Origin of the sequence: Pseudoxanthomonas sp. 22568 (genome assembly GCF_052044485.1) — a bacterium.
Classification (GTDB): domain Bacteria; phylum Pseudomonadota; class Gammaproteobacteria; order Xanthomonadales; family Xanthomonadaceae; genus Pseudoxanthomonas_A; species Pseudoxanthomonas_A beigongshangi.
Genome location: NZ_JBQENC010000013.1, coordinates 31,097 through 78,036, shown reverse-complemented (window position 1 = coordinate 78,036; position 46,940 = coordinate 31,097). Strand labels below are relative to the sequence as shown.

The following is a 46,940-nucleotide window of genomic DNA, read 5'->3' as shown; positions in this document are numbered from 1 at the left end:
AGTCGGGCGAAGAGCTCGCGGCGGGACGCCGCTCCTACTTGCTGCTGACGTATTTTTCGCGGCGGATCTGTGGAATCGGCAGGCCGGCGGCCTTCAACGCCTCGAAGCAGGCATCGACCATGTCCGGATTGCCGCACAGGTAGGCGATGTCGGTGTCCGCATTCGGGGCGAACTCGGCCAGGTGCTGCTGTACGTAGCCCTGGCGGACATCCGGGTGCGGATGTTCCGGCAGTTCGCGGGAGAAGCAGGGCACGAAACGGAACTGCGGATGCTGGTCGGCGAAGGCGCGGAAATCCTCGCCGTACAGCAGTTCGGCGGGTGTACGCGCGCCGAACAGCAGCACCACCTCGATGTCGCGGCCGGCGATCTGCTCGGCCAGCTGCGGCAGCATCGCCCGGTATGGCGTGACACCGGTGCCGGTGGCGATCAGCAGGTAGCGGCGGTTGCGGTCGTTGGGCATCAGGCAGAACCGGCCGTAGGGACCGCTGGCGTCGACGTGGCCACCTTCGGGCAGGCCCTCGAACAGGGCCGTGGCCGCGCCGCCGGGCACGTAGCTGACCGCGATCTCCACCGCCTCGCCCGGTCCCAGCCGGTGATCGTGGATGGTCGCCAGCGAATAGCTGCGCTTGGCCGGGGTCCCGTCGGCGTAGCTGAAATGCACCTGGATGAACTGGCCCGGGATGAAGTCCAGGGGCTGGCCGTCGTCACGGACGAAGACATAGTGGCCGACGCTGGGGGCCAGCATGCGGCGCCCGACGAGCTTCAACGGAAAATGGACGATGGCCAAGGTGCTGGGCGATGGAACGGTGTGGTGCCGGGACCGACCCGGCGGGGTGCCTATAATAAGCGTTCGTGTCCCCCCGGGCGCCCACGCTGGCGCCGCAAGGTCCCTACGTGCCCCAACCCGTGGTTCCCGCGAACGCGCCCGCGCTCGCCATTTCCGATCTCCGCAAGGTCTACGACAACGGCGTGCAGGCGCTCAAGGGCATCTCGCTGCAGGTCGCGCCCGGCGATTTCTTCGCCCTGCTCGGCCCCAATGGCGCCGGCAAGTCGACCCTGATCGGCATCGTCAGCTCGCTGGTGAACAAGAGCGGCGGCGAAGTCGAGGTGTTCGGCGTCAACCTGTCGCGCCACCGCGACGACGCCCTGCGGCTGATTGGCCTGGTGCCGCAGGAATTGAACTTCAACATGTTCGAGAAGCCGATCGACATCCTGGTCAACTACGCCGGTTTCTACGGGGTGCCCCGCGCCGAGGCGCTGGTGCTGGCCGAAGAGGAACTCAAGCGCGCCCAGCTGTGGGACAAGGCGCAGATGATGAGCCGCACGCTGTCCGGCGGCATGAAGCGGCGGCTGATGATCGCCCGCGCGATGATGACCCGGCCGAAGCTGCTGATCCTCGACGAGCCCACCGCCGGCGTGGACATCGAGATCCGGCGTGGCATGTGGAAGACCCTGAAGGACATAAACGCCGCCGGCACCACCATCATCCTGACCACCCATTATCTGGAGGAGGCCGAAAGCCTCTGCCGCAATCTGGCCATCATCGACCACGGCACCATCGTCGAGCAGGGCCCGATGCGCGAGCTGCTGGCCAAGCTGGACGTGGAAGGCTTCCTGCTGGACATCGACGGCGAGCTGCCGGCGCAGCTGCCGCTCATCGAAGGCGCGACGCTGGTGGCGACCGATCCGCATACGCTGGATCTGGACATGCCGCGGGCGATGGATCTCAACCGCATCTTCGCCGCGCTCAACGAAGCCGGCATCCGGGTGCGCTCGATGCGCACCAAGAGCAACCGGTTGGAGGAACTGTTCGTGCGCATGACCGGCAACGGCAAGGAGCAGGCGGCATGAGCAATCCCAACCTGATCGCCTTCGGCACCATCGTCCGCCGCGAAGTGGCGCGGATCCTGCGCATCTGGGGCCAGACGCTGGTGCCGCCGGCCATCACCATGACCCTGTACTTCCTGATCTTCGGCGGCCTGATCGGCTCGCAGATCCGGGACATGGGCGGCTATAGCTACATGGAGTTCATCGTGCCGGGCCTGGTGATGATGAGCGTCATCCAGAACAGCTACGGCAATATCTCCTCCAGCTTCTTCGGCGCCAAGTTCGGGCGCCACATCGAGGAACTGCTGGTCAGCCCGATGCCGAACTGGGTGATCCTGTGGGGCTACGTGGCCGGCGCGGTGCTGCGAGGCCTGATGGTCGGCATCATCGTGCTGATCATCGCCACGTTCTTCACGCCCGTGCGCATGCCGCATCCGCTGGTCACCCTGAGCACGGTCCTGCTGGGCGCGACGATCTTCTCGCTGGCCGGCTTCATCAACGCCGTCTACGCCAAGAAGTTCGACGACGTGGCGATCGTGCCGACCTTCATCCTGACCCCGCTGACCTACCTGGGCGGCGTGTTCTATTCGGTGAAGCTGCTGCCGTCCTGGGCCGAGGCGCTGACCCACGCCAACCCGATCTTCTACATGGTCAACGCGTTCCGCTACGGCCTGCTGGGCAGCAGCGACGTGCCGCTGTGGGTGGCCTACGCGCTGATGCTGGGATTCGTGCTGGCGCTCAGTTCGCTGGCGCTGTGGTTGCTCAAGCGCGGCGTCGGCCTGCGCAGTTGAATTTGCGCCGGCAGGGTCCGGCGCGATGCAGGGAGTGGTGCGGATGCGAATCCTGATCCTGGGCGCCGGTGGCACCGGCGGTTACTTCGGCGGACGCCTGGCGCAGTCCGGCGCCGACGTCACCTTCCTGGTCCGTGCACCGCGCGCGGCGGATCTGGCGCGCGAGGGCCTGCGCATCCGCAGTCCGCTCGGCGACGCCGAGCTGCCGGTGGCGACGGTGACCGCCGAAGCCCTGCCAGCGCTGATCGCGTCGCATCCCTTCGATCTGGTCCTGCTCAGTTGCAAGGCCTACGATCTGGACAGTTCGATCGACGCGATCGCGCCCGCGGTCGAGGCCGGTGCCGACGTGCTGCCGGTGCTCAACGGCCTGCTGCACTACGCGCGGCTGGATGAGCGGTTCGGCCGCGATCACGTGATCGGCGGCCTGTGCTTCATCAGCGCCACCAAGGGACCGCGGGGCGAGATCCTGCACCTGGGCAAGCCGGCTTCGATCACCTTTGGAGAACGCGATGGCGCCGCGCCGCGCGCGCGCCTGTCGGCCTTCGCCGAAGCCTGCGTGAAGGCCGGCATCGATCACCTGCTGGCACCTGACATCGCCCGCGAGCAGTGGATCAAGTACAGCTTCCTCACCGCGCTGGCCGCCGGCACCTGCCTGATGCGCGCGCCGATCGGGAGAATCGTGGCGGGCGAGGGCGGCGAGGCGTTCATGACCGCGCTGTACGCCGAGTGCACCGCGGTGGCGGCGGCATCCGGACAACCGATTCCGCAAGCGGCGCAAGACACCGCGCTGGCGACGCTGCGGCAATCGGGGTCGGACATCAAGGCCTCGATGCTGCGCGACCTGGAAGCCGGCCACCGCGTGGAGGGCCTGCAGATCGTCGGCGACATGGTGCATCGCGCACAGGGGTTCGGACTGCCGGCGCCCCTGCTGTCCACCGCCTGGTGTCATCTGCAGGCCTACGAGGCGTCGCTGCCGGCACGTTGATCGCGCGGAGCGGAGAATCGGCGCCATTCGGAATGCTCCGATGGCTGCCGGCGGTCGCCGTTCGTACGGTGGGGACACCGCCATGAATCCTTCCGGAGTCCTTCAACCGATGCATCCACGCCATCTGCGACGCCTTTTGCCGCTGTCCGCGGGCCTGCTGCTGCTGACTGGCTGTTTCCCGCATAGGCAGCAGATCGTCCCGGCGATCGACGGGATGCTGGTGCGAGGGCAGGTTCCCGTTGCGGGTGCGCGGATCCACGTGTTGCCGAGCATGTTCAAGGCCGACTGCGGACCTTCCCGGCATACGGCGGTCACCGACGCGACGGGCCGGTTCACGATCCGCGGCGCCAGCGAGATCGGGATGATGTTGCCGATGGGCGATCGCATCAACACGTGGGGCGTCTGCATCGAGGACGACGGACGCTGGGTCGAAGGATTCAAGGAAGGCGACATCGGATGGCCGCCCCGCCGCATCGACATGCACTGCGATCTGGCGCGGGTGCGGGGCGTTTGCGAATGGAAGGCGCGGAATCGCTAGAGAAGAATCGCCTCCGCATCCACGGCTTCACTGGCACCGGTAACGGCGTGCGTCGCGCCGGCATTGCGCCGGCAGGCCATGCTTGTCCCAGTACGCGGCGATGCCGCTGCGGTGCAGGTAGTCCTGGAACGCCGGATCCTCGCGCAGATACCCCAGGTCGCGGGTCCACAGCAGCAGATCCCAGGATGAATACGAACGCCTTCGCACCTGATCCAGCCCGTCGATCACGGCGGCGGTGTCGCGTTGCGGATCCAGCACGCTGAGGAAGTTCATCAACCCGGTGCGCTGTTCGAACTCCTTCATCGCGATGCGCGTCCGCGGCCAGGCGGAAGGTTCCACCACGGCCCGACTGGCCAGCAGGTAGGACTGGCGAAGCAGCGGGCCATACTGCCGGCTGCCGGTGTCCTCGGGTCCGCCGATGCCGGCGGCGATCACTGGCAAGGCCGCGTGATCGCCGCGCCATACCGCGTTGAACCAGCGGCCATAGCGCCCGAAGCGGCCGGCGCGCTGCAATTCGACCAGGGCCTCGCGGTGCCGGCCCAGGGTGTCGAGGATGCGGCCATGACCGAAATGCCAGCCCTGGTTGAGCGGATCGCGGCGGGCGCCGCGCCGCATCACCTGCTCGGCCTGGTCCAGGTAGCCCAGCGACGCCAGCGCCATGGCGTACTGGAACTGCGCGCGCATCTCGCTGGGCGCCAGGTCGGTGGCATGGCGGTACAGCGAGAGGCAGAGCTCCCATTGGTTGCCGCGACAGGCGGCGCTGGCCTGCACCAGGTAGGGCTCGGGCAAGGCGGGATCCAGACGCTGCGCCAACGCGGCGTGGTGCGCGGCATCCTGGCGCAGCTCGATGGCCAGTTCCGGCCGCAGGTAGGCGCGCCCGTCCAGCGCCGCGGCGAGGGCGGCGTGCGAAGGCGCGTGCCGGGGTTGTTCGGCGACCAGTTGGCGCAGGCGCGTTTCGGCCAGCTCGACCCGCTCGGGCGGTACCGGTGGCGGCGCACGCAGCAAGGCCTGCACCGCCAGGTAGCGACGGTAGAAATCCGCGTCGCCGCCGCGCGTTGCCGCGGCCGGATGCGCCAGCCCCAGGTTGAGCGCGAGTGCGCCGGCGACGGCCTGGGCGATGTCGCGTTCAAGCGCCAGCACGTCGGCCACGTCGCGATCGTAGTCCTGGGTCCACAAGGTGCGTCCGGTCGCCGCATCCACCAGCCGCAGGTGCACCCGCAGGCGCTCCCCGGCTTGGCGGGCGCTGCCTTCGAGCGCATGGCTGACGCCGAGCCGGCGGACCAGCCGCGACAGGTCGGCGCCGTCGGCCGTGGCCAGGCGGGTCGAATCGCGTGCGATCACACGCAGCCCCCGGATGCGCGAGAGCGTGCTGATCAGCTCCTCGCTGAGGCCGAAGGCGATGTCGCGATCTCCTTCGCCCACCGCGACCAGCGGCATCACGATCAGGGTGCGCGGCTCGGCCCGGGCCGATGCCGGCGCCGTGTCGTAGGCACGCGGGACGAATACCGCGGCGGCCAGCAGCAGCAGGCCCAGCAAGGAGGCGATGGCCCAGGCCGGCGCACGCGGAGGGCGTGGGTGCGCCGTGGCGACCAAAGGATCGGTTGCGGGAGCGGAGGCCGCACCGGGAGGTGCCGGTTCCTCGTTGAAGCGGTAGCCGATGCCATGCAGGGTGTGCAGCCGGCGCGGATGATGGGCGTCCTCGCCCAGCGCCTGTCGCAGCAGGGTGATCACCCGGTTGAGCACGCCCGGGGTGACGTGGCGGTGGCCCCACACCGCGTCGAGGATCTCCTCGCGGCTGAACGCGCGGCCCGGTTCCGACGCCAGCAGCGCCAGCACGTCGAACGCCTTGGGCTCCAGCGGACGCACTTCGCCGTCGCGCAGCAACTGGCGTCCGGCCAGGTCGATGACCACGCCGTCGAGCACGATGCGGGCGGAAGCGGATGACGGCATGGCGATCGGCGCAGGAAGGTTCCGGCGGAACACGTACATCCTAGGGATACGCGGAAGCGCGGCCGTGCCGGCCTAAGCATTTCCCAAGCTTCCCAAGCCGTCCATCGGGGTTTCCCGCCAGCCTCCTCAAGACCCGGACGCGGCGGCGGCGCGAGGCTGGCGACCCGGCCATCGAAGGAACAAACCCCATGAACGCCATTCCCGCCACCGTGCTGTCCGCCCTGCTGCTGGCAGCGGCCCCGTCGCCGCCCGCCCGTGCCGGCGCCGCGACGCCGCCGACCGACCTGCGGGTGGATTGCGCGCAACCACGCCTGCCGTCCCAGTACGAGACCGGTCGCTGGCTGGGCCAGGCCAACGCCGGCCAGGCCTATGCCTCGCGCCAGCGGCTGATGGCCGAGATCCAGCGCGCCTGCCGGAAGCCCGGCATCCGCACGGTCGTGTTGCAGTTGCCGCGTCTGGCCGATGCGCCGGAGCGTGGGTTGGCCGGACGACCCTAGGTACCTGCTAGGTACCCGGTTCGCGCGACGGCAGGCGGAAGAACGCGCGCGCGGTCGCGGTGGTCGCGGCGGCGGTGGCCTCCACCGATTCGCCGCGATCACGTGCCAGCTCGTCGACGATGTGGGCCAGGTACATCGGCTCGTTGCGGCGATGCGAGGGCTGCGGCCGGACGGTGCGGGGCAGCAGATAGGGCGAGTCGGTCTCGATCATCAGCCGTTCGGCGGGGATGTGCCGGACCAGTTCGCGCAGGTGCTGGCCGCGGCGTTCGTCGCACAACCAGCCGGTGATGCCGATGTGCCAGTCCTGGTCCAGGTAGTCGAACAATTCCTCGCGGTTGCCGGTGAAGCAGTGCACCACCGCCGGGCCCAGCCGGCCGTCGAAGTTCTTCATCATCGCCACGAAGTCCGCATGCGCGTCGCGCTGGTGCAGGAACAGCGGCTTGCCGTTCTCCGCCGCGATTTGCAGCTGGCGCTCGAACGCGCGCCGCTGCGCCGGCCGTGGCGAGAAATCACGGAAGTAGTCCAGCCCGCATTCGCCCACCGCGACCACTTCCGGATGCGCATGCAGCGCGCGCATCTCGGCGTCGCACTCGTCGGTGTACTCGACCGCGTGATGCGGATGCACGCCGGCGGTGGCGAACAGTTCACCCGGATGCGCCTGGGCCAGCGCGAGCGCCTGCGGCGAATGCTCGCGGCTGGCGCCGGTCACCACCATCTGCACCACGCCGTGCGCGCGGGCGCGTTGCATCACCGCGTCGAAATCGTGGCCGAAGCTTTCGTGGGTCAGGTTGGCGCCGATGTCGATCAGGTGCATGGAGCGGAAGTCGTGGAGCGGAGGGCGCGCCATTGTAGTCGGCCCGGCGCGCGGAGCCGGTATCCTAGCGGGCCATGCCGTCGCCCGTGCCGTCACCGGAATTCCCCATCACCCCGCTGCTGCCGGAGATCCGGCGGAGCCTGTCGGCGCATCCGCGGCTGGTGCTGGAAGCGCCGCCCGGCGCGGGCAAGACCACCCAGGTGCCGCTGGCGCTGCTCGACGAGCCGTGGGTGCAGGGGCGCCGCATCCTGATGCTGGAACCGCGCCGGGTGGCCGCGCGCGCGGCCGCCGGCTTCATGGCGAAGCAGCGCGGCGAGGCGGTCGGCGAAACCGTCGGCTATCGCATCCGCTTCGAGAACAAGGTGTCGGCGCGCACCCGCATCGAGGTCGTCACCGAGGGCATCCTGACCCGGATGATCCAGGACGATCCGATGCTCGAATCGGTCGCGGCGATCCTGTTCGACGAATTCCACGAACGCCATCTGTCGGCCGATCTCGGCCTGGCACTGGCGCTCGATGTGCAGGCGCAGCTGCGCGAGGACCTGCGCATCGTGGCGATGTCGGCGACCCTGGACGGCGAGCGCCTGGCGCGTTTCCTCGATGCGCCGCGGTTGAGCAGCGAAGGGCGGAGCTTTCCGGTGACGGTGGCGCATTTCCCCGCGCGCCGCGACGAACCCGCCGAGGTGCAGGCGCGCCGCGCGATCGAGCAGGCGCTGGCCTCGCATCCGGGCGACGTGCTGGTGTTCCTGCCCGGCCAGCGCGAAATCGCGCGGCTGCAATCGCTGCTCGATGGCTTGCCGCGCGATGTCGCGGTGCTGCCGCTGCACGGCGAGCTGCCCGTGGAGCGCCAGGCCGAAGTGCTGCAACCGGATCCGCACGGCCATCGCCGGGTGGTGCTGGCGACCAACGTGGCCGAATCCTCGGTGACCCTGCCGGGCGTGCGCGTGGTGATCGACGCCGGGCTGGCGCGCGAGCCGCGCTACGATCCCAACAGCGGTTTCGCGCGACTGGAAGTCGTTGCCATCTCGCAGGCTTCCGCCGACCAGCGCGCCGGTCGCGCCGGTCGCGTCGCCGAAGGATGGGCATACCGGTTGTGGCCGCAATCGCAGCGGCTGGAACCACAGCGCCGCCCGGAAATCGCCCAGGTCGAACTGGCCGCGCTGGCGCTGGAACTGGCGGCGTGGGGCAGCGACCAACTCCGCTTCGTGGATCCGCCGCCGGCCGGCGCCCTCGGCGCGGCGCGCGAGTTGTTGCAGCGGCTGGGCGCGCTCGGCGACAGCGGCGGCGTCACCGCGCTGGGCCAGCGGATGCTGGCGCTGGGCACGCATCCCAGGCTGGCGGCGATGCTGTTGTCGGCGCCGGCGGGTGCGACCCGCGCATTGGCCTGCGATCTGGCGGCGCTGATCGAAGCGCGGGATCCGCTGCGTGGCGGCGGTGATGCCCTGGCCGCGCGTTGGCGCGCGCTGGCGGCATTCCGCCAGGGCAGGGCGCCAGCGGACGCGCATCGTTCCGCGCTCGCCGCCATCGACGCGGCGTCCAAGCAGTGGCGTCGGCGCCTGCGCGAAGACGCGCCGCCGCCATCGACCGTCGAGGCGCACCTGCTGGGTGATCGCCTGAGCCATGCCTATCCCGATCGCATCGGCTACCAGCATCCGCAGGACCCGCGCCGCTATGCGCTGGCGAACGGACGCATGGCGCGCCTGTTCGACGACAGCGCGCTGTTCGGCGAACCCTGGATTGTCGCCAGCGAACTGCGTTACGAAGCCAAGGACGCATTGATCCAGCGCGGTGCGCCGGTCGATGAAGGGTTTCTGCGCGCCGAGTTTCCGGACCGCTTCGTCACCGTGGACGCGGTGCGCTGGGATGCCGGCAAGCGCGCGCTGAGCGCGCAGCGCGAAGCCCGCTTCGATCGCATCGTGCTGGAAGCGCGTTCAACCGGCCGTGTCGATCCCGCATTGGCGGCGCAAGCGCTCACCGACGCGGTGCGCGAACTGGGCATCGATGCCTTGCCATGGACCGAGTCACTGGGCCAATGGCGCGAACGCGTGCGCTGCCTGCGCGAATGGATGCCCGAGCTTGGCCTGCCGGATTTGTCCGACGAGGCCCTGCTGGCGGATCTGGATCGCTGGCTGCGGCCCGCCTTCGCCGGCAAGAGCCGGCTGGATGCGCTCGGCGAGTCCGAACTGGCCGAGGCGCTCAAGTCGCCGCTGGACTGGTCGCTGCGCCAGCGTGTCGATGCGCTCGCCCCGACCCGCATCATCGTGCCGTCGGGCATGGAACGGCGCATCGAATACGCGCACGGGCAACCCCCGGTGCTGGCGGTGAAGCTGCAGGAACTGTTCGGCCTGGCCGAAACGCCGCGCATCGCCGACGGTCGCGTCCCGCTGACCCTGCATCTGCTTTCGCCGGGCGGCCGCCCCTTGCAGGTGACCCAGGACCTGCGCGGCTTCTGGGAACGCACCTACCCGGAAGTGAAGAAGGAAATGAAGGGCCGGTACCCCAAGCACCCCTGGCCCGACGACCCCTGGACTGCCCAGGCCACCCACCGCGCCAAGCCGCGCGGGACCTGAGATCAGGTTTCTTCCCTTGTGGGAGCGACGTCAGTCGCGATGGACGCCCGCGGGAAAGCCCCTTCGCGACTGACGTCGCTCCCGCAGGGCCACAAGAACGGGGCCGCAGCCGTTCAGCCAACGGTCGGCGCGGGCGTGGTCCGCTAACGGGCCGTGAACATCCCCCGATGGACACTGGACCCCGTCATCTCCCACAGGACAACGACGATGAGCAAGCTCACCATCATTACCGACCGCGCATTGGAGCTGGTCAGCCAGGCCGGCAGCAACCTCAAGCAGGCGATGCCGAAGAACGCCGACAAGCTGCTGCAGACCGGCGTGGTGCTGGGCGCGGCGAAGACTGGCGCCAAGACCGCGGGCAAGTTCATCCGCCGCAACCCGGTGGTGGCCGTCGCCGCGGCCGCCGGCATCGGCCTGCTGGCCTATGCGGCCTACCGCAAGCGCAAGCGCGATGCCGCCGATGCGCCGATCGAAGGCAAGTCGCGCCGCATCGAAGCGCGCAAGGTCAACGGCACCGGCCGCGCCGGCCGCCGCGCCGCCGCCCGCTCCACCACCTCGCCCAACCCCTGACGTAGAGCGGAGCTTGCTCCGCTTCACATGGTGTTTCCGTCCCGATGACCCAAGCCGAGCAAGCTCGGCTCTACACAACGCCGTAGAGCGGAGCTTGCTCCGCTGCGCGCGATGTTTCCTTCCCGATGATCCCCAAGCCGAGCAAGCTTGGCTCTACACGGCATCGTAGAGCGGAGCTTGCTCCGCTGCGCGCGGTGCTTCCTTCCCGATGACTCCCAAGCCGAGCAAGCTCGGCTCTACGTGCGGACTTCCCGCCATTGGCCGGGAGCGAGGTCGCCCAGGGAGACTTCACCCATCGCCACGCGCACCAGTCGCAGGGTCGGCAAGCCGACGGCGGCGGTCATCCGCCGCACCTGCCGGTTGCGGCCTTCGGTGATGCGCACTTCCAGCCAGGCGTCCGGTACGGTCTTGCGGAAGCGCACCGGCGGATCGCGCGGCCACAGCAGCGGCGGCGGATCCAGCCGGCGCACCTCCGCCGGCCGGGTAGGGCCGTCGTTCAACACCACGCCGCGCCGCAGCGCGTCCAGCTGCGCGCCGTCCGGCGCGCCCTCCACCTGCACCCAGTAGGTCTTGGCCTGCTTGTGGCGCGGATCGGTCAGGCGATGCGCCAGTCCGCCGTCGTCGGTCAGCAGCAGCAAGCCTTCGCTGTCATGGTCCAGGCGGCCGGCCGCGTACACCCGCGGCGGCAGGCCGAATTCCGCCAGCGTTCGCCGGGGCGGAACGCTGCGGTCGGTGAACTGGCACAGCACGTTGAAGGGCTTGTTGAACGCAATCAGCACGGAACAACCGCTTGAATCAGGGCTTCACGAACCGCAGCGTCATCCGGTCGCTCTCGCCGATGGCCTGGTACTTCGCCGCATCCTTGGCGTCGTGGTTGTTGGTCGGTGGCAGCGTCCACACCCCGTTGGGATGATCCTTGGTGTCGCGCGGGTTGGCGTTGACCTCGCTCTTGCCGTCCAGGCGGAAGCCGGCCGCCTCGGCCATCGCGATCACCTGCGCTTCGCCGACATAGCCGCTGTTGTCGTCCGCCGGCACGTCGCGCTTGGCGCGATGCTCGACCACGCCCAATACGCCGCCGGACTTGAGCACATCGAAGAACCCCTTGAACATGCCTTCGGCCTGACCCGCCGAGCGCCAGTTGTGGACGTTGCGGAAGGTCAGCACCAGATCCGCCGAGCCCGGCGCGCCGAACACCGGCGCCGACGGCGAATAAGTCGTCACCCGGACCTTGTCGTACTGGGCGGGGGAGGCGGCGAGCTTCTTCTCCAGTCCGTCCTTGCTGCGCTGCTGGTAATCGCGGCCACGGCCTTCGGCCACCGCCATCGGATCCACCACCGCCGCCACGTACTGGCCGCGTTCGCGCAGGTACGGCGCCAGGATCTCGGAATACCAGCCGCCACCGGGCGTGATCTCGACCACGGTCTGGTCCGGTTTCAGCCCGAAGAACGTCAGGGTTTCCAGCGGATGGCGGGCATCGTCGCGGGCCGCGTTGGCTGGCGCGCGCCAGTTGCCCTTGAGCACCGTGTCGATGCCGGAAGCGGCGTCGGCGGCGGTTGCCGCGGCGTCCTGCGCCTGCGCGATCACGGGTGCGCCCAGGGCCAGCAGCACGGCGAGGCAAATCGAATGCGACTTCATCGGGTGTCCTCCGGGGGAAAAGTGCCGCGAGCCTACCACGCGGTCGCGCTGCGGCATGGCTGAATCCATGCCATCGGCGTCGGCGCGCTTATGTGGAATTTACGCTGGGTGCCCGTGTCCGGAATGGCCCGTTTACGCCACCGCCGCCTAGGCTGACCGGACTGCGCGCAAGCGCGTCCGGAAGCCAGGCATGAACCTGCTGATCATCGAAGGCCCGCACGCATCATCGGCTGGCCACGCGCCGATGCTGGCGCCGCGGGCCGTGCGCGGCCTGCAATCCCAGGCGCGCGCCCGCGGCCACACCGTGTTCCATTGCCATTGCCCCAGCGTGGACGCGCTGCTGACCGGACTGCGTGCCGGCACCAGCCTGGACGCGCGCATGCTGTTGCTGGATTCCGGTGACATCGCCGCCAACGACCCCGGCCTGCCGGCGTTGCGCGAAACCCTGGATCACCTGTCGATGCCCTACATCGAGGTGCACGACGACAGCGCGCAGGTGCTCGAGACCTACCTGGATCTGCGACACGCGCCGCTGGCGACGGTCGTGTTCAACCGGGATCGTCCCGGCGGTCACGCACTGGCGCTGTCCATCGCCCTGCGCCGGCTGGCCATGCCGGCGAGCAGCGTCTGACCACTTTCCATTCCTCCCTCCCGACGGAGTTCTCCCATGTCGTTACTGCTCATCCGCGGCCCGGAGCGCCGCGCCCACCACAGCGAACCGCCGCCCCCGTTGCCGCCGCAGATCCTGCGCGGACTGGCCGAGCGCGCGGCCGTCGCCGGCAAGACCCTGGCGGTGCGCGTGTGCGCAAACGAAGCCGAGTACCTGCATGCACTGGACAGCGCGCGACGGGCGCACACCGAACTGCTGCTGCTGGATCCCGGCAGCACCGCCGGCAGCGCGCGCCTGCATGAGGCGGTGGGCCACACCGGGATTCCCTACATCGAAGTGCACGACGACGCCTGCGACGCGCCCGAACCGCGCTTGCCACCCTCGCCGGCCTGCCTCGCGGTCGCCCAAGGCTACCGCGCGCAGAGCTATACGCTGGCGCTGGAAATGGCGCTGGAGCATCTGGGCTGCGCCGAATGCGAGTCCGAACGCCATGTCGGTACCTGAGCGATTGGCGCCCGAAAGCGGCTACTTCGCCGACTACGAGGTCTACGCGATGGGCGAAGCGGTCGCCTGGGGCCAGATCACCCTGGGCTGCGCCGCCGACGCCGCCAACCGCGATCCCGCGGGGTTGATCCGGCGGCTGCGCCAGGCGGCCGCCGACCAGCATGGCGTGGACCCAGGCGAGGTGCGCCTGCGCCAGGTCTGCCGGCTCTAGCCGGCGCCGTCCCCGGTGCGTCCGTCGATGGGCAGTTCCACGTCCATCAGGGTCGGCTCGTCGGGATCGGCGCGGATGCGGAAGCCCAGCTGCTCGCACATCGCCAGCATGGTGCGGTTGTCGCGCAGGACCTGGCCTTCCACCACCGCCAGTCCCAGCCAGCGCGCGTACTCGATCATGATCCGCATCAGCCGCCAGCCGATGCCGTGGCCCTTGAGATCCGAGCGCACCAGGATGCCGTACTCGCCACGTTCGTAATTGGCGTCGGCGTGCAGGCGCACCGCGCCCAGCATCTGTCCGCTGGCGGGATCCAGCGCCACCAGCGCCATCGAGCGCGCGTAGTCGATCTGGGTCAGGCGGGCGATGAACTCGTGGCTGAAATGGCGTACCGACTGGAAGAAGCGCAGGCGCAGGTCCTCGTCGGTGACGTGGGTGAAGAACTCGCGGAACATCGCGTCGTCCTCCGGCCGCACCGGCCGCACGAAGGCGTCGCTGCCGTCGGCCAGGGTGATCGTGCGCTCCCATTCCTTCGGATAGGGGAAGATCGCGAAGCGCGGATGGCCGCGGCCCTTGTGCAGCTTGCGGCCCGGCGCCACCGCGATGCGAGCGTCCACCGCGATCACGCCGTCGCGATCGGCCAGCAGCGGATTGATGTCCAGCTGGCGGATTTGCGGGATGTCGGCGGCCAGCTGGGCGAGCTTGACCAGCACCAGCGCGATCGCGCGCTCGTCGGCGGCCGGCACGTCGCGATACGCCTTGAGCACCCGTGAGACCCGGGTGCGGCCGATCAGTTCATGCGCCAGGCGCAGATCCAGCGGCGGCAGCGCCAGCGCCTTGTCGTCGATCACGTCCACCGCGGTGCCGCCGCGCCCGAACACGATCACCGGGCCGAACACCTCGTCGTCGGCGATGCCGGCGATCAGCTCGCGCGCCTTCGGTCGCAGCAGGGTCGGCTGTACCAGCACGCCGCCGATGCGGGCATCCGGGCGCGCCGCGCGCGCGCGCTGGAGGATGCCGGCGGCCGCCTCGCGCACCGCGTCGGCGCTGACCAGGTTCAGGCGCACGCCGTCGACATCGGATTTGTGCGGGATGTCCGGCGAAAGAATCTTCACCGCCACCGCCAGGCCCTGCGCGAGCAGCGGCTCGGCCACCCGCGCCGCGTCGTCCGGATCGCGCGCGCGCTGCAACGGCGCGACCGGAATGCCGTAGGCCGCCAGCACGTGCGCGGTCGCCAGCGGATCCAGCCAGTGCTGGCCATCCCTCAATGCCTGCTCCACCAGCGCGCGCGCCGCATCGGTGTCGACCACGAAATCCTCGGGCAGGCTGGGCGGCGTCTCCATCAGCGCCGCCTGCGCTTCGCGGTAGCGGACCAGGTGCATGAAGCCGCCGACCGCGTCGGACTCGGTCGGGTAGTTGGGAATGCGCGCCGCATCGAGCACTTCGGCGGCGGCCGGATCGTGGCCCAGCCAGACCGCGAACACCGGCTTGTGCGGGCCGTGCGCGGGGCGCGCCCGCAGCAGGCGGGTCATCGCTTCGGCGGTCTCCACCGCCGAGGACAACACGGTGGGTACGTTGACCGCCAGCAGGGCGTCGTTCTCCGGATCGTCCAGCAGTGCGGCGATGGTGGCGGCGTAGCGTTCGGCGTCGATGTCGGTCAGCAGATCCACCGGATTGCTGCGCGACCAGCCCGCCGGCAGCATCGCGTCCAGGCGGTCGCGGGTGCCGTCGGACAGCGCGGCCAGGGTGCCGCCCAGTTCGTGCAGGCGGTCCACCGACAGCGCGCCCACGCCGCCACCGTTGGTCAGGATCGCCAACCGCCGACCCGGAAACGCGCGCAGGCGTCCCAGGGTTTCGGCGGCGGAAAACAGTTCGTCCAGCGAACGCACCTGCAACAGGCCGGCGCGTCGGAACGCGGCGTCATACACCGCGCGCGGATGCGCCAGGTGCTGCACGTGGGTGCTGTCGGCGGNNNNCCACCACCACCGGCTTGGTGCGCGCCGCCGCGCGCGCGGCCGACATGAACTTGCGCGCGTCCCTGATCGCCTCGACGTAGAGCAGGATGGCGCGGGTGCGGTGATCGGTGGCGAAGTAGTCGAGCAGGTCGGCGAAATCCACGTCCAGCGCGTCACCCAGCGACACCACCGCGGAGAATCCGACCGAGCGGCCGACGCTCCATTCCACCAGTCCGCCGGAAATCGCGCCCGATTGCGAAATCAGCGCCAGATCGCCCGCACTCGGCAGGCGGCCGGCAAGGCTGGCATTGAGGCGCACGTGTGGGGCGATCACGCCCAGGCAGTTCGGCCCCAGCACGCGCAGGCCCTTCTCGCGCGCGATCGCTTCCAGTTGCGCCGCCGGCGAGTCCGGGCCCGAACCCATCGCGGCGGTGAGCACCGCGACCGCGCCGGCGCCGCACTCGGCCGCCTCGCGGGCGATGCCCGGCACCGTGGCCGGCGGGGTGGCGATCACCACCAGATCCGGCTTCCACGGCAGGTCCCGCAGGCGCCGGGCGGTGGTCACGCCGTCGATGGTGGCCGGATGCAGGTTGACCAGGCCGACGGGTCCGCCGAAACCGGCTTCCAGCAGGTTGTTGATCACCGCGCGTCCGACCGAGCGCGGCCGCGACCGGCTGCCGACCACCGCCACCGAGGTGGGCCGGAAGATGGATTGCAGGCGGTAGGTGCTCATCGCGGACCGGAAAGACGGGAGGCGCGACAAAGGTAACGCGCTGGCCGTCAGCGGGCCATGATCAGGTCGCTGGCGATCTTCGGAACTGGCGGGGACAATTGTCGCTTCGGGAAGCCCCGCCTCCCCGTGTCGATACCGTAACAAGGGGTCAGGGAGTGGCGAAGCACTCCGGTCCCCACTGGGTTTGGAGCAGCAGATGAAGCGTCTTGCAATGGCGGGTCATGTCCCGGGCATCCCGGAATGCCGACATCTGCTCGAGTTCGTCCGCCATCTCCTCCACCACCGGCAGCGCGTCGGGGGCGCGCCGGGTCATGCAGGCGCGATGCCGCGCGATCAGCACATCGCAGATCGGGACGCCGGTGAGCGGTGGAACCTTCGCGACCTCGGTTTCCTCGTGCAGATCCGCGAACGGGACCATCGCCATCTGCAGCGCGTACAGGACGCTGATGAAATCGCGGTCAGGGTCGTACCAGGGACCATCGACGGTCGCGGCGGATAGCGTGAAGGTGCCCTCGACCCGGCTGTTGCGAGGACCCTTCAGTGCGGCGATGTACGTATTGGCGAAGGCCTCCATCCGCTCCGGCGAGGGCTCGTTCATGGCGGCCTGGAACGCTTCGTGCGTGCGGGAGACATCCGGAACAAGACAGGTGTAGGCGAAGGTCGCGACCTTTCCCTCGGCAGGCTCGCCGGGACTGGTGATGGTGACGTCCCCGACCGTGCAGGCCACGCTGGTGAAAGTATCGTACAGAGGGGCGGATATCAGCTGCATGGATTGCATGATCTTCTTTTCCACCGGATCCTCGCCGCTTCCCGCGACCTCGGCCTGAGTCGGGAATCCGGGTACGCCGCCGGAGCGAACCAGTGCCGCCATCGCGGCGACGTCTTCCGGTTTGGGGACGATACCGGCGCCATACCGGGGTTCGATTGCGTCCTGGAGCGTTCTGGCGGCTTCCGTGTCGAAACGGAGGAAGGTGCGGATGTAGAGCTGGAAGGTTTCCGCTGGCGATGGCGGTACCGCGTCCTTGGCCGCAAGCGGCCATGCGGCGACCATCAGAATGGAAAGCAGGATTCGGGGAATGAGTCGCACGATGCCGTTACCGGTGAAGGAACCGGAGACGTTAGGCGGCCCGGGCGGGATCTCCCATAGGACGTGTCCGATTGTCGAGCCGCACCGCCGCAGGGAAATGGGCGCGATCGTGGAAGCCCGCGTAGCGGCTCAGACGAAGCTCAGGCCAGTTTCAACGCGTCCGGATACGGCGGCGTGTCCGGATAGTCGCCGGCGGCCAGCCGCGCCTGCAGATCGCGCCACCAGCCGGCGCGGAACAGATCGCCATGCGCCGCGCGCAATGCGCTCGCCTGCGGCGCGGGCAGGCCGAGGAACTGCGGGAAGCGTTCCGGAAACACGTCGCCAGGACCAACGTAGAACCACGGCCCGTCGGCCATTTCCTCCTCATAACAGGTGGGTTGCGGCCAGTCGCGGAAGTGGCAGTCGGTGACCAGGCACAGCTCGTCGTAGTCGTAGAACACCGCGCGGCCGTGCCGCGACACGCCGAAATTCTTCAGCAGCATGTCGCCGGGGAAGATGTTGTTGCGCGCCATGTCCTTGATCGCCTGGCCGTAGTCGATGGCGGCGGCGAGCGCGGCCTCGGGCTTCTGCTCGCGCAGGTACAGGTTGAGCGGGCGCAACCGCCGTTGCACGTAGCACAGGTGGATGATCAGGTTGTCGCCGTCCTCGGTGATGCCGTGACCGCAGGTGGACCGCAGTTCCTCCAGCAGGGCAGGCGCGAAACGCGCGCGCGGGAAGCGCAGGAAACGGTAGGGCTGGGTGTCCAGCAGGCGACCGACGCGATCCAGGTGGAACACCAGGTTGTAGCGGTCCTCCACGTCCTTGCGGCTGACTTCCTTGGGATAGGCGAAACGGTCGCGGATGATCTTGAACACCAGCGGATAGCTGGGCAGGGTGAACACCGCCATCACCATTCCCGGGGTGCCCTCGGCCTGCACCAGCTGCTCGCCGGCCTGGGTATCGAAGTGATGGAAGAAGGTGCGGAAGCGTTCGGTCTTGCCCTGCTTGGCCCGGCCCAGCACCGTGTAGATCTCGTCGATCGGCTTGCCCGGCAGCAGCGAGCGCAGGAACACCACCGCGTCGCCGACGGTGGACAGGTCCGCGTGGAAATAGCTGCGCGAGGTGCCGAACAGGTGCGCGACGTCGCCACGCCGGGTCAGCACCGCCTCGGCCTTCAGCTTGCCGCCGTCGTTGACCAGCGCGATCACGCAGGGCGAGAAGCGGTGCTCGCCGAACACCCGGCCGATCAGGTAGGCGCGGCGCTCGCGGTAGAACACCGTGTCCAGCAGTTCGATCCCGCGCACCGGGTTCTCGCCCCAGTGCGCAAGATCGTCCTGCAGGCGGATGGCAATCGAGGCCGCGCAGCGGGTGCGGTGTGCGTAGGGAATATCGAAGCGATAATCGCCCAGCACCCGCACGAAGGTGTCGGTGGGGCGCTGCTCGGACACCGCGTAGCTGTGCCGCGCGACCGGATGGGTGATGGCGTCGGTCGGTTCGACGTCCATCGCGATGAACTCGATCGACGGATCCACGCCGCGGGTCTTGAAGAAGCGCCGGGTCAGGGTGTTGTAGAAGGTCTTGTACAGCTCGCGGTCGATCAGATCCGCGATCAGCCGGTCGTAGCCGTCGCGCACCGCCGACCACAGGGTACGGTCATGCGCGTGATCCAGCAGCGCCGCCTGCAGGCGCAGCGCGCATTCGGCGATGCATTCGTCGTACAGCTCGATGCGCTCGACCGCATCGGCGCGCGCGCCGGCCCAGTCCATGGTCTCGAACCGATGCCGCGCGCGCTGGGTGATCTCGGCGAAGCGCGCGTGATAGTCGGCGAACGCATCGTGGATGAGCGTGGCGATGACGGTCGGCTGGATCATGCGTCCACCCGCGCCTGGTCCAGCACCCATTTGCGCACGGTCTGGAAATCCGGATGCGCCAGGCTGCGCTCCGGATAGACCAGGTAGTGGGCGAAATCGGCCTGCAGGCATTTGCCGGTGAGCGGTACCAGCCGGCCCGCCTTGATCAGCGGTTCGGCGAGGGTGAGCCGCGCCAACGCCACCCCCATGCCCTGCGCGGCGGCTTGGTGCAGGGTCTCGGTGTCGTCGAACTGGGCCACGAACCGGCGCGGCACCTCGCCGCCGAACTCGGCGAACCATTCCTTCCAGCGATCGGAGGGATCGCCCAGCAGCGGAAGGCTGCCGATGCGCGTGAGCGCGGGCTTGCCGTGGCGCTTGAGGAAGGCCGGGCTGGCGACCGGTTGGATCCATTCGTGGAACAGCAGTTCCGAGCGGACGCCGGGCCAGCGCCCGCCGCCCAGCCGCAACGCCACGTCCACCGGTTCGCGATCGAAATCCACCACGTGGGTGCTCGACTGCAGGTTCAGGCCGAGCTCCGGATTGGCGGCCAGGAAATCGGGCAGGCGCGGCACCAGCCAAGCGGTGGCCATCGACGGGATCAGGCTCAGGGTGATGACGTGGTCGTTGCGCGCCGACATCCGTTGCAGCGCGTGGCCGATCGCATCCAGCGGCGTGGCCACCGCGTCGAACAGGCGCTGGCCCTCCGGAGTCAGTTCGACCCCGCGTGGTCCGCGCGCCAGCAGCTTGTGGCCTACCCGTTCCTCCAGCAATCGCATCCGGTGGCTGAGCGCGCTCACCGTCAGGTGCATGGCCTCGGCCGCGCGGGTCAGGTTCTTCAACCGCGCGGCGGTGACGAAGGCGTCGATCTGGTCCAGCGGCAAACGGCTCATGCGGATTGGTCCATGTTGAACCCGGCTCAAGGCTGGCTTGCGGAGGTTTCGCTTTTTCGGCAATCAGGATGAGCCTAACTTGGCTCCTGTTCAAGCCGGACGTCCCGGCGGCAGGAGAATCCCATGCGTACCGAAACGAAGCATTCGTGGTGGCGTGAACTGGGCGCCGTCAGCCAGGGCATGCTGTTCCTCGATGGTCACATCGCCAGCACCGAAGCGCTCCGCGCGGGCGACGGCGAGCAGCGCCCGGCGCGGCGGCCGGTCCCGCCCGAACGCCACGAGCGTGCCCTGCGGGTACTGCACGCCCGCCGGCGACGCGAGATGACCGCGCTGTCGTTGTTCCGGTGAGCCCGCGGCGTCGGCTCGGGAGTGATCCGCCTTACCTCCCCTTTGATTAGCCATTCGGCTGTTGAAAGCGAAAAAGTGGGACCGAGGGGGATTTGATGTTGGCGCCAACGGCAAATCCCCCGTCGCCTCCGGCGCCCGCCCCCTTTTCCAAAGGGGGGCCTAGGGAGGTCTCATCGCCCGGAACCTGCTTTGACCTCCCCCTTTGGAAAAGGGGGATTGAGGGGGATTTGCTCTTGGCGTTGAAAAGCCAATCCCCCGTCGCCTCCAGCGTTTGCCCCTTTTTGCAAAGGGGACTGTTGGTGCTTGGGAATCTGCTGGCCCCAAAAAACAAACGCCCGGCGCAAGGCCGGGCGTCTGCGACATCAACCGCGGATCACCACCCTCACAGGTGCTTGATGATCTCGTCGGCGAACTCGCTGCACTTCACTTCGGTGGCGCCGTCCATCAGGCGGGCGAAGTCGTAGGTCACGCGCTTGCTGGCGATGGCCTTGTTGACGCCGTCGATGATCTTGTCGGCGGCTTCGGTCCAGCCCATGTAGCGCAGCATCATCTCGCCGGACAGGATCACCGAACCCGGGTTCACCTTGTCCAGATCGGCGTACTTGGGCGCGGTGCCGTGGGTCGCCTCGAACACCGCGTGGCCGGTCACGTAGTTGATGTTGGCGCCCGGCGCGATGCCGATGCCGCCGACCTGCGCGGCCAGCGCGTCGGACAGGTAGTCACCGTTGAGGTTGAGCGTGGCGGACACGTCGTACTCGCGCGGACGCAGCAGGATCTGCTGCAGGAACGCGTCGGCGATGGCGTCCTTGATGACGATGCCCGCGCCCGGCTTGCCTTCCGGAATCACGTGCCACGGACCGCCGTCCAGTTCCACCGCGCCGAAGTAGTCGCGCGCCACCTGGTAGCCCCAGTCACGGAAGCCACCTTCGGTGAACTTCATGATGTTGCCCTTGTGCACCAGCGTGACCGACTTGCGGCCGTTGTCGATGGCGTACTGGATGGCGCTGTGGACCAGGCGCTCGGTGCCCAGGCGGCTGACCGGCTTGATGCCCAGGCCGACGTCCACGCCCACCTCGCGGTGCGGCGCGCCGATGCCTTCCAGCGCCTGCTGCCACTCGTTGGCCTTTTCCTGGGTGCCGAAGCGGATCTTGCCGAACGCCTGCGGGAATTCCTTGGCCAGGAAGTCCAGCACCTTCTGCGACTCGGCGCTGCCGCCGGCCCATTCGATGCCGGCGTAGATGTCCTCGGTGTTCTCGCGGAAGATCACCATGTCGACGTCGCCCGGCTTCTTGACCGGCGAGGGCACGCCCTCGAACCAGCGCACCGGGCGCAGGCAGACGTACAGGTCCAGCATCTGGCGCAGCGCCACGTTGAGCGAGCGGATGCCGCCGCCGACCGGCGTGGTCAGCGGGCCCTTGATCGAGACCAGGTAGTCGCGGCAGGCCTGCACGGTCGAATCCGGCAGCCAGGTGCCGAACTGGTTGTTCGATTTCTCGCCGGCGAACACTTCCAGCCAATGGATCTTCTTGGCGCCGCCGTAGGCTTTTTCCACCGCCGCGTCGAGCACGCGGACGCTGGCGCGCCAGATGTCCGGACCGGTGCCGTCACCCTCGATGAAGGGGATGATCGGATGGTTGGGGACATTGAGCTTGCCGCCGGAGATGGTGATCTTCTCACCGCCGGGGGGCGGGGTGAGGACAGGTTCTGCCATGGAACTGCTCCCGGTTGAGATGGCACGCGGCGGACCGCGCGCGGGGGTGAACAAAAAGGGTCCAGCAAAGGTGTGGGGTACGACGGGTGAAGCGGACCCCCATTGTCGCGGTTTATGCAGTCATGGGCAAAACCCGGATCACCATGGCCCGGCGTATGGCCCGCGGCATGGTGGGAGGCCGCAAAAAAAGCGGGCGCGATTCGCATCGCGCCCGAGCTTGCCCACCAGGGTGGGAGAGAGGGTGGGATTACTTGACTTCGATTTCCTGGGTCATGCCGACGGCCTGGCCGTTCAAGGTCACATCGACCTTGTACTTGCCGGCGGGCCAGGGATTGGCATTGGTGAATTCGATGTTGGTGGTGCCGGCGTCGGCGGCGGTGACATTGGCGCTCTTCTGGCCGGCCACCTGGCCATCCTGGAAGGTCAGCTTGGCATCGATTGCCGCATCGGCGGGCGTAGCCGCGTCGGTCTTCACCGACACGATGATCTTGTCCTTCGGCGTAAACGTGCTGACAGCTGCGACGGACTTGTCCGGCGCGGCGGTGTTGCCCACGGTCACGCTGGTCGCGCTCACCGGAGCGGGAGCGGGTTCGGCCGGAGCGGGCGCGGGCGCCGGAGCCGGTTCGGTCGCGGCCGGCGGCGGGGCTACCGGTTCTTCCTTCTTCTTGCAGGCTGCCAGGGCCACGGTGCCGGCCAGCGCGATCATCAGGGCATAGGAAATGCGGTTCTGCTTCATGGTGTCTGTCCTTGTGTCAGCCGTTGAATGGTCGGTAGGGTGAGCGCACGATCAGGCGATGCTGTCCTTGGGCGGCAGCTTGATCACCTGGCCGGGGAAGATCCGGTCGGGGTCCTCGATGATGTCGCGATTGGCCTCGAAGATGTGCTTCCAGGCGTTGGCGCTGCCGTAGTGTTCCTTGGCGATCTTGGAGAGCGTGTCGCCCTTCTCGATCGTGTAGCTCTGCTCGCCGATGATTTCCTCGGTGCTGTCCACCTTCGCGGTGACACCGGAGAAATCGGCTTTCTGTTGCTCGGTGGAATCCACCTTCGCGGTGACGCCCGAAAAATCCGCTTTCTTCTCGTTGCTCATACACAACCGTCCTTCCGTGCAGGATGTTGGGACGAGCTAGCCTTGCATGCGCCCTGTTAAGAAATCATGGCATTGGCGTGAAGACCGGCGTGGCCTTCAGCCAGCGGCTATTGACGCGGTTCACGTTGCGCCGGAAGCGCGGTTACGCCGGGGGTGGCGCGCCAGGGATTGATATCCAGGCCCCCGCGGCGGGTATAGCGCGCTTCCACCGACAGCCATTGCGGCGAGCAATGCGTCATCAAATCGCAATGAATGCGTTCGACGCATTGCTCGTGGAACTCGGCGTGATCACGGAAGCCGACCAGATAGCGCAGCAGCTCGGCGCGATCGATGCGCGGCCCCGCGTAGCGGATGACCACGGTGGCCCAGTCGGGCTGGCCGGTGACCGGGCAGTTGGACTTGAGCAGCGCCGACACCAGGGTTTCCTCCACCAGCACGGTGCCGTCGATCAGCAGTCCCTCCGGACGCGGCGGACCGTAGTGATCAATCTCCACGTCCAGGTCGTCCAGCGACTCGCCTGCGATCGTTTCGATCATCGGCGGCAACCCGAACGCCACCGTCACGTCGGCGCCGGCGCGCGCCGACAGATCCGTGCGGATGCACTCGAGCACCGCGGCATCGCTGTTGAAGCGGGTGGCGTTGAGCGAATTGAGGAACAGCTTGAGCGACTTGGATTCGATCAGGTTCGGCGAATCGCACGGCACGGTGAAGGTCGCGGTGGCGACCCGCGGCTTGCCGCGCGCGTCCAGCCAGCTCAGTTCGTAGGCGTGCCAGCGGTCGTGTCCGGTGAAGGGCAGGGTGTCGTCGGCGATGCCAATCTCGGCGCGCGCCTGGCGGCGTGGAATCGGGAACAGCAGGCTGGGATCGTAGTGATCCGGATAGGCGACTTCGCGCCCCAGCAGGGAATCTTCGGGCTTGCTCATGGTGTTAGTTTAGTCCCGTCCGCCTGTACGCCAGGCTGTCCTGGAGAACGCCATGGAAAGCAACGGAGCGCGTCGCGGCATCGTCGCCACCACGTTGGCCGGCCTGCTGGCCGCCTGCGCACAGTCACCGGCGACTTCTCCGTCGCCTTCCACGGGGGCCACGCCGGCCATGCCGGCCGGCGAGACCAGCACCGAGGCGCGGGAACTGGCGGTAGGCGGCTTCCTCGACCTCGCCTTGCCGGCCAACGCCAGCACCGGCTATGGCTGGGAGCTCATCGAGACCGGCGCGCCGGTATTGCGCCGGGTCGACCCGTCTCCCGTCGCCGAGGCCGCGCCCGCGTCGCCGCCGATGCCCGGCGCCGGCGGTGTGTCGCGCTGGCGCTTCGTCGCCGAACGCGCGGGCACCGCGCAGCTGCGGCTGGTCTATCGGCGTTCGTGGGAAAAGGAGGTGCCGCCGGCGCGCGAGGCGCGCTACCGGGTGACGGTCACGGCGGCCGTGGACGGAGCCGACGGGGACTGAACCCCGCCGGGAAAGGCAGGCCTAGCCGGCAGTGGCCGGGGCGGGTGCCGGCGCACCGTTCAGATAATCCAGGGTGACCTGCAGCAGCGCGCGGAAACCCACGTCCAGCGCGCCTTCGTCGAGCAGGAACTTCGGCGAATGGTTGCTCGGCGCGGTAGCCGGATCCACGTCCTTGCCGGTCGCGCCGACGAAGAAGAACATCGCCGGCGCCTTCTGCCCGTACAGCGAGAAGTCCTCCGAACCCATCTGCAGCGGCGGCTCGAACACGTTGTCCACGCCGGCCACCGCGCGCAGGCTCGGCAGCATGCGCGCGGTCAGGGCGGGATCGTTGATGGTCGCGGGATTGCCGTCGTGGCTTTCGATGTTCACTTCCGCGCGTGCGCCGTGCGCGGCGCCGACATGCTCGGACACATTGGTCAGGTCGGTGAAGATCTTCTGCCGCATGCCCTCGTCGAAGGTACGGATGGTGCCCAGCACCTCGACGTCGTCGGGAATGATGTTGTAGCGGATGCCGCCCTTGATCGCGCCGAAGGTCACCACCGCCGGCAACCGCGAGATGTCGGTGCGGCGGCTGACGATCGTCTGCGCGCTGCCGATCAGATCCGCCATCGCCACGATCGGATCGACGCCGCCCCACGGCCGCGAGCCGTGGGTCTGGCGGCCGATCATGCGGACGCTGAAGCGATCCGAGGCGGCCATCATCGGTCCCTGGCGCACCGCGATGCGTCCCACCGGGATATTGGCGAACACGTGCAGGCCGAACACCGCGTCCGGCTTGAAGCCATCGAACAAGCCCTGCTTGAGCATGAGCGACGCACCGCCTTCCTCGCCACTGGGCGGACCTTCCTCGGCCGGCTGGAACACCAGCAGCACCTCGCCCGGCAGATCCTTGCGCATCGCCACCAAGGCCTCGGCCACGCCCATCAGGATGCTGGTGTGCGCGTCGTGGCCGCAGGCGTGCATCACGCCCACGGTCTCGCCGCGGTAGGTCGACGTGGCCTTGGAGGCGAATGGCAGGCCGGTCTGTTCGGTCACCGGCAGCGCGTCCATATCCGCCCGCAGGGCCACGCGCGGGCCCGGCTTGCCGCCCTTGATCACCGCGGTGACGCCATGGAACGCGACGCCGGTCTTCGGTTGCAGGCCCAGCTTGCGCAGGTGCGCGGCCACCTGCGCGGCGGTGCGTTCCTCGCGGTTGGACAGTTCCGGATGCTGGTGGAAGTCGCGTCGCCAGGCGAGCACCTTGTCCTGCAAATCGCGCGCGGCCGCGGCCACCTCGGGACGTTGCGCGGTGTCGGAAGCCCACGCCTGGGCGGGGCACAGCAGGAATGCGGACAGCAGCGGAAGGATGGGCAGGGCGACGCGCATCATCGAACTCCGTATCGGGGACGGTCCGATGCTAGCCGTTTCCCGTCGCGCAGTGCGCATCGCGATTATCATTGTCACACGCGTCCCACAAGGTCCGAGCGGCCGGAGGAGCCGCCGCCGTCCCTTCCCCCAGAAACACCCATGCCCGAGATCGCCCTGCAGGTCCTGCTGCTGCTGTTCCTTGCCGGCCTGCTGGCCGGATTCATCGATTCCATCGCCGGTGGCGGCGGCATGATCACCATACCGGCGATGCTGCTGGCCGGCATTCCGCCGTTGCAGACGCTGGGCACCAACAAGCTGCAATCGCTGTTCGGATCCGCGTCGGCCAGCTGGAGCTACGCACGCCACGGCCACGTCGACCTGCGCATGCAATGGCCGATGGCGCTGATGGCGGCGTTGGGCGCGGTGGGCGGCGCGTTGCTGGCGACGGTGGTGCCGGGGGACTGGCTGAAGATGGCGCTGCCGTTCCTGCTGATCGCCATCGCGGTGTATTTCGGCCTCAAGCCCAACATCGGCGACGTGGACAAGCATCGCCGCATGGGCGTGACCGCATTCGGTTTCGGCTTCGTGCCGGTGGTGGGTTTCTATGACGGCGTGTTCGGCCCGGGCACCGGCTCGTTCCTGATGCTGGGCTTCGTCAGCCTGGCCGGCTACGGCATCCTCAAGGCCACCGCGCACACCAAGTTCCTCAACTTCGGCTCCAACGTCGGCGGCTTCGCGGTGTTCCTCGCCACCGGCGCGGTGCTGTGGAAGGTCGGCCTGGCGATGGGCGCCGGGCAGTTCATCGGCGCGCAATTGGGTTCGCGTTTCGCGATGAGGCAGGGCGCGAAAATCATCAAGCCGCTGCTGGTGACCGTGTCCATCGCGCTGGCGGTCCGCCTGCTGGCGGATCCGGCGCATCCGCTGCGCCAGTGGCTGGGCCTGTGACGGAACCTGCCACCACGCGCCCGGCGATGGCCGGACGCGTGGCGGGATCCGCCGATCCTCAGCGGCTGCTCCTCAGCGGCTGACCATCGCCATGCCGGCGGCGGTGTAGCGATCGCCGGCCACCGCTTCCAGCGGGAACGCGGCTTCGATGCCGGCCAGTTCCTCCGGTGCCAGCACCACGTCCAGCGCGTCCAGGTTCTCCTCCAGATAGCGCAGGCGCTTGGTGCCGGGAATCGGCACCAGGTCATCGCCCTGCGCCAGCACCCAGGCCAGCGCGAGCTGGCCGGCGGTCACGCCCTTGTCCGCGGCCAGCGCGCGCACCCGGTCCACCAGCGCCAGGTTGCGGGCGAAGTTCTCGCCCTGGAAGCGCGGCGAATGACGGCGGTAGTCGTCGGCGTCGAAATCCTCCAGCGAACGGATCGCGCCGGTCAGGAAGCCGCGTCCCAGCGGCGAATAGGGCACGAAGCCGATGCCCAGTTCGCGCACCGTATCCAGCACGTGGTTGCTCTCGGGCTCGCGCGACCACAGTGAGTACTCGGTCTGCACCGCGGTGATCGGATGCACCGCGTGGGCGCGGCGGATGGTGTCGGGCGCGGCTTCGGACAGGCCGAGGAAACGCACCTTGCCCTGTTCGACCAGGCGCGACATCGCGCCCACGGTGTCCTCGATCGGCACCTGCGGATCGACCCGGTGCTGGTAGTACAGATCGATGTGATCCACGCCGAGCCGCTCGAGGCTGCCCTCGCAGGCGGCCTGCACGTATTCGGGTCGGCCGTCGACGCCACGCGCGTGCGGGTCGGCCGGGTCCATGCGGATGCCGAACTTGGTGGCCAGGAACACCTGATCGCGACGATCGGCGATGGCCTTGCCGACCAGCACTTCGTTGGTGTGCGGGCCGTACATGTCGGCGGTGTCCAGCAGGGTCAGGCCACGCTCCAGCGCGCGGTGGATCACGGCGATGGATTCGCCTTCTTCGCCACGGCCGCCGTAGAAGGCGCTCATGCCCATGCAGCCCAGGCCCAGGGCGGAGACGGTCGGGCCATTGCGGCCCAGCATGCGGGTTTTCATCGGGAACTCCTTGCGGATGGGGGAGGCACGCCGGCACGGCGATGCCGGGCCGACGCGACCCGGGCACGATAGAACTGGCGATTGCGTCGATAAAGACGCAATATCCGAATCCTGTTTGAAGCAAGACTTCACAATGGCGTCCCATCCGTTGCCGGCCGTACTCGCCTTCGCGCGGGTGGCCCACCACGCCAGCTTCACCCGCGCCGCGCTGGAGCTGGAGGTCAGTCCCTCGGCGCTGTCGCAGACGGTGCGCGCGCTGGAACGCCAGCTCGGCGTGCGCCTGTTCAACCGGACCACCCGCCGGGTCGCGCTGACCGAACACGGCCAGCGCTTCCTGCAGCAGGTCGCGCCGGGCCTGCGCCAGATCGACGAGGCCTTCCGCGACATGGACTTCCTGCGTGACCGGCCGGCCGGTCATCTGCGCATCAACCTGCCCGGGGTGGTGGCCGAGCGCATGATCGCGCCGCACCTGCCCGGCTTCATGGCGCGCTGGCCCGAGGTGGAGGTGGAACTGTTCGTCGATCCGGCGCTGGCGGATCTGGTCGGTGGCGGCTTCGACGCCGGCATCCGCCTGGGCGAATCGCTGGCCCGGGAAATGATCGCGCTGCCGATCGGGCCGATGCAGCGGCAGGCGATCGTCGCCACCCCCGACTACTTCCGCCGCCATCCCGCGCCCGCCGAACCGGCGGACCTGGTGCACCACGCCTGCGTGCGCTACCGGCGCAGCAACGGCCGCATCATGGCGTGGGAGTTCACCCGCGAGGGTTGCGATTTCGAGGTGGAGGTGGGTGGCCGGTTGATCGTCAACGACAGTGATCTCGGCCTGGTGCTGGTGCGGCAGGGCCTGGGCATGGCGCAGGTGTTCGAGTCCCAGGTCGAAGCGGAACTGCGCAGCGGGGCGCTGGTACGGGTGCTGGAAGCCTGGCAGGCGCCGTTCGCCGGTTTCCACATCTACTACCCGGCGCGCGAACACCTGCCGCCCAAGTTGCGGGTGTTCATCGACTACCTGCGCGAAGTGCTGCCGCCGCCCTGAGCGCCGTTCCGGTTTCCGCGCGCGTCAGCGGAACACCACCGTGCGATGCCCGTTGAGCAGGATGCGGTGCTCCACGTGCCGGCGCACCGCGCGCGCCAGCACCAGCGATTCGGTGTCGCTGCCCAGCCGGACCAGATCGCGCGGCGTCATCGCGTGATCCACCCGCGCGATGTCCTGCTCGATGATCGGTCCTTCATCGAGATCGCGGGTCACGTAGTGCGCGGTGGCGCCGATGATCTTGACCCCGCGCCGGTGCGCCTGGTGGTACGGATGCGCGCCCTTGAAGCTGGGCAGGAAGCTGTGGTGGATGTTGATCGCGCGCCCGGACAGCGCGTCGCACAGCTCCGGCGACAGGATCTGCATGTAGCGCGCCAGCACCACCAGATCCACCTGCCCGGATTCGACCAGATCCAGGATCCGCCGCTCCTGCGCGGGACGATTGCCCGCGTCCACCGGCAGATGGTGGAACGGCACGCCATAGGAGGCGGCGAGCGGGCCGAAGTCCGCGTGGTTGGACGCCACCGCCGCGATCTCCACCGGCAACTGCCGGCTGTGCGCGCGGAACAGCAGATCGTTGAGGCAATGTCCCTGCTTGCTGACCAGTACCAGCAGGCGCGCCTTGCGGCGCGCATCGTGGATTCGCCATTCCATGCCGAACGCTTCGGCCAGCGTCTCGAAGCGCGCTTCCAGCGCCGGCAGGGTCGCCGCGGACGGCACGTCGAAATGCACGCGCAGGAAGAAGCGCCCGGATTCCTCGTCGCCGAACTGCTGCGCGTCGATGATGTTGCAGTCCGACTCGAACAGCAGCCCGGTGACCCGGTAGACGATGCCGGTGCGATCGGGACAGGACAGGGTCAGGATGTGATCGTGGCGCATGGAGCCGGGGCACGGGTGGGCGGGCCAGTGTAGGCCGCGCGCGGTGTCGCCGCACCGCGCGGACCCGGCGCGGTCCGCCTCAGTCCGCCGCCATGCCCTGGCCCAGCTTGCGCAGCAGTCCCGCCAGTGTCGCCCGTTCGCCGGCGTCCAGTCCGGCCACGGCCAGGCGCGCCTGTTCGAAACGCAGCGCGATGGCGCGCTCCGCCAGCTTGACGCCCTTGGCGGTCAGCACCGCGAACAGGGAACGGCCGTCGCGCGGATCCGCCTCGCGCCGAAGCAGGCCGCGCCGCTGCAGGCGGTTGAGGCAGGCGGTCATCGCGCCGGAGGTCAGCAGCACCGAACGGCGAAGGTCGGTCGGCGACAGCCGGTAGGGCGCGCCGGAGCGGCGCAGCGTCGCCAGCAGGTCCAGTTCCGTGTAGCTCAGTTCCAGCGCCTTCAGGCATTCGTCGGCCTGTGCCTCCAGCAGGCGGCCCAGATGCAGGACGCGGCCCGCCACCGCCATCGCGGACGCATCCAGATCGGGCCGTTCGCGGCGCCAGTCCGCCAGCAGCTGGTCGATCAGGTCGGGAGCGGGGGAGGGCGGGGAATCGGTCGGTGGGGTCGTCATGAAAAATATCTTGACATAAAGATATCTGTGGAGCGAGGCTACGCCCACCCCATCGTCGGGAATCCGCCCATGAAGCGCAGGCTCTGGTTGTCGGCTGTCGTGATGATGCTTGGTTCCATCGCTTCCGGCGCCTTCGCGCAGGCGCGCCGCGCCGGCGACATCGTGGTCACCGCGGCGACGGTCCGCGCCGCGGATGGTACGACGGTGCCCTACGAAATCGGCACGCTGTACGTGCCGGAAAACCGCCGTGCCACCGGCAGCCGCCTGATCGGGGTGGGCTTCGCCCGCATCCGCGCACGCGTGCCCACCGGTGCGCCGCCCGTCTTCTGGCTACCCGGTGGCCCGGGCCTGGCGGTGCTGGAGGCATTCGACGGCGATACCGAGACCGCGCGCAATCGGCTCGGATCCTGGCTGACCTATCGGGACACCGCGGATCTGGTCATCATCGAACAGCGCGGTTACAGCGAGCGCGGTGAAAAACTGACCGCGATGTCGCCGGCGTGGCCGCGCGACCGCGAATACACCGCGCGGGATGACATCGACGACGCGCTTCGTCGCGCCGCCTCGGCCATCGCCGCGCATCCGGACAAGGATCTGGCGGGCTACACCATCGACGCCTGCGCCGACGACGTCGACGATCTGCGTCGCGCGCTGGGCTACCCGCGCATCAGCCTGTTCGGCGGCAGCTTTGGATCGCAATGGAGCTTCGCGGTGATGCGCTCGCATCCGGACATCGTCGCGCGCGCCGTGCTGTCGTCGGTGGAGCCGCTGGATTTCGGCTACGACATGCCATCGCCGCTGCTGGCGACGATGCAGCGCATCGCCTTCGATGCCGATCGGGATCCCGGCCTGGCGCCGTATCTGCCGACGGGCGGACTGATGGCCGCCATCGACGCGCTGCGCGAACGCTTCGCGCGGCAGCCGATCACGGTCGATCCGCAGGATGGCGGTGGACCGGTGGTGATCGGGTTGGCCGACCTGCAGGCTTCGCTGCTGGCCGAGGCCAGCGTGCCGCACACCTGGCCCGCGTTCGTGCTGTCGCTGTACCACGGCCGCTACACGGACTGGGCCCGCGAAGTGGCCAAGGGCCGGCAGGCGCAGGAATACAAGCTGATTGGACCGCTGATCGACACCAGCCTGGGCATCACGCCGTCTCACGAGTTCCGTCTGCGCCACGATCCGGCCAGCGCCTATCTCGGCGAGGGCGGCTTCGCGCCCTATCTGGCGGCCGCGTCGACATGGCCGACACCGGATCTGGGCGACGACTACCGCCAGCTGCGGCCGATCGATACGCCGGTGCTGCTGGTGCACGGCGACTGGGATACCTCCACGCCCATCGACAACGCGCTGGCGCAACTGCCCTACCTGCGCAATGGCCACGCCATCGTGATCCATCGCGGTGGTCACGACGGCACGTTCTATCAGCTGCGCAACGAGCCGGCGGCCCGGGAAGCGGTCCACCGTTTCCTGCGCACGGGAGAGCTTCGCGATCTGCCGACGGAAGTGACCCTGTCTTCCCCGACCTTCACCGTGCCGGCTTTTGCCGCGCCCGCCAAGGTGGCGGGCCGTATCCCGCGAGGAAGGCCGCTTGACGCAGCGGTCGCATCGCCGTAACGTGCCCGGGCCAGGGTTTCCATCTCTTCATGCGAATGAAGAGATGGAATTAATAGGGAAGCCGGTGCGGGCCGAAAAGCCCCATTCCGGCGCTGCCCCGCAGCGGTATTTGGAAACGACCCCCGTCATCGGCACTGGCCCCCAAGGGCCGGGAAGCGGCGGACAGTAGGCCGGCCCCGATCCCCGGATCGGGCCGACGTCCATGAGCCCGAAGACCTGCCTTGGCCGGAAGACCCGAAGTCTTCCGCATGACCTGGAACTTCCGAGGGGAGGTGCCCGGAACTGCCGCGGACGCGTCGCGTCCGCGCGCAAGTCCGTGCGCCTCCCTTCGCCGTTCCGGTTCGCCCGAGGGGGCGAAGGTCGCTGGCGTTGTCCGCCATCGCCATCGGCGATGAAGGCGGCGCGGTCCTTCGTTCCTCATCCGACCACGAATGAGGACATGCATCATGACGACTGTTGGCAATCTCGGTTTCCCGCGCATCGGCGTGCGCCGGGAACTCAAGCGGGCACTGGAAGCCCATTGGCGCGGCGACGCCACCGGCGAAGAACTGCACGCCGCCGCGCGCCGGCTTCGCCTCCGCCATTGGCACATGCAGGTAGACGCGGGCGTCGATGTCGTGCCGTGCAACGACTTTTCGCTGTACGACCACGTGCTCGACACCGCCTTCCTGTTCGACGCCATCCCCGAACCCTATCGCGCGCTGGCGGACGTGGATCCGCTGGCGGCCTATTTCGCCCTCGCGCGGGGGCGGCAACAGGACGGCGTGGACCTGCGCGCGCTGGAAATGACCAAGTGGTTCGACACCAACTACCACTACCTGGTGCCGGAACTGCATCGCGAGCAAACGTTCCGCCTGCGTGGCGACAAGCCGTTGAGCGAGTTCAACGAGGCCCATGCGGCCGGTTTCAATGCGCGGCCGGTGCTGCTGGGACCGGTGAGCTTCCTGCGCCTGTCCAAGGCAAGCGATGGCGGCGATCCGCTGGCGCTGCTCGAACGCCTGCTGCCACCCTACGCGGAACTGCTGTCGCGGCTGGCCGCCGCCGGCGCCGAATGGGTGCAGATCGATGAGCCTTGCCTGGTGCTGGACGCCGACCCGGCGTTGCAACAGGCCTACCGGCACGCCTACACCGCCCTGGCGCAAGCGACGCGCCCGAAGCTGCTGCTGACCACCTATTTCGGCGACCTGGGCGCGAACCTGCCGCTGGTGGCGGCCCTGCCGGTCGATGGCCTGCATGTGGACCTGATGCGCGGGCTGGACCAACTCGACGCCGTGCTGAAAGCCATGCCGGAGGGGCGGACGCTGTCGCTCGGGCTGATCGACGGCCGCAACATCTGGCGCGCCAACCTCGACAACGCGTTGGTGCTCGCGCGCTACGCGCAGGGCCATGTCGGTGCCGACCGGCTGTGGCTGGCGCCTTCCTGCTCCCTGCTGCACGTGCCGGTGGACGCGGAAGGCGAAACCGGGCTGGATGCCGAACTGCGTGGCTGGCTGGCGTTCGCGCGGCAGAAGCTGGAGGAACTGCGCCTGCTGGCGACCGCCCTGGACGATGCGCCCGCGGCCGGGCCGGCGCTGGCCATCGCCCGCGAGCGCCACGAAAGCCGTCGCCGTTCCGCGCGCGTGCACCGGAAAGAGGTGGCCGAGCGCCTGGCCGCGCTGACGCCCGCGGCCGCCCATCGTTCCTCGCCCTATCCCACGCGCCGCGCGCGCCAGCAGGCCGGCCTGCGCCTGCCACCCTATCCGACCACGACCATCGGTTCCTTTCCGCAGACGCCGGAAGTACGCCAGGCCCGTGCGCTCAACCGCGCCGGGAAACTGCCCGATGCGGAATACGACGCCTTCCTGGCGACCGAGATCGCGCGCTGCGTGCGCGTGCAGGAGGAACTCGGCATCGACGTGCTGGTGCACGGCGAGTTCGAGCGCAACGACATGGTCGAGTACTTCGGCGAGCAGCTCGACGGATTCGCCTTCACCCGCAACGGCTGGGTCCAGAGCTACGGCTCCCGCTGCGTGAAGCCGCCGATCATCTTCGGCGATGTGGTGCGGCCGGCGCCGATGACGGTGCGCTGGTCGCGGCACGCGCAATCACTCACATCCCGGCCGATGAAGGGCATGCTGACCGGACCGGTGACGGTGCTGCAGTGGTCCTTCGTCCGCGACGATCAGCCGCGCGCGCGGACCTGCCGGCAGATCGCGCTGGCGTTGCGCGACGAGGTCCGCGACCTGGAAGCCGCCGGCATCGGCGTAATCCAGATCGACGAACCAGCCTTGCGCGAAGGCCTGCCGCTGCGCAGGGCCGAATGGTCACGCTACCTCGATTGGGCGGTGGAATGTTTCCGCATCACCGCCGCGGTGGCGACCGACGAAACCCAGATCCACACCCACATGTGCTACTCCGAGTTCAACGACATCATCGAAGCCGTGGCGGCGATGGACGCCGACGTGATCTCCATCGAAACCTCGCGCTCGCGGATGGAACTGCTGGACGCATTCGTGAAGTTCCGCTACCCGAACCAGATCGGGCCGGGCGTGTACGACATCCATTCGCCGCGGGTTCCGGACAGCGGCGAGATGCACGCCCTGCTGGACAAGGCGCGGGAGGTACTGGCACCGGAGCAGATCTGGGTCAATCCGGACTGCGGGCTGAAGACGCGTGGCTGGCCGGAGACCCGCGCGGCGCTGGAGGCGATGGTGGAGGCGGCGAAGAGGATGCGGGCCGCGGCGTGATGCGGCCGGGCCGTGGCGCGCGCAGCCTCGTGCGCGCCACGGCATCCGCGGTCAGCGGAGGGGGACGGACCTCAGCCCTGCACGACCGGTGGCGGCAGCGGCGGAGCCTGGGTGGGCCGGCCCAGCGGATCCAGCGCGATCATCACGAAGTGGCCGCGCGTGCACAGCTTGCGCTCGCCGCTCAGCAGATCCTCGGTGATGACTTCGACATCGACGTTCATCGAACTGCGCCCGACCTTGACGATGCGGGCGATGACCTCGACCAGATCGCCCTTGTGGATCGGCTGGTTGAAATCGACCTGTTCCGACCTTGCGGTGACCACGGTGGTGCGCGCGTAGCGCGAGGCGGCGATGAAGGCGGACATGTCCATCCACGCCAGCGCCTGGCCGCCGAACAGCGTGCCCAAGTGGTTGGTGTGGTCCGGGAAGACCATGTGCAGCAGGCGCGCCTCGGTCGGGCGCAGGTCGGACAGGGGATGTTCGGACATGGGGTTGCTCCGTGGTGCCAGTGCCTCCCGGCTGCATCCTAGCGCAGGAAACGGATTCCGGAATGAATCCCTGCGGGAGCGACGTCAGTCGCGAAAGCTCCTGATCCGGCCGAAGCGCATCGCGACTGACGTCGCTCCCACAAGGTGGTTTACAGGAAACGGTCAGAACGCGTGGTCGAAGCCGACTTCGCCCTGCACGCCGACCTGGTAGGCCGAGACGCGGCGTTCGAAGAAGTTGGTCAGCTCCTGCACGTCCTGCAGTTCCATGAACGGCAGCGGGTTGCGCACGTTGTACTTCTTCTCCATGCCCAGCTTGACGAAGTGCTGGTCGGCGCAATGCTGCAGGTACTGGCGCATGTCGCGGGTGGAGATGCCGGCCACGCCGCCGGACAGCACGTCCTCGGCGAACTGCACCTCGCACTCGATGGCCTCGGCCAGCATGTCGTAGACCTGCTGGCGCATGGTGTCGTCGAACAGGTCCGGCTCCTCCTCGCGCACCGTGCGCACCGACTCGAACGCGAACTCCATGTGGCAGCTCTCGTCGCGGAACACCCAGTTGGTGCCCGAGGCCAGCCCCGGCAGCAGGCCGCGCGAGCGGAAGTAGTACACGTAGGCGAACGCGGCGAAGAAGAACAGGCCCTCGATGCAGGCGGCGAAGCAGATCTGGTTGAGCAGGAACTGCCGCCGCTGTTCGCGGGTTTCGATCCGGCGCAGGTCCTGGATCGAGTCGATCCACTTGAAGCAGAACTCGGCCTTCTTGCGGATGGAGGGGATGTTCTCCACCGCCGCGAACGCCTTCACCCGTTCGGCCGGATCCGGCAGATAGTTGTCCAGCAGGGTCAGGTAGAACTGCACGTGCAGCGCTTCCTCGTACAGCTGGCGCGACAGGTACATGCGCGCTTCCGGCGCATTGAGGTGCTGGTAGAGGTTGAGCACCAGGTTGTTGGACACGATCGAATCGCCGGTGGCGAAGAACGCGACCAGCCGGTGGATCAGGTGACGATCGGCCGGGGTCATCTTGTCGTGCAGATCGCTGATGTCGATCTGGAAATTGATCTCCTCCACCGTCCAGGTGTTCTTGATCGCGTCGCGGTACATCTCGTAGAACTGCGGATAGCGCATCGGGCGCAGGGTCAGTTCAAAGCCGGGGTCCAGCAGCATCTGGCGGGGTTGGGAGGACATGTCGCATTTTTCCTGTTTCAGCGCCTTCTCCCGCAAGCGGGGGAAGGCCGGCATGGGGGCAAACGGAGCGGGATGCATCCGTTTGCGGATTTCCGCCCCTTCCCCCGCAAGCGGGGGAAGGCCGGGATGGAGGCAAACGGAGCGGGATGCATCCGTTCGCGAATTTCCGCTCCTTCCCCCGCTGGCGGGGGAAGGTTGGGATGGGGGCGAACGAAGTGGAGGCCTGTCCGTCCGCGAAAAAAACGTGATGAAGCGAAATGGCTCTTCGGTGGGCGTTCCGGCGGTTTGCGTTCAATGGCTTCGGCCTTGCCCCCACCCTGGCCCTCCCCCGCAAGCGGGGGAGGGGACTGTTCAAGGGATTGGCGCATCCGTGCGCCCGGAACCTCCTGTTCCTGTCTTTCCTGCGTGCATCCTGCGCGGGGGGATTTTTTTGCATGCGTGGTCTCTCGACCACCCATGAAACCGACTACTGGCACGCCTCACACGCTTCCGGGTTCTCCAGCGAACACGACACCGCTTCCACCGCCGTATAGGCCGGCTTCGGCGCCTCGCTGCCCACGCTGCTGACCGTGGTTTTGGCGATGCGGGTGGCCGGGCGCGAGCGCAGGTAGTACGTGGTCTTGATGCCCTGCTTCCACGCGTACATGTACATGGACGACAGCGCGCCGATGTTCGGGCTTTCCATGAACAGGTTGAGCGAGGCCGACTGATCGATGTAGGCGCCGCGCTCGGCGGCCATGTCGATCAGCGAGCGCATCGGCAGTTCCCAGGCGGTGCGGTAGATCTGGCGCAGCGGCTCGGGAATCTGCGCGATGCCCTGGATCGAACCCTCGGCCAGTTTGATCGCATCGCGCATCTCCGGCGTCCACAGGCCCAGCTGCTTCAGTTCGGCCACCAGATAGCGGTTGACCTGCAGGAAGTCGCCGGACAGTGTCTCGCGCTTGAACAGGTTGGAGATCTGCGGCTCCACGCATTCGTAGCAGCCGGCGATCGAGGCGATCGTCGCGGTCGGGGCGATGGCGATCAGCAGCGAGTTGCGCAGGCCGTGCTCGCGGATGCGCGCGCGCAGCGCGTCCCAGCGCGCGCCGTCCTGCGGCGCCACGTTCCAGGCGTCGAACTGCAGTTCTCCGGAGGCCGCGCGGGTATCGGCGAAGGACGGATGGCGGCCACGTTCCTCGGCCAGCTCGCACGAGGTTTCCAGCGCGTGAAAGTAGATGGTCTCGGCGATCTTCTGCGACAGCGCACGCGCCTCGGCGCTGTCGAACGCCAACCGCTTGCGGAAGAACACGTCCTGCAGGCCCATGCAGCCCAGGCCGACCGGGCGCCAGCGCAGGTTGCCGCGGCGCGCCGATTCGATCGGGTAGAAGTTCAGATCAATCACCCGATCCAGCTGGCGCACCGCCAGCCGCACGGTTTCGGCCAGGCGTTCGAAATCGAAGTCGCCGTACTCGTCGAAATGGCGGGCGAGGTTGATCGAGCCCAGGTTGCAGACCGCGGTTTCCTCGGCCGAGGTGATCTCCAGGATCTCGGTGCACAGGTTGGACAGGTGGATGACGTTGTTCGCGCGCAGGGTCTGGTTGCTGGCGCGGTTGCACTTGTCCTTGAAGGTCATCCAGCCGTTGCCGGTCTCGGCCAGCGTGCGCATCATCCGCGCATACAGCTTGCGCGCCGGCACCGCCTTGGCGGCCTTGCCCTGGGTCTCGGCCTGCAGGTAGGCCTGCTCGAACGCCTCGCCGTACAGATCGGTCAGCTCCGGCACCACGCGCGGATCGAACAGCGACCATTCCTGGTCGGCCTCCACCCGCTTCATGAACAGATCCGGCACCCAGTTGGCCAGGTTGAGGTTGTGGGTACGGCGCGATTCGTCGCCGGTGTTGTCGCGCAGTTCCAGGAAATCCTCGACGTCGGCGTGCCAGGTTTCCAGGTACACGCAGGCCGCGCCCTTGCGCTTGCCGCCCTGGTTGACCGCCGCGACCGAGGAGTCCAGCGTCTTCAGCCACGGCACGATGCCGTTGGAATGGCCGTTGGTCGACTTGATCAGCGAACCGCGCGAACGCACCCGCGTGTAGCTGACGCCGATGCCGCCGCTGAACTTGGACAGCTGGGCGATATCGCCGTACTTCTGGTAGATCGATTCCAGCGAATCCTGCGGCGAATCCAGCAGGAAGCACGAGGACAGCTGTTCGTGGGTGGTGCCGGAGTTGAACAGGGTCGGCGAGCTGGGCAGGTAGTCCAGGTTGCCCATCCGGCGGTACAGCGCCAGCGCTTCGGACACGTCCTCGCTGAGCGCGCAGGCGATGCGCAGGAAGAACTGCTGCGGGGTCTCGATGACCTTGCGGGTGTGCGGATGGCGCAGCAGGTAGCGGTCGTACAGGGTGCGCAGGCCGAAGTAATCGAAATGCAGATCCAGCGAGGCGTCCAGCGCGTCGTTGAGCTTGCGCGCGTTGGTCTGCACGAAGTTCAGCAGGCGATCGTTGATGAGTCCCACCTCGTGGCCGCGCGTCACCGACTGCGAGAACGCCTGGATTTCCTGCCCGGTCACTTCCTTGGCGATGTAGCTGGCCAGCAGGCGCGCGGCCAGCCGGCTGTATTCGGGTTCCTCGGCGGTCAGCAGCGCGGCGGTGCGGATGGACAGTTCGTCCAGTTCGCGCGTGCTGGCGCCGTCGTACAGGCCGGAGATGGTGCGGGTGGCCACGCGCATCGGATCGATGGCGTGCAGGCCCTCGCAGCTGCGCTGCACCGCGCGGACGATCTTGTTCAGATCCACCGGCTCGCGGCTGCCGTTGCGCTTGGTCACGCTCATCGCGGTGGCGGTGGGCGGCGAGGTCAACAGGAATGCGTCCTTCTGGGACGGGGAGACGTCGGTTTCGGCGACGGCGGTATCGGTCGGGGTCACGGGGCTTCCTCCATGCGTGATGCACGCGGCGACCTGTCCCTCGCAGGCAGCGGAAGGCCGGATGAAGCATCAGGGTGGGGAAGCGGCGTCGCAGGGACCGCGACCGTGGAACGGATGGCCGGCCTGCTTCACCAGCCATCTCCCCCCGGAGATTCCGCGGCCGGCACCGCGCGGTGTGCAACGCGCGGCTGTCGGCAGGTCTTCGGACTCGTGGACGCGGAAGCCTTGCTTCCTCCTAGCCCGTCGCTTCCCAAGGCGAGGCGCCTCAGTGCCAATGACGGGTTCGTTTCCACCTACCGCTGCGGGGCAGCGCCGGCATTCGACCGGCTTCCCTTTTCATCCCCCGGCTTGCGGCCGGAGGAACCGACGGCCACAAGATAGTGGGGGCATATGGGAGCGTCAACACCAAATATGGTGCCGACGCTGTTGTGAAACCCGACACCTTGCAGTGGCGGGCGTTCCACGCGATGACTACTTCACGAAGCGGATCGCCGCCAGCGCTTCGTGCAGGCGCGCCTGCGCGACGGCCCCGTCGAACGGCGGCGTGCGCGGCGGGTCGTAGACCTCCGGACGGGTGCCGACCACCAGCAGGTCGATGGCGTAGCAGCGTTGCTGGCGCACCGCGCGGTAGGCGTCCACGGTCAGGTAGTGGCTCATCGCCGCGTCGCTGGCGCGGAAATGCCGGAACGGCTGGCCATCGATGCGGACTTCGTCGCGCGGCGTGGGCAGCGCCGAATCGGAAACCTCCAGGCAGCGGGCCACGCTGTCCGCGTCATCGCTGACGCCCACGCGAAGCTCCGCCGCCGTCACCTCGTTGGAGCCGTCCAGCACCAGCGCGGCCACCGCCTTGCCGCGGCTGTCGGTCTGGGCGAACGCCTTCCAGTCATCGATAGCCAGATAGCTGCGGCGGAAGTCGCGGCGCAGGGTGAAACCCGGCCATGGCAGGATCGCCACGCCCAGCGCTTCGTCCACGAACTGCGCCTGCAAGGCGATGCGCGAGGCCTGCGCATCGGACACCGGCGGCGGAGCCGGTGCGGTCGCGACCGCTCGCGTGGCGGACGTGGCGTTGGCGGTATCGACGGGATGTTCCGATTGGCAGGCCGACAACAGGCTCAGCAGACAGACCGCACCCAGGCGTTGATTCATCGATCTTCCTTTCTCGTTTGCGTCAGCGCGGGCGAGTCTGGCAAAGCGAGGATGAACGTACCCAAGGCACCGCCGCGAACGGTTCAGGCTCGCGACTTCAGCAATGTGGAGAGCAATTAACGCCGGCCAATCACCCGGCGCGATCAGCGCGAATGCGGATCACGCATCGCGCGGCGTACGCGAATCGTCGCTGTCGGGTTTCGGCGCAACCCATTGCGCGGCCAGGATGCCGGCTTCGTACAGCAGGCACATCGGAATCGCCAGCATCAGCTGGGAGACCACGTCCGGCGGCGTGATCACCGCGGCCAGGATGAAGATGCCGACCACCGCGTAGCCACGCCCCTGGCGCAACTGCTGCGGCGTCACCCAGCCCATCACCGCCATGATCACCAGCGCCACCGGCAGCTCGAAGCTGACCCCGAAGGCCAGGAAGATCACCAGCACGAAATCGAGATACTTGCCCGGATCCGGCGCGATGGTGACGATGTCCGGAGTGAACATCATCAGTGCGTGGAAGACGCCCGGCAGCACCAGGAAGTAGGCGAACGCGCAGCCGGCGTAGAACAGCGTGATCGCCGAGACCAGCAGTGGCAGCGCCAGCCGCTTCTCGTGTTTGTAGAGACCCGGCGCGACGAAACCCCAGGCCTGGTACAGCAGCCACGGCGCGGTCGCGAACAGGGCGGCGAAGAACGCCAGCTTGATCGGCGCGAAGAAGCCGGAGGTCGGATCGTTGGCGATCATCTGCGCGGCCTGGCTTTTCGGCAACTGGCTCAGCATGGGCAGGGCCAGCTGGCTGTACAGCGTCTTCACGAACGGCAGCAGCGCCACCAGCACGATCACCACGCCCAGCAGCGCCCGCATCAACCGCGTGCGCAGCTCCAGCAGGTGGCCCATCAGGCTGCTTTCGGCCTGATCCTCAGGTGCGTCGTGGTTCATCGCTGGCGTCGTGGGGCGTGGTCGCGGCGTCGTCGGCCGGCGGGGCGGGTTCCGGTTCGGCGCCCGGGGCGGGGGCCGGCGTGCTTTCCACCGAGGCGCGCAGGTCCTCGAATTCGCGTTCGGTCTGCGCCGCGCCCTCGCGCACCTTGCGTTCGGTCTCGCGCAGCGCTTCTTCGGTGTCGCGCAGGCTGCGCTTGAGTTCCTCGGCCGCCAGCTCGCGCTCGAATTCGTCCTTCACCGAATGCCATTGCGCGCGCGCGCGGCGTACCCACAGGCCGGCGAAACGCGCCGCCTTGGGCAGCCGTTCCGGGCCCAGGACGACCAGCGCGACGATGGCAATGATCAGCAGTTCGCTGAAGCCGATATCGAACATGGCGGCAGGCCGGCCGCGCGGTCAGTTGGCGTCGCGGTCGCGCTCTTTCGACGCGCTGGATTCGGCGTTGCGGGACTGCGACTGATCGTCAAGCCGTTCGACCGGCTTGTCCTCGTCCTGCTGCATGCCCTTCTTGAAGCCCTTGACCGCTTCGCCCAGATCCTGGCCGACGTTGCGCAAGCGCTTGGTGCCGAAGATCAGCAGAACGACCACCAGAACGATGATCCAATGCCAGATGCTGAAACCGCCCATGGTCTTCTCGTGCGTTGAGTAATGAAATTCAGGCGATCAGCATAGCGCAGGCACGCCCGGAGATCCCGGGCGCGGTGCGATGTTTTCGCTTTTCCTAGGGCGTACTGTTGAGCGGTTCAGTACGGACTTCACCCTCGGCCACCGGCTGGAAACCGGACTGGGCGGGTGGGGTGGTCGGCGCCTGGCCCAGCGGGGCGGTTTCGGCCGCCGGCGCGGTCGAAGCGGCCGCTGCCGGGGCCGCTGCGGTCACGGTCGCGGCCGGTGCGGGCGTCGACTTGCCGGCACGCGCGGCGCGCGCGGCCGCGGTCACTTCCTCCAGCTGATCCCGGAAGCCGACCACGGCGCCGGACGGATGGCCGGCGCGGCCTTCGAAAATGGCGCGCGGCGTGCTGCCGCCACCGTAGACCGCGGTGTTGGCGTCGTCATCGATCTGCAACACGGCGCCATCCAGTGCCACGCCCGCGAACAGGCCGCGGGCGCGCGACCACGACCAGATCTCGGCCTTGAGCTGGCCATCGGTGGCGGCGGCGGCGTTGCGGCCCACCGGACCGGCGGCCACGCCGGCATCGGCGCCCAGGGTGATCTTGCCGTTGACGATGTTGTCCAGGTTGCGGTCGTTGCGGAACACCAGGACGATGTCCGAGGACTGCACGCCGGCCTGGAAGCCGATGCTGCCGCCGGTCAGCTTGACGAACACCGGCTGCGACCAGGTGCCGTCCGGGTTCTTGACCGACATCAGGCCATGGCCGCGGCGGCCGCCGAACACCAGGCCGGCCTTGAGGGTGTCGGGAATGACGACGATGGCGCGCCCTTCGTCCAGCAGCTTGTCGGGGATGCCTTCCTCGGGGATGCGGCGGATTTCGTCCAGCACGCGCACCGCGTTGGTGGCGCGCTCGTCCTCCTTGGGACCGGCGAGGGCCTGGCCGGCGAACAGGGCGGTGGCCAGCAGGGTCGCGGCCGGCAGCATCAGCAGGCGGGAATGGCGGCGTTTCATGGGCGCTCCGAAGGTGGATTTGCAGAAATTTACTGCAACCGCTTGAAAATAGGTAAATGCGAATGAATCGGCGCTGAGGATTCCGGCCTTCGGCCGCCGTCCATCGATTCGATCGAAGAAGGCCATTGATAAGGAGAAGCGGCTCGCAAGAGTGCGCTCTGCCACAATAGGCGGATGCCCGACGCACCCGATACCGCGCTGATCGCGGTCAATCTAGGCACGCCCGAGGCGCCCACGGCTCCCGCCGTCCGGCGCTATCTGGGCGAGTTCCTGCTCGATCCCCGCGTGGTCCAGCTCAGTCGCTGGATCTGGTACCCGCTGCTGTTCGGCCTGATCCTGCCGCTGCGCGGTCCGCGCGCGGCCCACAAGTACGCCCAGATCTGGTTGCCGGAAGGCTCGCCGCTGGCCGTGCATACCCGCCGCCTGGCCGAGGCGATCCAGCAACGCCTGCCGCGTTGGCGGGTGGTCGATGCCATGCGCTACGGCCAGCCGGCCCTGCCGGAGCGGCTGCGCGAGCTGCGCCAGGCCGGGATTCGCCGGCTGATCGTGCTGCCGCTGTACCCGCAGTACTCCAGCACCACCACCGAGTCGGTCAAGGACGTGCTGGCGCGCGAGGCCAAGGGCTTCGACCTGACCGTGATCGATGACTACTCGGTCGATGCCGGCTGGGTGGGCGCGGTTGCCGATTCGATCCGCGACTGGCGCGCGCGCAACGGCGCCGGCGAGCACCTGCTGTTCTCGTTCCACGGCCTGCCGCAGCGCTTGGCGCGCGAGGGCGATCCCTACCCGCAGCGCTGCGAGGCCAGCAGCCGCGCCATTGCCGCCGCGCTGGGGCTGGGCGAGGGCGAATGGACCCTGACCTACCAGTCGCGCTTCGGCAAGGAGCGTTGGCTGGAACCGGCCACCGACGCCACCCTCGACGCGATGGCCGCGCGCGGCCTGCGCAAGGTCGACGTGGTCTGCCCCGGTTTCGCCGTGGACTGCCTGGAGACCCTGGAGGAAGTGGCGATCGGTTTCGTCCAGCGTTTCGCCGAACGCGGCGGCGAGCTGCGCTACATCCCCTGCCTCAACGCGTCGCCGGCGCACGCCGACGCGCTGGCGGCGCTGGCGCGCCAGGTGGCCGGGGAGCCGGCATGAGGCTGGAGGAGTTTTCCGCCGACATCGCGATGGGACGGATCGGCGGCCTGCGTGGCGGCGCGCCCGGCGGCACGCGGGTGCTGGCGCTGCACGGCTGGCTCGACAACGCCGCCAGCTTCGTGCCGCTGGCCGCGCATCTGTCCGGCGTCGAACTGGTCATTCCGGACCTGCCCGGGCATGGCCACAGCGTGCATATCGGTCCGGGTGCCGAGTACACCAGCGGGGTGGCGGTCAACGCGGTCCTGGATCTGGCCGACGCGCTGGGCTGGGACGAGTTCTGCCTGCTCGGCCACTCGATGGGCGCCGGCATCGCCAGCCTGCTGGCCGCTTCCTCGCCACGGCGGGTGCGCCGGCTGCTTGTGATCGAAGCCCTCGGCGGCCTGTCCGAGACCGTGGATCGCACCGCCGCGCGCTGGCAGGAGGCGATCGCCGCCGCGCGCGCGCTGCCGGGCAAGCGCCTGCGCGTGTTCACCGACACGGCCACGCCGATCCGCGCGCGCATGCAGGCCAACCAGTTGAGCGAGGCCAATGCGCGGCTGCTGGTGGAACGCGGCATCCGCGCGGTGGACGGCGGCCATGTCTGGAGCAGCGATCAGCGCTTGACCCTGCCGACCCCGCAGCGCCTGGACGAGGCGCAGATCGCCGCGCTGGTCGCCGACATCCGCTGCCCGACCCGGGTGATCTTCGCCGAGCCGGCGCAGCCCTACTTCCCCGAACCGCTGCGCAGCCAGCGCGCGGCGCTGTTGCCGAACGGCGAGTTGATCGTCATGGCCGGCACCCATCACCTGCACATGGAAGATCCGGCCGGCGTGGCGCGCGCGATCGGCGATTTCTTCACCGCCCCCTGAGCTTGGGGGTAGGAGCGCCGTCCCGGCGCGAGCTTTTCCGGGGCGTGCGGGAAGGAGCTCGCGGCCGGAGGCCGCTCCTACCGGGGGTGTCTCAATGCGCAATCGGTCTGGAGCGGGGTAGGAGCGCCGTCCCGGCGCGAGCTTTTCCGGGGCGTGCGGGAAGGAGCTCGCGGCCGGAGGCCGCTCCTACCGGGGTGTCTCAATGCGCAATCGGTCTGGAGCGGGGTAGGAGCGCCGTCCCGGCGCGAGCTTTCCGAGGTGTGTGGCGAGGAAGCGGACGGCGGAAAAAAAAAGCGGCCCGAAGGCCGCTTTTTTTTTTTTCGGGATCCGCGTCTGCCCGAAACCTTCGGTCACGGGTGCGGCCGGCACGACGGTGATTACTGCGCGGCGGTTTCCGCGTCCATCACCTGCAGGCCGATCGAGACCGGCTCGCCCGCGCCTTCGCCGTTGAACGAGACCGTGGCCTTGCGGCCTTCCTTCTCGTAGGCCAGCAGGCCGTCGTTGGCGCTGCCCTGCATCGCCATGGTCTGCTTCCAGCCTTCCTTTTCCATCGCCGTGCGCGCGTCCGCGTACAGCTTGGCGACCTCGCCCGGCGCCTTCAGCGCGATCAGCTGGGTCTTGTTCACTTCCATCACGCTTTCCACCGCGTAATTGGGCGGCAGGTAGACGTCCTTGGGGAAGGTCGCGGGCAGCTTGGCGTTGTCGCCGCCGCTGATCTTCATTTCCCCCTCTTCGGTCTTGATGGTGACCGTCTCACCGTCCTTGTCGAGATCGACCTTGTGGCCGGTCGCCTTTTCCAGCGCCGCCTCGGCCAGGGTTTCCTCGGCCGATTGCTTGCAGCCCGCCAGGGCCAGCGCCACGCAGCACACCAACAGCATTCCACGCATTCCGCATTTCTCCTTGTCATCGATGATCACCGGAACCGGCATCCACGCCGGCCCGTCACCGGATCGAACGATAGCGGAAACCTCAGCCGGCCAGCAGTGCGCGCAGGCCCGCCTTGAGGCGGCGGCCATGCTCATGGAAGTAGGCGCGCTCGTCGCGCCAGGCCGGGAACCGCGTCTCCACTTCGCGCCAGAACGCGCGCGAATGATTGGCGTGGATCAGATGGCACAGCTCGTGGACCAGGACATACTCGAATGCCGACGGCCGCGCGACGACCAGCGACAGATCCAGCGTCATCGCACCGTCCGGGCTCAGCGAGCCCCACAGCGAGGACATCATCTTCAGCCGGATCGGCGAGGGCGCGCGCGGCAGCGCCGCCAGGTAGCGCGGCAGCCAGCGGTTGATGTCCGCGCGCGCCTCGGTTTCGTAGAACGCGCGCAGGTGCCGGCGCAGTCCGGCGTCGCCCAGCCGGGCCGGCATCTGGATGCGGATGCGTCCGTCTTCGTGCCGGATGGCCGCGTAGCGCCCTTCCTGCCAGTCCACCGGCACATCCTCGCCGCGCAGCGGCAGGGTGGCGGTGGTGAACGGCACCAGCGAGGGTAGTGCCTCGCCGCCGAGCTGGCGCGCCAGCTGCGCCTGCAGCCAGGCGCGGTGTTCGTGCAGGAAACGTTCGCCCGAGACCAGGCTGGCGCGCATCGGCAGGGTCAGCCGCGCGCCGCGTTCGTCCACGCTCAGCTTGAGCCGGCGCGCGCGCGGATCGCGGACCCGCTGCACCTCGATCGTGCGGCCGTCCTCCAGCGCCAGCGGGACGACGTCGCGCTCGACGCTGCGGGGCGTCTTGGCGATCAGGCGTTGCAACCGGAAGGGCATGGACAAAAGCATCGCATGGAATACCCGGCTGCTGGCTGTCCGGGAGTGCGCAGGGGGAGCGATGTTGATTGCCCCCTTTGCAAAAAAGGGGAGGCGGAAGCCCGCGAAGCGGGTGACGGGGGGATTTGGCTTTTG

General features: G+C 68.5%; 44 protein-coding genes, 1 pseudogene and 2 riboswitches. Of the genes and pseudogenes, 18 read left to right on the top strand and 27 right to left on the bottom strand.

Annotated elements, in window-relative coordinates; translation table 11 throughout:
• Window positions 1-34 precede the first annotated feature (34 nt).
• Window positions 35-841 carry a ferredoxin--NADP reductase gene (locus ACTJI2_RS15835; protein WP_425504634.1) on the bottom strand — a complete coding sequence of 269 codons (807 nt, stop codon included), beginning with the start codon at window positions 839-841 and terminating at the stop codon, window positions 35-37.
• Window positions 842-906: 65 nt separating this feature from the next.
• On the opposite strand from ACTJI2_RS15835, the gene ACTJI2_RS15830 reads away from it, so the two are divergent.
• The 4 genes from ACTJI2_RS15830 (at window position 907) to ACTJI2_RS15815 (ending at window position 4,141) form a co-directional block, all read left to right on the top strand.
• The gene (locus ACTJI2_RS15830; protein WP_318289411.1) at window positions 907-1,851 is read left to right on the top strand and encodes an ABC transporter ATP-binding protein; all 945 of its coding nucleotides are present in this window, start codon (window positions 907-909) and stop codon (window positions 1,849-1,851) included.
• A complete protein-coding gene (locus ACTJI2_RS15825; protein ID WP_141454962.1) occupies window positions 1,848-2,618 on the top strand; it encodes an ABC transporter permease in 771 nt (256 codons plus the stop codon). The genes ACTJI2_RS15830 and ACTJI2_RS15825 overlap by 4 nt, the downstream gene beginning before the upstream one ends.
• A 43-nt stretch (window positions 2,619-2,661) precedes the next feature.
• A complete protein-coding gene (panE, locus tag ACTJI2_RS15820; RefSeq protein ID WP_440842679.1) occupies window positions 2,662-3,603 on the top strand; it encodes a 2-dehydropantoate 2-reductase in 942 nt (313 codons plus the stop codon).
• A 109-nt stretch (window positions 3,604-3,712) separates the two neighbouring features.
• Window positions 3,713-4,141 (top strand): carboxypeptidase-like regulatory domain-containing protein, encoded by a 429-nt coding sequence (locus ACTJI2_RS15815; RefSeq protein ID WP_440842678.1) that lies wholly within the window; start codon window positions 3,713-3,715, stop codon window positions 4,139-4,141.
• A gap of 27 nt (window positions 4,142-4,168) precedes the next feature.
• Here ACTJI2_RS15815 and ACTJI2_RS15810 read toward each other — a convergent pair whose 3' ends face one another.
• The gene (locus tag ACTJI2_RS15810; RefSeq protein WP_440842677.1) at window positions 4,169-6,091 is read right to left on the bottom strand and encodes a winged helix-turn-helix domain-containing protein; all 1,923 of its coding nucleotides are present in this window, start codon (window positions 6,089-6,091) and stop codon (window positions 4,169-4,171) included.
• A 188-nt stretch (window positions 6,092-6,279) separates the two neighbouring features.
• Here ACTJI2_RS15810 and ACTJI2_RS15805 point away from each other — a divergent pair, with 188 nt between their 5' ends.
• Complete coding sequence (locus ACTJI2_RS15805; protein WP_440842676.1) at window positions 6,280-6,588, top strand: hypothetical protein; 309 nt, start codon at window positions 6,280-6,282, stop codon at window positions 6,586-6,588.
• A gap of 7 nt (window positions 6,589-6,595) precedes the next feature.
• Here the strand turns inward: ACTJI2_RS15805 and ACTJI2_RS15800 are convergent, their stop codons facing one another.
• On the bottom strand, window positions 6,596-7,402 hold the full coding sequence (locus ACTJI2_RS15800) for a TatD family hydrolase (RefSeq protein WP_183639811.1): 807 nt from the start codon (window positions 7,400-7,402) through the stop codon (window positions 6,596-6,598).
• An 86-nt stretch (window positions 7,403-7,488) separates the two neighbouring features.
• Between ACTJI2_RS15800 and hrpB the strand changes: the two genes are divergently transcribed.
• Both hrpB and ACTJI2_RS15790 read left to right on the top strand, forming a co-directional pair.
• Complete coding sequence (hrpB, locus tag ACTJI2_RS15795; RefSeq protein ID WP_440842713.1) at window positions 7,489-9,972, top strand: ATP-dependent helicase HrpB; 2,484 nt, start codon at window positions 7,489-7,491, stop codon at window positions 9,970-9,972.
• Window positions 9,973-10,179: 207 nt separating this feature from the next.
• Window positions 10,180-10,542 (top strand): hypothetical protein, encoded by a 363-nt coding sequence (locus ACTJI2_RS15790; RefSeq protein WP_440842675.1) that lies wholly within the window; start codon window positions 10,180-10,182, stop codon window positions 10,540-10,542.
• A gap of 236 nt (window positions 10,543-10,778) precedes the next feature.
• Here ACTJI2_RS15790 and ACTJI2_RS15785 read toward each other — a convergent pair whose 3' ends face one another.
• Window positions 10,779-11,321, bottom strand: a complete 543-nt coding sequence (locus tag ACTJI2_RS15785) for a pseudouridine synthase (RefSeq protein WP_440842674.1) — start codon at window positions 11,319-11,321, stop codon at window positions 10,779-10,781.
• A 16-nt stretch (window positions 11,322-11,337) separates the two neighbouring features.
• Complete coding sequence (locus ACTJI2_RS15780; protein ID WP_440842673.1) at window positions 11,338-12,177, bottom strand: class I SAM-dependent methyltransferase; 840 nt, start codon at window positions 12,175-12,177, stop codon at window positions 11,338-11,340.
• Between the two features lie 190 nt (window positions 12,178-12,367).
• On the opposite strand from ACTJI2_RS15780, the gene ACTJI2_RS15775 reads away from it, so the two are divergent.
• The 3 genes from ACTJI2_RS15775 to ACTJI2_RS15765 are packed head-to-tail and all read left to right on the top strand — an operon-like array spanning window position 12,368 to window position 13,502.
• The gene (locus ACTJI2_RS15775; RefSeq protein WP_440842672.1) at window positions 12,368-12,808 is read left to right on the top strand and encodes a hypothetical protein; all 441 of its coding nucleotides are present in this window, start codon (window positions 12,368-12,370) and stop codon (window positions 12,806-12,808) included.
• A gap of 36 nt (window positions 12,809-12,844) precedes the next feature.
• The gene (locus tag ACTJI2_RS15770; RefSeq protein WP_318288076.1) at window positions 12,845-13,291 is read left to right on the top strand and encodes a type II 3-dehydroquinate dehydratase; all 447 of its coding nucleotides are present in this window, start codon (window positions 12,845-12,847) and stop codon (window positions 13,289-13,291) included.
• Complete coding sequence (locus tag ACTJI2_RS15765) at window positions 13,278-13,502, top strand: hypothetical protein (RefSeq protein WP_183639803.1); 225 nt, start codon at window positions 13,278-13,280, stop codon at window positions 13,500-13,502. The genes ACTJI2_RS15770 and ACTJI2_RS15765 overlap by 14 nt, the downstream gene beginning before the upstream one ends.
• Here the strand turns inward: ACTJI2_RS15765 and ACTJI2_RS15760 are convergent.
• The 4 genes and pseudogenes from ACTJI2_RS15760 to ACTJI2_RS15745 form a co-directional block, all read right to left on the bottom strand.
• A pseudogene (locus ACTJI2_RS15760) lies at window positions 13,499-16,187 on the bottom strand (bifunctional acetate--CoA ligase family protein/GNAT family N-acetyltransferase). The gene ACTJI2_RS15765 and the pseudogene ACTJI2_RS15760 overlap by 4 nt on opposite strands.
• Before the next feature lie 148 nt (window positions 16,188-16,335).
• Window positions 16,336-17,274 carry a hypothetical protein gene (locus ACTJI2_RS15755; RefSeq protein ID WP_440842671.1) on the bottom strand — a complete coding sequence of 313 codons (939 nt, stop codon included), beginning with the start codon at window positions 17,272-17,274 and terminating at the stop codon, window positions 16,336-16,338.
• A gap of 140 nt (window positions 17,275-17,414) precedes the next feature.
• The gene (gene aceK, locus ACTJI2_RS15750; RefSeq protein WP_440842670.1) at window positions 17,415-19,124 is read right to left on the bottom strand and encodes a bifunctional isocitrate dehydrogenase kinase/phosphatase; all 1,710 of its coding nucleotides are present in this window, start codon (window positions 19,122-19,124) and stop codon (window positions 17,415-17,417) included.
• Window positions 19,121-19,993 (bottom strand): LysR substrate-binding domain-containing protein, encoded by an 873-nt coding sequence (locus tag ACTJI2_RS15745; protein ID WP_183639795.1) that lies wholly within the window; start codon window positions 19,991-19,993, stop codon window positions 19,121-19,123. The genes aceK and ACTJI2_RS15745 overlap by 4 nt, the downstream gene beginning before the upstream one ends.
• Before the next feature lie 123 nt (window positions 19,994-20,116).
• On the opposite strand from ACTJI2_RS15745, the gene ACTJI2_RS15740 reads away from it, so the two are divergent.
• On the top strand, window positions 20,117-20,341 hold the full coding sequence (locus ACTJI2_RS15740; RefSeq protein ID WP_203322071.1) for a hypothetical protein: 225 nt from the start codon (window positions 20,117-20,119) through the stop codon (window positions 20,339-20,341).
• Between the two features lie 382 nt (window positions 20,342-20,723).
• Here ACTJI2_RS15740 and icd read toward each other — a convergent pair whose 3' ends face one another.
• The 4 genes from icd to queF form a co-directional block, all read right to left on the bottom strand.
• Window positions 20,724-22,052: an isocitrate dehydrogenase (NADP(+)) gene (gene icd, locus ACTJI2_RS15735; RefSeq protein ID WP_183639791.1), complete on the bottom strand. Its 1,329-nt coding sequence runs from the start codon at window positions 22,050-22,052 to the stop codon at window positions 20,724-20,726.
• Between the two features lie 247 nt (window positions 22,053-22,299).
• Entirely contained in the window at window positions 22,300-22,788 is a 489-nt protein-coding gene (locus ACTJI2_RS15730) for a hypothetical protein (RefSeq protein ID WP_318288070.1), read from the bottom strand.
• Between the two features lie 51 nt (window positions 22,789-22,839).
• On the bottom strand, window positions 22,840-23,139 hold the full coding sequence (locus tag ACTJI2_RS15725) for a LysM peptidoglycan-binding domain-containing protein (protein WP_318288069.1): 300 nt from the start codon (window positions 23,137-23,139) through the stop codon (window positions 22,840-22,842).
• A gap of 107 nt (window positions 23,140-23,246) precedes the next feature.
• On the bottom strand, window positions 23,247-24,062 hold the full coding sequence (gene queF, locus ACTJI2_RS15720) for an NADPH-dependent 7-cyano-7-deazaguanine reductase QueF (RefSeq protein ID WP_440842669.1): 816 nt from the start codon (window positions 24,060-24,062) through the stop codon (window positions 23,247-23,249).
• A 52-nt stretch (window positions 24,063-24,114) separates the two neighbouring features.
• On the opposite strand from queF, the gene ACTJI2_RS15715 reads away from it, so the two are divergent.
• Complete coding sequence (locus ACTJI2_RS15715) at window positions 24,115-24,582, top strand: protease inhibitor I42 family protein (protein ID WP_440842668.1); 468 nt, start codon at window positions 24,115-24,117, stop codon at window positions 24,580-24,582.
• A gap of 21 nt (window positions 24,583-24,603) precedes the next feature.
• Here ACTJI2_RS15715 and ACTJI2_RS15710 read toward each other — a convergent pair whose 3' ends face one another.
• A complete protein-coding gene (locus ACTJI2_RS15710; RefSeq protein ID WP_440842667.1) occupies window positions 24,604-25,947 on the bottom strand; it encodes an amidohydrolase in 1,344 nt (447 codons plus the stop codon).
• A 141-nt stretch (window positions 25,948-26,088) separates the two neighbouring features.
• Here ACTJI2_RS15710 and ACTJI2_RS15705 point away from each other — a divergent pair, with 141 nt between their 5' ends.
• Complete coding sequence (locus tag ACTJI2_RS15705; RefSeq protein WP_318288066.1) at window positions 26,089-26,874, top strand: TSUP family transporter; 786 nt, start codon at window positions 26,089-26,091, stop codon at window positions 26,872-26,874.
• A gap of 72 nt (window positions 26,875-26,946) precedes the next feature.
• Here ACTJI2_RS15705 and ACTJI2_RS15700 read toward each other — a convergent pair whose 3' ends face one another.
• Window positions 26,947-27,942 (bottom strand): aldo/keto reductase, encoded by a 996-nt coding sequence (locus ACTJI2_RS15700; protein ID WP_440842666.1) that lies wholly within the window; start codon window positions 27,940-27,942, stop codon window positions 26,947-26,949.
• Window positions 27,943-28,075: 133 nt separating this feature from the next.
• Here ACTJI2_RS15700 and ACTJI2_RS15695 point away from each other — a divergent pair, with 133 nt between their 5' ends.
• A complete protein-coding gene (locus ACTJI2_RS15695) occupies window positions 28,076-28,975 on the top strand; it encodes a LysR family transcriptional regulator (protein ID WP_183639776.1) in 900 nt (299 codons plus the stop codon).
• A 24-nt stretch (window positions 28,976-28,999) separates the two neighbouring features.
• Here the strand turns inward: ACTJI2_RS15695 and purU are convergent, their stop codons facing one another.
• Window positions 29,000-29,851: a formyltetrahydrofolate deformylase gene (gene purU, locus ACTJI2_RS15690; protein WP_183639773.1), complete on the bottom strand. Its 852-nt coding sequence runs from the start codon at window positions 29,849-29,851 to the stop codon at window positions 29,000-29,002.
• 79 nt (window positions 29,852-29,930) lie between these two features.
• Entirely contained in the window at window positions 29,931-30,458 is a 528-nt protein-coding gene (locus ACTJI2_RS15685; protein ID WP_318288062.1) for a MarR family winged helix-turn-helix transcriptional regulator, read from the bottom strand.
• A 69-nt stretch (window positions 30,459-30,527) separates the two neighbouring features.
• Here ACTJI2_RS15685 and ACTJI2_RS15680 point away from each other — a divergent pair, with 69 nt between their 5' ends.
• Both ACTJI2_RS15680 and metE read left to right on the top strand, forming a co-directional pair.
• Window positions 30,528-32,072, top strand: a complete 1,545-nt coding sequence (locus ACTJI2_RS15680) for an alpha/beta hydrolase (protein WP_318288061.1) — start codon at window positions 30,528-30,530, stop codon at window positions 32,070-32,072.
• Window positions 32,069-32,310, top strand: a riboswitch (cobalamin riboswitch). (Overlaps the previous gene by 4 nt.)
• 208 nt (window positions 32,311-32,518) lie before the next feature.
• Entirely contained in the window at window positions 32,519-34,798 is a 2,280-nt protein-coding gene (metE, locus tag ACTJI2_RS15675; RefSeq protein ID WP_440842665.1) for a 5-methyltetrahydropteroyltriglutamate--homocysteine S-methyltransferase, read from the top strand.
• Window positions 34,799-34,869: 71 nt separating this feature from the next.
• On the opposite strand, the gene ACTJI2_RS15670 is transcribed toward metE, so the two are convergent.
• The 8 genes from ACTJI2_RS15670 to ACTJI2_RS15635 form a co-directional block, all read right to left on the bottom strand.
• Window positions 34,870-35,286 (bottom strand): acyl-CoA thioesterase, encoded by a 417-nt coding sequence (locus ACTJI2_RS15670; protein ID WP_183639765.1) that lies wholly within the window; start codon window positions 35,284-35,286, stop codon window positions 34,870-34,872.
• A gap of 162 nt (window positions 35,287-35,448) precedes the next feature.
• Complete coding sequence (locus ACTJI2_RS15665; RefSeq protein ID WP_183639763.1) at window positions 35,449-36,468, bottom strand: ribonucleotide-diphosphate reductase subunit beta; 1,020 nt, start codon at window positions 36,466-36,468, stop codon at window positions 35,449-35,451.
• 466 nt (window positions 36,469-36,934) lie between these two features.
• Window positions 36,935-39,271: a ribonucleoside-diphosphate reductase subunit alpha gene (locus ACTJI2_RS15660; RefSeq protein WP_440842712.1), complete on the bottom strand. Its 2,337-nt coding sequence runs from the start codon at window positions 39,269-39,271 to the stop codon at window positions 36,935-36,937.
• 269 nt (window positions 39,272-39,540) lie between these two features.
• Window positions 39,541-39,747: riboswitch (cobalamin riboswitch) on the bottom strand.
• Window positions 39,748-39,835: 88 nt separating this feature from the next.
• Window positions 39,836-40,510 (bottom strand): hypothetical protein, encoded by a 675-nt coding sequence (locus ACTJI2_RS15655; protein ID WP_192198294.1) that lies wholly within the window; start codon window positions 40,508-40,510, stop codon window positions 39,836-39,838.
• A gap of 159 nt (window positions 40,511-40,669) precedes the next feature.
• Complete coding sequence (gene tatC, locus ACTJI2_RS15650) at window positions 40,670-41,446, bottom strand: twin-arginine translocase subunit TatC (RefSeq protein WP_192198295.1); 777 nt, start codon at window positions 41,444-41,446, stop codon at window positions 40,670-40,672.
• On the bottom strand, window positions 41,427-41,819 hold the full coding sequence (gene tatB / locus ACTJI2_RS15645; RefSeq protein ID WP_141454996.1) for a Sec-independent protein translocase protein TatB: 393 nt from the start codon (window positions 41,817-41,819) through the stop codon (window positions 41,427-41,429). Before tatB ends, tatC begins: the two co-directional genes overlap by 20 nt.
• Before the next feature lie 21 nt (window positions 41,820-41,840).
• Entirely contained in the window at window positions 41,841-42,071 is a 231-nt protein-coding gene (tatA, locus tag ACTJI2_RS15640) for a Sec-independent protein translocase subunit TatA (protein ID WP_141454997.1), read from the bottom strand.
• A gap of 94 nt (window positions 42,072-42,165) precedes the next feature.
• Window positions 42,166-43,038, bottom strand: coding sequence for a lipid-binding SYLF domain-containing protein (locus ACTJI2_RS15635; protein ID WP_183641312.1), 873 nt, complete (start codon window positions 43,036-43,038; stop codon window positions 42,166-42,168).
• Between the two features lie 201 nt (window positions 43,039-43,239).
• Here ACTJI2_RS15635 and hemH point away from each other — a divergent pair, with 201 nt between their 5' ends.
• Window positions 43,240-44,202: a ferrochelatase gene (gene hemH / locus ACTJI2_RS15630; protein ID WP_440842664.1), complete on the top strand. Its 963-nt coding sequence runs from the start codon at window positions 43,240-43,242 to the stop codon at window positions 44,200-44,202.
• Complete coding sequence (locus ACTJI2_RS15625) at window positions 44,199-45,050, top strand: alpha/beta fold hydrolase (RefSeq protein ID WP_440842663.1); 852 nt, start codon at window positions 44,199-44,201, stop codon at window positions 45,048-45,050. The genes hemH and ACTJI2_RS15625 overlap by 4 nt, the downstream gene beginning before the upstream one ends.
• Window positions 45,051-45,427: 377 nt before the next feature.
• Here the strand turns inward: ACTJI2_RS15625 and ACTJI2_RS15620 are convergent, their stop codons facing one another.
• Both ACTJI2_RS15620 and ACTJI2_RS15615 read right to left on the bottom strand, forming a co-directional pair.
• A complete protein-coding gene (locus ACTJI2_RS15620; RefSeq protein ID WP_183639750.1) occupies window positions 45,428-45,937 on the bottom strand; it encodes a hypothetical protein in 510 nt (169 codons plus the stop codon).
• Window positions 45,938-46,019: 82 nt separating this feature from the next.
• Window positions 46,020-46,805: a M48 family metallopeptidase gene (locus tag ACTJI2_RS15615; protein ID WP_440842662.1), complete on the bottom strand. Its 786-nt coding sequence runs from the start codon at window positions 46,803-46,805 to the stop codon at window positions 46,020-46,022.
• Between the last annotated feature and the right edge of the window lie 135 nt (window positions 46,806-46,940).

Excerpts from the sequence above, each read along its gene's own strand:
- ACTJI2_RS15695 (WP_183639776.1), top strand. The coding sequence starts at position 28,076 with ATGGCGTCCCATCCGTTGCCGGCCGTACTCGCCTTCGCGCGGGTGGCC.
- metE (WP_440842665.1), top strand. The coding sequence starts at position 32,519 with ATGACGACTGTTGGCAATCTCGGTTTCCCGCGCATCGGCGTGCGCCGG.
- ACTJI2_RS15780 (WP_440842673.1), bottom strand. The coding sequence starts at position 12,177 with ATGAAGTCGCATTCGATTTGCCTCGCCGTGCTGCTGGCCCTGGGCGCA.
- ACTJI2_RS15800 (WP_183639811.1), bottom strand. The coding sequence starts at position 7,402 with ATGCACCTGATCGACATCGGCGCCAACCTGACCCACGAAAGCTTCGGC.
- ACTJI2_RS15740 (WP_203322071.1), top strand. The coding sequence starts at position 20,117 with ATGCGTACCGAAACGAAGCATTCGTGGTGGCGTGAACTGGGCGCCGTC.
- ACTJI2_RS15725 (WP_318288069.1), bottom strand. The coding sequence starts at position 23,139 with ATGAGCAACGAGAAGAAAGCGGATTTTTCGGGCGTCACCGCGAAGGTG.
- ACTJI2_RS15805 (WP_440842676.1), top strand. The coding sequence starts at position 6,280 with ATGAACGCCATTCCCGCCACCGTGCTGTCCGCCCTGCTGCTGGCAGCG.
- ACTJI2_RS15665 (WP_183639763.1), bottom strand. The coding sequence starts at position 36,468 with ATGTCCTCCCAACCCCGCCAGATGCTGCTGGACCCCGGCTTTGAACTG.
- ACTJI2_RS15660 (WP_440842712.1), bottom strand. The coding sequence starts at position 39,271 with ATGAGCGTGACCAAGCGCAACGGCAGCCGCGAGCCGGTGGATCTGAAC.
- queF (WP_440842669.1), bottom strand. The coding sequence starts at position 24,062 with ATGAGCAAGCCCGAAGATTCCCTGCTGGGGCGCGAAGTCGCCTATCCG.
- ACTJI2_RS15745 (WP_183639795.1), bottom strand. The coding sequence starts at position 19,993 with ATGAGCCGTTTGCCGCTGGACCAGATCGACGCCTTCGTCACCGCCGCG.
- ACTJI2_RS15625 (WP_440842663.1), top strand. The coding sequence starts at position 44,199 with ATGAGGCTGGAGGAGTTTTCCGCCGACATCGCGATGGGACGGATCGGC.
- ACTJI2_RS15770 (WP_318288076.1), top strand. The coding sequence starts at position 12,845 with ATGTCGTTACTGCTCATCCGCGGCCCGGAGCGCCGCGCCCACCACAGC.
- panE (WP_440842679.1), top strand. The coding sequence starts at position 2,662 with ATGCGAATCCTGATCCTGGGCGCCGGTGGCACCGGCGGTTACTTCGGC.
- ACTJI2_RS15620 (WP_183639750.1), bottom strand. The coding sequence starts at position 45,937 with ATGCGTGGAATGCTGTTGGTGTGCTGCGTGGCGCTGGCCCTGGCGGGC.
- tatA (WP_141454997.1), bottom strand. The coding sequence starts at position 42,071 with ATGGGCGGTTTCAGCATCTGGCATTGGATCATCGTTCTGGTGGTCGTT.
- tatC (WP_192198295.1), bottom strand. The coding sequence starts at position 41,446 with ATGAACCACGACGCACCTGAGGATCAGGCCGAAAGCAGCCTGATGGGC.
- ACTJI2_RS15700 (WP_440842666.1), bottom strand. The coding sequence starts at position 27,942 with ATGAAAACCCGCATGCTGGGCCGCAATGGCCCGACCGTCTCCGCCCTG.
- ACTJI2_RS15635 (WP_183641312.1), bottom strand. The coding sequence starts at position 43,038 with ATGCTGCCGGCCGCGACCCTGCTGGCCACCGCCCTGTTCGCCGGCCAG.
- ACTJI2_RS15615 (WP_440842662.1), bottom strand. The coding sequence starts at position 46,805 with ATGCCCTTCCGGTTGCAACGCCTGATCGCCAAGACGCCCCGCAGCGTC.
- purU (WP_183639773.1), bottom strand. The coding sequence starts at position 29,851 with ATGCGCCACGATCACATCCTGACCCTGTCCTGTCCCGATCGCACCGGC.
- ACTJI2_RS15705 (WP_318288066.1), top strand. The coding sequence starts at position 26,089 with ATGCCCGAGATCGCCCTGCAGGTCCTGCTGCTGCTGTTCCTTGCCGGC.
- ACTJI2_RS15715 (WP_440842668.1), top strand. The coding sequence starts at position 24,115 with ATGGAAAGCAACGGAGCGCGTCGCGGCATCGTCGCCACCACGTTGGCC.
- ACTJI2_RS15790 (WP_440842675.1), top strand. The coding sequence starts at position 10,180 with ATGAGCAAGCTCACCATCATTACCGACCGCGCATTGGAGCTGGTCAGC.
- icd (WP_183639791.1), bottom strand. The coding sequence starts at position 22,052 with ATGGCAGAACCTGTCCTCACCCCGCCCCCCGGCGGTGAGAAGATCACC.
- ACTJI2_RS15655 (WP_192198294.1), bottom strand. The coding sequence starts at position 40,510 with ATGAATCAACGCCTGGGTGCGGTCTGTCTGCTGAGCCTGTTGTCGGCC.
- ACTJI2_RS15685 (WP_318288062.1), bottom strand. The coding sequence starts at position 30,458 with ATGACGACCCCACCGACCGATTCCCCGCCCTCCCCCGCTCCCGACCTG.
- ACTJI2_RS15815 (WP_440842678.1), top strand. The coding sequence starts at position 3,713 with ATGCATCCACGCCATCTGCGACGCCTTTTGCCGCTGTCCGCGGGCCTG.
- ACTJI2_RS15775 (WP_440842672.1), top strand. The coding sequence starts at position 12,368 with ATGAACCTGCTGATCATCGAAGGCCCGCACGCATCATCGGCTGGCCAC.
- tatB (WP_141454996.1), bottom strand. The coding sequence starts at position 41,819 with ATGTTCGATATCGGCTTCAGCGAACTGCTGATCATTGCCATCGTCGCG.
- ACTJI2_RS15670 (WP_183639765.1), bottom strand. The coding sequence starts at position 35,286 with ATGTCCGAACATCCCCTGTCCGACCTGCGCCCGACCGAGGCGCGCCTG.
- ACTJI2_RS15765 (WP_183639803.1), top strand. The coding sequence starts at position 13,278 with ATGTCGGTACCTGAGCGATTGGCGCCCGAAAGCGGCTACTTCGCCGAC.
- ACTJI2_RS15680 (WP_318288061.1), top strand. The coding sequence starts at position 30,528 with ATGAAGCGCAGGCTCTGGTTGTCGGCTGTCGTGATGATGCTTGGTTCC.
- hemH (WP_440842664.1), top strand. The coding sequence starts at position 43,240 with ATGCCCGACGCACCCGATACCGCGCTGATCGCGGTCAATCTAGGCACG.
- aceK (WP_440842670.1), bottom strand. The coding sequence starts at position 19,124 with ATGATCCAGCCGACCGTCATCGCCACGCTCATCCACGATGCGTTCGCC.
- ACTJI2_RS15730 (WP_318288070.1), bottom strand. The coding sequence starts at position 22,788 with ATGAAGCAGAACCGCATTTCCTATGCCCTGATGATCGCGCTGGCCGGC.
- ACTJI2_RS15710 (WP_440842667.1), bottom strand. The coding sequence starts at position 25,947 with ATGCGCGTCGCCCTGCCCATCCTTCCGCTGCTGTCCGCATTCCTGCTG.
- ACTJI2_RS15825 (WP_141454962.1), top strand. The coding sequence starts at position 1,848 with ATGAGCAATCCCAACCTGATCGCCTTCGGCACCATCGTCCGCCGCGAA.
- ACTJI2_RS15810 (WP_440842677.1), bottom strand. The coding sequence starts at position 6,091 with ATGCCGTCATCCGCTTCCGCCCGCATCGTGCTCGACGGCGTGGTCATC.